The organism is Paenibacillus sp. J5C2022 (assembly GCF_025567625.1).
Classification (GTDB): domain Bacteria; phylum Bacillota; class Bacilli; order Paenibacillales; family Paenibacillaceae; genus Pristimantibacillus.
This window is the reverse complement of record NZ_JAOQJC010000025.1, coordinates 1-57671: the sequence shown is the minus strand read 5'-3', so window position 1 is coordinate 57671 and position 57671 is coordinate 1. Positions and strand designations below refer to the sequence as shown.

The window sequence follows — 57671 nt, the reverse complement described above, 5'->3', positions numbered from 1 at the left end:
AGGGGGGAAGGTAAATGAATCGTAACAAAGAAATGTTTCAGTTGTTTATGGCGGCATTGTTAGTAGTGATGTTGGTGGTTGCAACGGCATGCAGCTCTAACTCAGAAAACACTCCAAAATCAAACAATAATGAAAGCGATAACAAAATCAATAATCCTAGCAAAGAACCAGAGGTGACAACGTCTGTAGAATCTGATGACAAGATTACACTTCGATTTGCCTGGTGGTTGCCGGAAGTGACTGACTTCCAAAAAATTGGCGAGGCATTCACAAAGCTTCATCCTAATGTCACCTTTGAGTATATCGGCCATCCTGGCACTGCAGAGGGAGGCATTCAGATCATTACGGAAGCCATTGCCGCAGGCAATCCGATAGATGCTTTCTGGCATCCGGCGATGACGGATCTCATTGAACATAATCTTATTGAGGATTTAACGCCTTATATAGAGAAAGATGAGGAATTTAAGGCGTATCCATTCAAACCCGGTATAAACGAAACCTTTCAGATGGACGGGAAGCAATGGGGATTGTCACGCGGCAATGATGTCATGTTAATGTTCTACAACAAAGAGCTGTTGAAGCAATATGGTCTGGAAGAGCCAAAGCATGATTGGACTTGGGATGATTTCAGAGAAATGGCCATTAAGGCGACAGACCCTGAGGCCAAGCATTGGGGACTTAACAATTCACTTTGGTTTATGCAGGCTTCCAATGTTATGCCTGTGGCCAATGGATCGGCACCGCGTCTGTGGGGATTTAATGAAGATTTAACTAAAAATCTGGCGGATGGGTCCGTTCCTGAAGTGTTGGATGATTTGCAATTTTTTCAGGATCTGATGATTAAAGACAATGTGCTGTTGAATTATGCGAGAAGCGAGGCGGCAGGAGTACAGCCGGAAACGCTGTGGCAAAACGGACAGGCGCTGTTCACCTATACGATATCTCCTGTAATACCAGGGTTTAAGACATTGCCATTTGAATGGGATGTTGCTCCATTGCCTAGAGGAACAGCCAAGCAAGTTACTTTCGGTTGGAATAGCGGCATGTTTATGGCAAAGGCCACAAAGCATAAGGAAATGGTTTGGGAATTTTTGAAGTTCTGGGCCGCCACCAAGGAAGGCCAAAAGATTCTGATGGATATCGGAGGGACTTTCCCCAATTCAGACGATCCCGAGATTGTTGAGTATTTCAACAATGTTGCCGTGTATGAAGGGTTAAACAAAGAAGCTCTTAATTTATCAGCAGAAATCGTACAGTTCGATCCTGTGCTTGAGATGTACGAAGGAGCTGAATTCGACAAGATCACGCTTGATATGAGGACTGAGGTCTATCAGCAAGAGAAGAGTGCATATGATTATTATCCGCCCCGGATCGAGGAGTTTAATAGAAAGCTGAAAGAAAAGCTGGATTCACTCCAATAATATGCACAAATCTTAAACGATCTAGGCTGCGCAAGCAGCTTAGATTGTTTTCAACTTTTTAAATCATACGGAGGTGCGGGAGTGGCCAGAGTAACGTTTTCAAATGTGAAAAAACGATATGCCGGTGAACGGCAGGATACCATTGAGAATTTTAATTTGGAAGCGGAGAGCGGACAATTTCTTGTGCTTGTTGGTCCTTCCGGATGTGGCAAGTCGACACTGCTGCGTATGCTTGCCGGGCTGGAGGATGCCACAGAAGGAGATATTTTAATAGACGGCAAGAGAGTGAATGATGTTTCTTCCAAGGATCGCAACATTGCAATGGTGTTTCAAAATTATGCTCTTTACCCGCATATGAGTGTATTTGAAAATATAGCTTTCGGTTTGCGTCTTCGCAAGCTGCCCAAAGCTGAAATTCAGGAACGAGTAGTACGTGCGGCGCGCATATTGGATATTGAGCCTTTTCTGTCCAAGCAGCCGCGGCAACTATCAGGCGGACAACGGCAAAGAGTTGCGCTTGGCAGAGCAATTGTTCGAGAGCCCGAAGTGTTTCTGATGGACGAGCCGCTTTCCAATCTGGATGCGAAGCTTCGCGTGCAAATGCGTGAAGAAATAGGCAAGCTGTATCGGAAATTAGGCAGAACATTTATATATGTGACTCATGACCAGATTGAAGCGATGACGATGGGAACGAAAATTGTAGTGATGCGCAGCGGCAAGATCCTGCAGGCGGACACACCGGAAAATATTTATAATCGGCCTGCAAATATGTTTGTGGCCAGCTTTATAGGCTCGCCTCCCATCAATTTCGTGCATGGCAGAATTAAAGGGGACGAAGCAAAAGTCATATTCGATACTCGCAGATACGGTCTTCATATTCCGGCCGAAAAAGCTGGCATCCTCTTGGACAAAGGATACATGAACAAACAGGTTGTGCTGGGAGTTCGTGCCGAGGATATTGTATGCAAAGCAAGTGCGTTCGCCGAAGACGAATTTATTGGCATGCAATACAAGAGCACAGTTGAGATGAAAGAATTGCTCGGTTCAGATACCTACTTGTATTTGCATAATAAAGAACATCGGCTTGTAGCCAGAGTCAGCCCCCGAATACGATTTGAAGAAGGTCAGGAAGTCCACGTTGGGCTCGAAGGGGAAAGCTTGCTATTCTTCGATAGCGGGACGGAGGAGTTGTTATGCTGAATGGCCGCAGGCTGATCGTTGCTGCCCTGAGTCTGCTCTTGTGCGGACTGCCGTTCTACATTTCAGCGCAAACAGAAGAGGAAAAACAGTTCAGCCACAATGATATGGTTAGACTGGAGGGAAGAGAAAACGCTTATCGCGCTAGAATAACGAATGCTTACGCCGCCGGAGCAACTGATGTTCCATCGGATACACCGATTATCCGTCTGAATGGCAATGCGTTTAGCGCTGTATCGCATGGCGATATGGCGGAGCAAAATGAGAGAGGTACATCCATTATCTGGAATGAAGTGGATGGATGGATGGAATGGGAGTTCGAGGTTGAAAAATCGGGTTTCTACAATATAGGGTTTCTGTATGCTGCCGTTGATCAAAAGATGAACGATATATTACGGGGCGTGCAAATTGATGGCAGCTATCCTTTCGAGGAAGCAGAGAGATTGCCTTTAAAACGTCAATTCAAGCATAGTCAATATCCTTTCGAGAAGGATAGCCATGGTAACGATCGACGGCCGCAATCCGTGTCCGTTCTTGAATCCATTGATGCAAGGCTTACGGACTATGAAGCCTCCTCAGAGCCGTTGCGGTTTTACTTGACGGAAGGCAAACGTACGATACGGTTGCTCCATGTTCGTGAAGCAGTGAAAATTGAACAAGTATATATTGCCCCTCCTGAGACCGCCGTTTCTTATAAGGAAGCTAAGCCTGATAGGCCAGCTGAGTCAAAGCATGAAGCGGGTTGGTATCAAATTGTTGAAGCTGAGCAAGTTTATCGTAAGTCGAATACGGCGATTAGCTTGCAGTCCATTGATGCCCCGCTCGTATCGCCGCAAACAGAAGGAAGAAATATCTATAATGTAATCGGCGGTGAAATGTTCCGTAAAGCTGGAGAGTGGATCGAGTGGGAAGTTGAAGTTCCGAAGGACGGATACTACACACTAGGTTTTAAGTATTTGCAGGCCTATTTAAACAATTCCTTTTCTTATCGAACAATTACTGTTGACGGCAAGCTGTTGTTTGATGAAATGAAAGAGGTTGCATTTCCCTATAATACTTCATGGCAATGGGACACAAAAAGCTTAACGGATCATGAAAACAATGAGCTGCTGATCCCGCTTAATCAAGGCAAGCATATTATTAGAATGACGGTAAACGCAAGTCCGATTGTGCCTGTATACAGCGGTATCGTATCCAATCTGCAGAAAATTGGCGATTTGGAACAACAAATTCGTCGAGTTACTGGCAATTTCGGATATGAAGCGGGCAATTTAGATACGAATCGTGATTGGCAATTGGAGAAGTATATTCCGGATTTAACGGATAGAATGACCGATATCTCTGAACAACTGAGAGAGTTGGCCTCCTATATGGCAACCGTTACGAGTGGAAAATCGGATACGGAGAATGCTTTTTTATCAGGTGCGGATGATATTGAACGCCTTCTTGGCAAGCCGCGTAAAATTGCATCCAGTCTTCCTATTTTTCGATCCGTTCAAAACAATCTATCGAATTGGGCATTTCGATTGTTGGATCAGCCATTAATGCTGGATTATATATGGGTGGCCGAACCCGAAGCGGTATTGCCGAAATCAAAACCTGATTTTTGGGGAAGTATAGGAAGTTTCGCAAAGAGTTTCTACCAAACATTCACAATTGATTACGATTTTCGGAGAAAAGATCCAAATGCTCTTCATGTCTGGGTCAATCGTGGTCGCGACTATGTGAACCTTATTCAACAAATGGCGGATGAAAGCTTCACACGGGATACAGGTATCCCGGTCAATGTCAATATCGTCCCCGATCCGCAGTTGTTTATTTTGGGGAATCTGTCGGATTCTTTCCCTGATGTTGCGCTGGGAGTTGATCAAGCGATGCCGGTGGATTTTGCAATCAGAGGAGCATTAGAGGATTTGTCCCAATTTTCTGATTACGAAGAGGTTGCCGCACAGTTTCTGCCTAATGCACTGAGAGTATTCCACTACGATGGCAAGGAATATGCTCTGCCTGAAGTTCAGGGATTTCAAATCATGATGTATCGAACAGATATCTTTCATCAGCTTGGTATAAGCGCGCCAGAAACATGGTCGGATTTAAAAAGTCTGTTGCCAACCTTGCAGCAAAATGGCTATGACATGTTTGTCCCCCCGAAAGATTACCAGATGTTTATTTATCAGAATGGCGGGGAGCTGTATGGGGATAACGGGATGGAGTCGGTATTGAATAGTGAAGAGGCGCTTAGAGGCTTTGAGCAATGGGTAGAGATGTTCACGTTGTATCAATTGCCGAAGGAAGTGCCAAGCTTCTATAGTCATTTCAGGCTGGGAACGCTGCCTATTGGCATTGTTGATTTTAATACGTATCTGCAGGTTTTATACGCGGCTCCTGAACTGGCCAAAAAGTGGGAAATTAAATTAATTCCCGGAGTTGCCGATGAGCATGGAGAAATACAAAGATGGTCGGGCGGAGCGATGCAAGCGGGAGTCATCTATAACAAAACGCAAAGGAAAGAGGATGCATGGAGATTTCTTAAGTGGTGGGTGTCCGCTGATGTTCAAGAGCGATTTGGCAATGAGCTTGAGGCAAGTCTTGGACCGGAAGCATTATGGAATACCGCCAATCAGGATGCATTGCCCAATCTATCCTGGTCGTCTGATCATTTGGAGGTCGTGCTGGATCAACTGGCATGGTTCAGAGAAGCGCCTCAAGTTCCGGGCGGTTATTTTACAGCCAGGCAAATGGACTTTGCATGGAATAAGGTCATCACTCAGAATGTGAACGCCAGAGAGGCATTGGAACAAGCGTATACAGAAATTAATCGAGAAATGACTCGAAAGCAGCATGAGTTCAGTTTGCGCGGCAACAACGGGGAAATGATCCACCCGCTATCCATTCCTTCGCTGCAAAAACCGGCATGGAGGGATGAGGAATGAGGAAACTGCTGCTTCAAAATATATGGAACGCCAGAGGATCGTACCTTTTAATTGCTCCATTCATGATTGTTTTTACTTTATTTATAGTGGTTCCCATTGTTATTGCCATTGGGTATTCGTTCTTTTCATTTAATGCCATATCGCCTCCCAAGTTTATTGGATGGGACAATTTTCTGGCTATCTTCACACAAGATCGAATATTTTTGCAGCATGCAATCCCCAATACGTTTAAATTTGCCATTATTGTAGGACCTATCGGTTATTTATTATCATTTTTACTCGCTTGGCTGATTCATCAAGTGTCTAAAAAAGTGAGGGATTACTTTACACTGGCTATTTATATCCCTTCCTTATCGGCAGGAGTAGCCCTAACGGTTGTATGGCTTGTCTTATTTAGCGGAGACAGAATCGGATACTTGAATCATTTCCTTTTATCGGTCGGACTGTTGGATGAGCCTGTTTTATGGCTTCAGAACCCGAAGCATTTCATGAATATTATGATTATCGTTTCATTATGGTCAAGTATGGGAGTAGGCTTTCTGGCCATGCTTGCGGGGCTGGATACGGTCAACCGTGAATTATATGAAGCGGGCTCTATTGATGGTATATCCAATCGATTGCAGGAAATTATTTATATCACAATTCCGGCAATCAAGCCACAGATGTTGTTCGGCGCCATTATGGCTGTTGTCGGCACTCTGAAGGCGGGACAGATTGGGACTCTTCTGGCTTCGGGGACGATAACGCCGCAGTATTCCGGTCATTTGATGATCAATCATATTGATGACTTTGCTTTTACCCGGTTCGAGTTAGGCTATGCAAGTGCGCTGTCAGTCATACTTCTGATTATAGTATTTGCAACTACAAAGCTATCCTTCGCCATATTTGGTTCGAAGGAGTGAGAATAAGGTGACCAATCCTATGCTTCTAAAGATAAAACGGCTAGCTTTTAAACGATGGGATATATTTCAAATATGCAATATGATCTTTCTGGTTGTGTTATCACTATTTATGCTGCTGCCTATCGTATTTATTATGAATCATGCGTTCAAGCCTATTAACGAGCTGTTTTTATATCCGCCGCGTTTTTTTGTTGAAAACCCGACTTTTTTTCATTTCAAGCAGCTGTTTTTACGCACACAAACGCTAATTGTCCCGTTTTCAAGATACTTTTTCAATAGTCTGGTATCTACGGGGTTTGCCGTTCTGGGCATTATTGTTTTTAGCGTAGCCGCCGCGTATGCGTTTTCCAAGCAACACTTTCCGGGAAAGCAGTTGTTTTTCTCTTTTATTATTACATCTTTAATGTTTGCGCCGGAGACGGTTGGCATACCGCGTTATATGGTCATTGCCAAACTAGGCATTATGAATACTTATTTCGTTCATATATTGCCATTGATTGCCGCCCCTGTAGGCGTGTTTCTTTTAAAGCAATTTATTGATCAGGTTCCCAATGAGCTGCTGGAAGCCGCCAAGATAGACGGAGCCAAGGACTGGGTCATTATACTTCGAATTATTGTTCCGGTTTGCCTGCCGGCTATTGCGACTGTGGGCATACTGGCCTTCCAAAGCACCTGGTCTCAAACCGAAACATCAGCCCTGTACACGCAGACAGAATCGATGAAAACGCTACCCTACTATGCGATGACTTTAACAAATGGGGTTGCCAATAACATAGTGGGACAAGGGATGGCTGCAGTTGCGGGTTTAATGATCTTTATGCCCAATTTAATCATCTTTTTATTGTTTCAAAGAAAAATATTAGCGACAATGGCGCATTCGGGCATCAAATAGGGAGGGGGAGAGATGTGAAGAGCCAAACCTATAAAGCAGTACGCAGATGGGCTCAAATCCTTGGTATAGCGGCACTTGTCTTCTTGCTGTTACCAAGCTCGAAAGCCGCAGCAGAACTCCCATACCGAACCTATACGGCTAATTCTGACGGCAAGTGGATGAGAATGCCGCACGCTTATGTACCTGTTACGACTTACCAGGGGTTTAACTCGCCGGAAGGGCTTTTTATGACAACTGATGATGAATTATATGTGGCGGATACCGGAAATGATCGTATTGTTCATTTAAGTAAGGACGGGTCCGTTCAACGTGTCATTCCTTCCGAACATAATCAAGACTCCAAATCACAATTGCGCCGACCGGAAGGCGTATTCGTAACCGAGGAAGGGGACATATATGTAGCCGACACAGGGAGCCGAAGAATTGTAAAGTTTGATTCACAAGGGCAGTTTGCAACTGAATTTCGTTCGCCTCAATCGGATCTTATCCCGACGACATTTGCATTTATTCCGTCAAAGCTTGTATTGGATCACAGAGGCTATTTGTACATTGCGACCAAAGGCGGTTATCAGGGATTGCTTCAATTGGATCAAGAAGGGCAGTTTGTTGGTTTTTTTGGAGCCAATAAAGTTTCCAGAACGTGGCTTGAAAATTTCAAACAGAAGTTTTATACGGAAGAACAATTAAAGCAAGAACAAGCTCGATTGCCGGGAGCTATCACTAATGCGACTGTGGACGAAAAAGGTTTTATTTACACAGTCAATCAGGGAATGAAGGCTGGACAGTTAAGGCGGCTGAACTTTGCCGGGATAGATTTGTTCCGAAACAATAATTTTGCACCTTGGATAGGACCGAATGAGAAATTTTCATTTATTGACGTCGATGTCAGCAAGGAAGGTTTTATATCAGCCATTGAAGCTACGAATGGAGAAATCTATCAGTATGATAGTTCTGGACATTTATTATTGCTTTTTGGGTCCATTCATTCCAGTGAGGAGCGGCTTGGAAGTTTCAAGCGGCCCACCAGTGTCGTAACGAATTCGAATGGCGATATGTTCGTTGCAGATGGGGAATTGAATCTCATTCAAGTATTCAAGCAGACGGAATATGGCGAGACGTTGCATCGTGCATTGGACCTGTATCAACGAGGACAGTATGAAGCCGGTCGTGAACTCTGGGAAGAAGTGCGAGCAATGAACGGACTGCTGGACAGAGCCCATCAAGGTATTGCGAAAGCCGAATATCAATATGGACGCTTTGCCGCTGCATTGGACTACTTCGAATTTTCGAAGGATCGTGAGGGCTATTCTCAAGCTTTCTGGGAGCTAAGAATGAGCTGGCTCATCGAAAATTTCGGCTGGATCATGACGGTCATTGTCTCTCTTTGGTTTTGTTATTTTATCGCTATCAAAGCAAGAAAGTACTTCAATTATTCGGGCAGGAAAAAAAACATCAGCAATCGGGAGGATTCAAATCATTGGCGCTCGATTATCAAAGTACTAAAACATCCTGTAAAAACAATGAGCGAGCTATCCGAACAGCATGAAACGAAACCATGGACAGCGATCGTATTGCTCGTGGGGAGCTTTGGCTGTTATATGGCCGGGAAAGCCGTTGTGAGTTATCCGTTTGCGAAAGAGGACTTTCAAACGTTGGATTTTAAAATTGAAGCGCTTCAATTCTTTTTACTATGGTTTGTCTGGTTGATTGCCAGCTATTTGATCGGTTCGATTATGAAAGGAGAAGCCCCGTTCAAACGTTTGTTTATTATTCATTCCTATGCCATGGTGCCGCTTGTATTATTTCACTTGCCGGTTCAGATTCTATCGAATGCTTTGACGCTGCAAGAAGATATCATTTATCAAGCGGCCAACTATGCTATTTACGGTTGGATGGGCTTGCTTTTCTTTATCGGTCTTCAGACGGCGCAAAATTACAACTTAAAGGAAGCGTTGGGAGTGACTGCAGTATCCTTGTTTGCAGCAATATGTATTCTGCTATTTGGTTTTGTTGGAGTGGGATTGGTTTATCAGGGAATCGACTTCTTCTGGAGTTTCGGACGGGAGGTTTTGGAGCGTGTTTAGACAATGGATACGATCAATAGCGAGAAGTTGTATGCAGGGTATAAAGCACAAAGCCATCCCGATTGGCTCCACGATTGTTGTTGTTCTATTACTCGTTTTTGTGCTCGGCAAAGTGGAATTGGGCGACAATGAGATCACGGCAGACAGCTTGGACAATATGGAAGAAATGCTTGCGGAACGAAGTTTTCAGAAAGAACCATTGGCAGCTCCAATCGTGAACTACGGCGATCAAGTATGGCATCTAGTTGCCGAACAAGTGGATACAACATTATGGATTGATTATGCTACAGGTCAAATCATGATAGATAGAGAACAGCACAATGAAAAGTGGTTGAGCAACCCTGTGAGCAGCTCTCTCAAAGAGGAAACGGCAAAAGGATTATGGCTGGAGAGCTTGAAATCACCATTCGTGTTTTATTATTTGGTGAAAAATGATGTAAATGTAAAGGTATCCAATACGGTGGAGTTTCCGTTAGAAATGACATGGACAGCACTAACTGACGGTATTGGAGTTCTATACGACATCCCCAGTCTTGGATTTAAGTTTTATATTGAATATGTATTGGAGAATGGACAGTTTGTCGCTCATATCCCGGAGTATGGAATAGCGGAATCAGGAGACAACCAGCTCGTAAGCATTGAATTACTGCCTTTCTTCGGAGCGGGGGATGAGGAAGCGAACGGTTCGATATTAGTGCCTGATGGTCCAGGCGGACTTATCCATCTGAAGAAGAGCAGCAAGACAAGGAAACCGTATAGCTATCCCGTCTATGATCATGATGCCTCCATAAGCGGCGCCGATCGTGTAAACAGAAGTAATAGGGATGGGATTGCATATCCCGTATTTGGCATGGCTACCGAGGAAAAGGGATTTATTGCGGTGATTGAAAAGGGGGAGGCAAGAGCCAATATTGTTGCCGGAACATCGGGCATGCGAAATAGCTACAATTTTGTGTATGCAAGTTTTTCATTAAGGTATCCGTATATGAAGCCAAAGGGTCTGGGCAGAACGGAATCCTCTTATGAAAAAAACATAGCGGCCGAGCCAAGAACAATTCGCTATTTGTGGTCTGACAGTGAAAGGGAGGGATATTCCGCATTGGCAGAAACCTTTCGAAACTATCTGATCGAACATGTTGGCATGCAAAGAATAACTGCGAATGATGCTTCTCCAAAGCTATATTTCAATATTGCGATAGGATCTACAGAAAAAACCTCTTTAGGCAATAAATACGTATCAGCAACCACCTTCACCCAGGCTGAACGGATGGTGCAAGGATTGCTTGATACGGGCATTTCAAATATGGAGGTGGGGTTATCGGGCTGGCAAAACGGGGGGTACTTGTCCAAGGCGCCCAAACGGTTGCCGATTCCCGGAAAAAGCGGAGGGAAAGCCGATTTCGATAAATTCCAGTCCTTCCTGGCGGACAAAGGAATTGAATTGCGACTTGATGATACGCTCTACTTCGCAGCAGATCGTTCAGGGACCGGATTTCAGTCCAGAACCGAGGCAGTCAAAGGCATTGATGGGTTAACGGTGAAGGGAAAAGCAAACGAGTATAGTCGTTACTTCATAAGTCCTCAAGTTGTCGAACAGAAATACGTCAATAAAGCGATGAATGACTATGCGGCTTTAACGGTTAAGAGAGTAGGGATAGAGGACGGCGGTTCAGGACTTCATAGCGATTACAGCAGCAAGCATTGGATGCTGAGAGGAGAAGTTCTCGCATCTCGAAAACGGGTTTTAGAAAATATAAGCAAGCAAACGGAAAGCTTGACGGTCACAGGAGCGGGAATGTTTGCTCTGCCCTATGCGGATCACATTTTTCAAATGCCGATGAGCTCCAATTACGATCTGATTATTGATGAGCAGGTTCCTTTTTATCCTATGGCGCTGCATGGCTTAGTCAGTTATTCTTCAATACCCGGAAATTGGAGGGATGACCCGATCATTGAGTTTTTAAGAGATTTGGAATATGGGGCCGCACCCAATTATTTCGTAACTGAGGCCCCGCCCGATGTGCTGCAGAACACATACTATAATGGACTTTACAGCTCTGAGTTTGAGATATTGCTGCCACAGATTTTAGAAGAGTACCAGGCCTATCAGGCTGTTCAGCAGGAAGTAATGGACCAATATATCGTTCATCATCGCCGTTTGGCAGCGGATGTATATGAGACAGAATATGAGAACGGAAAAAAAGTATGGGTGAATTACAGCGACAAGCCATTTCGCTTACTGGGGGAGTTGGTTGAGCCTTACTCCTATAAGGTAACAGGAGGGGACAATGAAAAAAAATCATAAGACGATACTTCAAAACTCTCTTTTCCTGCTGCCATGGCTAATTGGCATTCTAAGTTTTGTTGCCTACCCGTTTGCCTATTCCCTGTACATCAGTTTTCACGAGGTGAAAGTAAACGGTGAAGGGACAGGATTGGACTACACCTACATTGGTTTTGACAACTTTAAATATGCGTTTGTATCCGACAATATTTTTCCGGTAGAAATGATGCTGTTCTTTAACGAATTATTATTTATCGTTCCTCTGACCGTACTATTTGCATTATTGGTGGCCGTATTATTAAATCAAAAGTTTAAAGGACGTATGTTTTTTAGAGCTATCTTTTTCCTGCCAGTCATATTTGCTACCGGACAAGTATTACTTGAATTAGTTGGACAAGGACAAGGAGCCTTGCCTTTTGATGAACAATATGATGTAACAACTATCGTGTATAGTTTATTTCCTCCTTCAATTGCAGGCACATTAGTTAGTTTAATTTCCAAGTTTGTCATTATTCTGTGGTATTCCGGTATTCAAATTATTATATTTTTGGCAGCATTTCAAACGATCCCTCCTTCTACTTTTGAGGCGGCTAATATAGACGGCGCCACACCATGGGAATCATTTTGGAAGATCACATTTCCAGTCATCGTGCCATTTATTTTTCTGAATTTGATTTACACGCTTGTCGAACAATCCATCAATCCGTTTAACCCCGTATTGCGACATATTATAAATAGTATGTCTGATATCAAAACAGGCTACGGATACGCAGGTGCGCTGGGCTGGATTTACTTTATCATCATTATGATCCCAATTGTGTTATTGCTGGCAGTTGCCGGCCGGAAGAACAGGAGGAAGGCATGATGAAAGAAAGAGCGCGATATTTTTTTATCGGAAAATCGATCGTAGACGGCTTCATGTATAAGTTTTTTGTTTTTACTATTTTATTGTTCATATCAACGTTGTATATGAAGCCGCTTCTGTACATTATTTCAACCTCGCTCAAAAGCGTTGCCGAAATGCTGGACCCTTCCATCGGATGGTTGCCCAGAGTGCTTGAATGGGGCAATTATCAGGTTGCTTTTATTGGTTTGGAATATATGAAGGGACTATTTCAAACATTGCTTGTAGCTGTAGGAGCCGCTATTTTTCAAGTTTTTTCATGCTCAATGACGGGATACGCCTTTGCCAGATTGCATATACCGGGGAAGAATATACTATTTGTTATCGTCTTGCTTACTTTTTTAATTCCGCCGCAAACGATTGTCATTCCGTTATTTGTCACCTATGTAAAGCTGGGATGGCTCAATACTCCCTTGCCGTTTCTAATACCGGCATTATTTGCCCAAGGGCTTAAAGGCGCACTGTTTATACTCATATTCCGGCAATTTTATTCATCCTTCCCGAAGGAGCTTGAAGAGTCCGCAAGGATGGACGGAGCAGGACCGTTTCGCACTTTTTGGAAAATTATGCTCCCTTTATCCAGACCGGCCATGTTAATCGTTTTTCTATTTTCTTTTGTTTGGCATTGGAACAATTACTTTGAGCCGTCTTTATTTTTACAAAATGGAGAGTTCGTTCTATTGTCCGGCCGCTTGGAAAATTTACAGGATAGCTTAAATGCTTCCATGGGCACAGCGAGTTTTCTGGGATTTACATTTTTCGATCTTAACGAACCTATTAAAATGGCAGGTGCGCTTCTTGTCATATTGCCCCCATTAATTCTATTTATGTTCACACAGCGATATTTTGTGGAGGGAATCGAAAGAACCGGTATTGTGGAGTAAAACTTTTATCGATAAGGAGGCTGAAGGTCATTCAAACGCATCAATTCAAAGCAGTGGAATATTCTATGCGAGATATATTTCCTTTTCATGTCAGCACTTGGGTTCACAGTGCAAATGATATCCCGTTGCTCCCGTTGCACAGTCACGATTTTATTGAGATTGTATTTGTTATTAGCGGATCTGCTACACATATTTTTCATTCGGAGCAGTTCGGGATGATGGAATACAAAATCTTTCCCGGAGACATTTTTATTATTAACCCTCACGAAATGCATACCTATAGACTTGATAGCGGTGAGTCTGTTGAGGTTACGAATTTGCAATTTTTCCCTACTATTATTGATTGGCCGATGTTGCGAGTACCGGAATGCGCACAGTTAATGGACTTCTTCTACGTACAACCTTTTCTTGGGGCAGATGCCAGGTTTACTTCTATTTTGAAATTGAGTCCGACCGAAACGGAAGAAGTAAAGACAATGGTGAGGAAGATCGAGCAGGAGTTTCACTCCAAGCTTCCGGGCTACACCTCGTTAATCAAATTGATGTTAACTGAACTCATTTTGCGGTTAAGTCGTTACTACGCCGTAAATCCGAAAATGAATCGTAAATCCGGCAAGTTTATTGACGGAATAAGTTCCGTTGAGGAGCAAATGTATAAACGAATTATCGGTTTTTTGGAGAGGCATTATCATACACTCATTACATTGGAAGACTTGGCCAAAATAGCCGCTTGCAGTACCAGACAAGTGACCCGGATATTCAAACAGATGAGCGATACAACAATGGTAAATTATTTGCATAATTTACGAGTGGAGAAATCGAAGCAGCTTTTGCTTTCAACGAATGACAAAGTTTCATCCATCAGTGCAGAGGTAGGCTTTAATGATGTCAGCTTTTTCAATAGAGTATTCAAAAAAATGACCGGATATAGCCCGTCCGAGTTTAGGAAAAAGCATGAATAAGATGACCAGGCCAATCTATATCACGCTGCTGGTTTTAGGCATAGCGGCGATTGCTGCGGGCTGTACTGAAAAGGCTGGGGAGAAGGAGTTTAATAGTATGGAAGAGAGAGCGATGTATCCTTTTTGGCAAGGCCCTGTTGTTTATGATGAAGCCTTTCTATTGTTGTCAAGCGAAGATCAGCATACACAAGTTGATTTTCTGTATCCGCCGACAGAGATCATTTCGGTGAAAAGTGCCCGACTGGACAAGGAATTCCTTCGCGGGGAAGATTGGGATTTTAAGGATGGCCGGTTTATAGTGATGGAGAACTCATCGATACCGGTTATGGCCAGGGATCAAATGTATGTGCCTGAGTATCGGGAGGCGGATACAGTGCCTCGGAAAGACGGAAAAGGCGCTTTATACTTTCGCGAAGATGGTTTTTTTCACAATTTGCAAATCGTGATTACCTACAAGCATTCGGGCAATTGGGAGGGCCCTGTGCCCGTATTTGCCGGAGATAAGCTCCCATTGACGATTGCAAAGCTGCAAAGAAAAGAGCCGGTTAAAATTGTTTTGTTCGGCGACAGCATATCTGTAGGCGGAAACTCAAGTGAATTGATTAACGAGCCCCCCTATCTTCCTATATGGGGAAAGCTGTTGGTTCATCAACTTGAAAGGGCATACGAACACACAGTGCAATTTGTAAACCCTTCTCTGGGAGGGGTGACAGCAGCGTGGGGAGTTGAGCAGGCCAAGCTGCGGGCGGCTAGTGAGAATGCGGATCTTGTCATTGTTGCCTTCGGCATGAATGATGGCTCGGGCAGAATATTGCCCTTGGACTTCAAGAGAAATATACAGGCCATCGTTGAAGAAATCAGGTCGACGAAGGCCGACACCGAGCTCATCTTAGTTGCTCCTTCATTGGCTAATCCGGAAGCGATTCATTCAGGATTTCAAAGTCTGTATGCTCCGGTTCTTGAAGAGATTTCGGAAGCGATGACAGGGGTAATGACGGTTGATATGACAGCCGTCCATCAGGAATTGCTGAAACATAAGCCGTTTCGGGACACGACGGCCAATAATGTGAACCATCCCAATGATTACTTGGCGAGATGGCATGCGCAGATCATTGCCGGTCATTTGATAGAAAATGATTGAATAGGCGGATGAAGCGAGCAACTGAAAAATGCATCCAGTTGCTCGCTTTTCTCATAGTTGATCAGCAATATTGTCTGGGGAAACAGGACTGTTCTATTCTTGATTAACAAAATGGATATGAAGTTAATTGCAGAGGAACTTCAGGAGCTGCACCTATCACAATTGGGCAAAAAGAAATGGTTATGTCACAGGTGCCTTTTGGATGTAAGGTAGCGTTATTCGGCAGCGACTCGCCTCAAATTATCGATTTAACCGGAAAAATCATGAGCCCCTTGAAAGATACTGTCGTTCAGTTATTGTTCAAAGTATATGAGGAAGCCGACCCGCAGCAATATGAGATATCTAAAAATGTAAGTGTTATTGTGCCTGGGGTACTTGCTCATCAAGCAGATGCTAATGGCAAACCGTAGTCAGTAATTCCGGCTTTAAGGAAATGGGCAGGCGGTTATGGAGAGTTTCAGCTTACATCTGAATCGAGAATCGTGCTTAGAAATGAAAACAGTAAGCAACTCAAACAAATCATTGGACCGGATATACATATTGGAACCGACGAGTACGATGTAGCGAAACAGGACGGACCAGGCAAAAAACGATTGACAGAGTCTTTTAGAGCCTATACGAATGAGTTAATTCGATATGTGAAGAGCAAAGGAAAGACGCCTCATTTTTGGGGGTCCTTAAAAACGTTTGCGGGTGAAATCCCAGTGAGCAATGATGCAGTAATGGACATATGGAATACGGACTTTGGCGATGCGAAGCATGCCATTGACCTCGGGTATGAGATCGTAAATATGGAGCATCGTCCCCTATACATCGTTCCGATTGTAAGCGAGCCAAGCGATTGCATGAACATCAGGCATGTGTATGAGAACTGGGAAACGGAGTGTTTCTTTCCTGACACGGTTTTGCCGTATGGGCATCCTCAGCTTAAAGGTGCAGTCAGCAGTTTATGGAGTGATATTTCAGCGTCAAAGGGCTTCTCTATGGATGACAGCCATTATCGTTTGTTTCCAGTTATCCCGTTGCTGGCGGAGAAGACATGGGCAAGCCATGTATTGGACAGAGCCTATGTACAATTTGCCGAAGATATAAATGTGACAGGTGAGCCGCCGCTCGTCAATTTGGCGTGGAGAGTTGAGAGTATAGCGAAGGATGGCTGCATTCTAAAATACGACATTAGAAATAATGTAAAGGACCAATCCGGCAACGGTTATGATGCTGAAGCCCATTATACTGAGCTGGTTGAATGTGACTCGGACTGCTTCTTGACTTTCAACGGAGCCAGCACTTATTTGCAAACTCCGCTTAAAAATCTGGGCTTTGGGTGGACATTGATTGTTTCTATTCAACCGGACGAAGATTTTTGTGATTCAGGCATTCTGCTTGAGTCAGATCACGGCAGACTTACTATCGATATGAGCTTAGACGGGGGAATTATTCTTAGTGAGGAAAAATATAGCAGCAAATTCAAATATATTCTGCCGAAGGGGAGATGGACGAAGCTTATGTTGACAGGAGACCATGAAGGTACTGCTTTAGTGGTCAATGACGGGGAGTATACGGAGCGGCTGTAAGAAAGCGGGCCTGGAAAATATCTGCATAGCTTCGTACTTCCGCTTGAACGAATTGGGAGCGAAGTAAAGTCATATAAAGGGAAAATGAGAATGTTAGAGGTGTATAATTCCATTATTAATGACAACAGAACAGAGCAATCAACGATGTAACATAAGTTGGTGAGTTGAATCATTATTAAGTGTGACAAAAATCACAACTCTGCGCATGAAAAGAATGCGGAGTGAAATATTTATTGTGTAACAAATGTCATTGTGATATGTTATATAAGTCGGTGTATAATAAGCGATATGATATATGAGTCATATAGGGAAGAGGGGAGAACGATTCAGTTAACATCTCGACAAATGGAGCTTCTTGAGCTGGTGAAGAAGCATTCGCCGGTTACAGGCGAGCAATTAGCTGAATATTTGGGTGTCAGCCGCCCTACATTGCGTTCGGATCTTTCCCTGCTTGTGATGCTCGGCATGCTGGATGCGAAGCCGAAAGTCGGTTATTTCCTAGGAAATGCCTATAAGCCGAACAATGAGTCCATGCAGCGACTGAGCAGCTTGAAGGTAGGCGAGGTGCAAGGAGTGCCCGTCAATATTCCGGATTCCTTGTCCGTGCATGATGCGGTTATCACCTTGTTCACCGAAAATGCGGATACGCTTATCGTTGTCAATGAAAACAAGCGGTTCGCCGGCATCGTTACGCCCAAGGATCTATTGAAGATTACTTTGGGCAATCCAAGTGCGGCATCCATACCTGTCAGTATGGTGATGACCCGATATCCCAACATCGTTACTTTGCTTCCAAGCGATTCCGTCCATGACGCGATTATGAAGATGGCGGCGCATCAAGTAGATTGCCTCCCTGTCATTGCGCTGCGCGAGGAGTCTGGACAAGATCCGGAAGTGGTAGGTTGGGTGTCGAAGTCCGGTATTATTGCATTATTGGCGGACATCGCGTCAGTCGGGGAATAGGAGGAGCCATATAGATGACAGAGCAAATGATATATATATGCTCGGATGCGGTAGGAGAGACGGCTGAAGCGGTTGTGAAGGCGACATTGCGTCAGTTCTCGTCGGAGAATGTGAAAATCAAGCGTTTCGGGCACTTGCGTTCCGAGGATGAGATTTCGCGTATTGTAGCTGATGCGGCAAAAAACGGCGGATTTATCAGCTACACATTGGTACAGCCTGAATTGAGAGCACTGATGAAAGAGGAATCGATGAAGCATGGCGTAACCGCGGTCGATGTGATGGGACCGATGATGCAGGCGTTCGTGGATACGTTCGGCAGCTTTCCGAAGCGCGAGCCGGGGCTGCTTCATTCTATCGATGAGGCGTATCATAAGCGGATGGAAGCGATCGAGTTCGCGGTCAAGTACGATGATGGCAAGGATGTTCGGGGATTGTTGCAGGCACAGGTTATACTGATCGGCGTGTCGCGTACGTCCAAGACGCCTGTAAGCGTTTATTTGTCTCATAAAGGGATAAAAACGGCGAATCTTCCGCTTATGCCCGAGGTGAACCCGCCAGCTGAATTAAAGTGCGGCCCAGGCCGATTAATCGTAGGGCTGACGATGAAGCCGGAGCACTTGCTGCAAATTCGCACGGAGAGACTGAAGGCTCTGGGACTGCCCGCATCCGCCCAATATGCTTCGGCTGATCGGATTCAGGAGGAGCTCGACTACGCTTCTTCTATTATGAAAAGCTTGAATTGTCCCGTCATCGATGTTACGAATCGCGCGATAGAAGAGACCGCAGGCATTATTAGTGAATGGCTTAACCAATAATTGGATATACCAGATAACGGAGGGAATACTCATGAACAAAACATTTGTAATGGTGAAACCTGATGGTGTGGCAAGAGGTTTGGTAGGTCGTATTGTAGCGAGATTCGAGGAAAAGGGCTTTAAGCTGGTACAAGCCAAGTTGATGCAGTTGGGAAGAGAGCAAGCAGAGGTTCACTACGAGCATTTGAAGGACAAGCCGTTTTTTGGCGAATTGGTCGATTTTATCGTCTCAGGTCCCGTCTTCGCGATGGAGCTCCATGGGAACGATGCCGTGAAAAACGCTCGTTCGGTTATTGGAGCAACGAATCCCGTTGAAGCGGCTGCCGGCACCATTCGCGGCGATTATGCTACTGATGTAGCCAGCAATATCGTCCACGGCTCCGATTCGGATGAAAATGCGGAGAAAGAGCTGCGAAATTTTTTTCAACAACAATAGTTGACGAAATGTCCATCATATGGTAGATTTGATGGCAAGTTCATATTTCTGTGACATGACGGAAGCACCGTTAAGGGCAGCAGCCAGCTGCGCCCTTTGCGGTGCTTTTTTTGCGTTGGGAAGAAGGGAGAGATGGGATGCGCTATCAACTGGCGGTAGTTATGCAAGAAGGGGAGTATATGAAGCGGCTGGCTGATTATGTGCGAGACAGTCCCTTCAGCGAATCATGGGGGGTGTCCGCTTTCACAAGCGCGGACGCGTGCAAGCAGTACATCGAGAGGGGATATGCCGTGCATCTGGTAGCTGCGGAGCCGGAGCTGCTGGAGGAACTGGAGCATGTCATTGCGGCTATTCCTGCCGTTGCATTAGTGGAGAAGCTGGGGGAGAGCTGCGCGCTTCGCGAACTATTGAAGTATCAATCGCTCCCGATGCTGCTGAAAGGGCTGACGGAATGGTATGGCCGAAGCATCGGGAATCCGGTTCGATCCGCCGCAGCCGCATCAGGTCAAGCCGACAGTTGTGGAGTTATAACGGTATGTTCAAGCGCTGGCGGAGTAGGCAAGACGGCAGTGGCGCTGCATCTGGCTCATGCGGCGGGCACCAGGGGGCTTCGCACCTTCTACTTGAATCTGGAGCGTTGGAACACATCGATGCGCTGGCTCGGAACGGAAGGAGCGGAAGGGGAAGGGATGTCAGAGCTGCTGTATGAGATAAAGGCCAAATTCAGCACGGCCAGGCAATGGCTGGTCCGTCATCGCCAATATCATCCGCTGCTTAAAACGGATTACGTGTCGGCCTTCAACAATGTGGAGGACAGGCTGACCTTGACGTCAGAAGATGCTTCTGCACTGCTGGAGCTGATTGCGGGGACGGGGGAGTACGATGTGATTGTCGTGGATGGCGATGACAGTTGGGACGATATGCGTGCAGCGTTAATGGAACGATCCCGGCATATGCTTATGGTGCTGACGGAAGATCCCGTTGTAACAGGCAAGCATGATCTGGCGATGACCTATGCCCGGCAACGCTGGGGGGAGAGATTGCAAGCGATGCAAGACAAGATAAAGCTGGTATACAACAAGTCGAGCGGCATGCAATTGCGTGTAAGACATGCGTATGGGCTGCCCTTCGTACACGAATGGCAAGCCGGCGGAACATTGCTGTCATCGCCGCAGTTCAGGGCTGCTGCCGACAAGCTGCTGGAGCAGCTTCTAGAGAGTGATTGCGCCCATGTCCGCTAACGAAGCCATGATCGCGCTGCGCGAGCAGGTGCGTGCCCGATTGGATTTCAGCGTAGCGCTCAGCGACGAAGAGCTGATGAGGACGGCTGAAAGGGTGGTGCTGGAATGGAGCAATCAGCATACTCTGACAGCCTCCGAGAAGGTCGATTACGTACGGAGACTGTTCCATTCCTTCAGAGGGCTGGATATTCTTCAGCCGCTGATGGAGGACCCCGAAGTGAATGAGATTATGATCAATAATCACAAGGAGATTTTCGTAGAGCGGGCGGGAGAGATAAGCAGGCTGGCCGCCTCGTTCGAAAGCCGGGAGAGATTGGAGGATCTCATACAATCCATCGTCGCCGGAGTGAATCGCATCGTGAATGAATCCACGCCAATCGTAGATGCCCGTCTGAAGGACGGCTCCCGCGTGCATGTCGTGCTGCCTCCGGTTGCTTTGAAGGGGCCTTGCATGACAATTCGCAAATTTCCCGAGCAGCCGATGACGATGGAGCAGTTGGTGGCGAAGGGGACGTTGACGGAGGCGGCGGCAATGTTCCTGAAGACGCTTGTGGAATCGAAATACAATATTTTCATAAGCGGGGGTACAGGAACGGGAAAAACGACCTTCTTGAACGCGCTGTCCCAATTCATTCCGCGCGGCGAGCGAATCGTGACCATTGAGGATTCGGCAGAGCTGCAGCTCGCTACGATTCCCAATCTTGTCTCCTTGGAGACGAGAAATGCCAATACGGAAGGGAAAGGAGAAGTAACCATTCGCGATCTTATACGAGCTTCGCTCAGGATGCGTCCCAATCGGATAGTGATCGGAGAAGTGCGCGGCGGGGAAGCGCTGGATATGCTCCAGGCGCTCAATACGGGCCATGAGGGATCGATTTCCACCGGGCACGGCAATAGCGTGAAGGATATGCTGGCCCGTCTGGAGACGATGGTGGTAGGCGCGGCGGAGCTGCCGCTGCCCGTCATTCGGGGACAGATGGCTTCCGCCATCGATATCATGCTTCATCTGGCCAGATTGCGGGATGGTTCCCGCAAAGTGGTGGAGATAAGCGAGATTACAGGTATAGAGTCCGGGGAGATCAGTCATCGTCCGTTGTTCGTGCATCGTGAGGGGGGGAGCGTGAGCGCGGCGGCAACACTTATTCGCACAGATCATCGTCTGCAACGCACAGCCAAGCTGGATATGGCGGGAAAGGGGGTGGAGGGCATTGGAACTGAGAGCTGATCTGCTGAAGAGCGAACGAATGAATCGGGTACTGCGCTGGTCCGGTTGGGATTCATTATGGGAGAGAGAAGCGCCGAGAAGGGGAGATCAACCGCTGCAGTACACTTCGTACCGCTTGACGGACCGGGAGCTTCTTCTCTCAGTATTGCTGTGTGGAGCAATGCTGTTCTTCGCCGCTTACTTGTTCTACCACTCCGTTGCGATCTCCTTGTTCGCTTCATTGGGAGGGATTCTGGCTCCAAGATACAGGCGGGCGGCCATGCTGGAGAGAAGACGCAATATGCTGAAGCTGCAATTTAAAGAAGCGCTATACTCGTTGACATCTTCCCTGGCTGCGGGACGATCGCTGGAGGTGGCATTCAGGACGACACTGGAGGATCTGCGATTGCTGTATCCGGATGCCTCTGCGTTCATACTGCAGGAATTCCAGAGAATCTGTCATCTGTTGGACACCGGAGAACCGTTGGAACGCGGACTCAAGTCGCTGGCCATGCGGGCGGGCATCGAAGAAATTGCCGACTTCACGGAAGCGGTAGTCACCTGCAAGCGGTCGGGCGGCGATATGCTTGTCGTGATGAGGAGAACTTCCTCCATTATAGGCGAGAAGCTGGGCGTAGAGTCGGAGATAAAGGTGCTGATCGCCCAGAAGCGGTTCGAGGCGCGCATCATGATGGCTGTTCCTTTCGTATTCATGCTCTTCCTGAGCCTGGCTGCACCCGATTATATGAAGCCAATGTACAGCTTGCCCGGGTATGTCCTGTTGACGGTCGCGCTCCTGATTCTGTCGCTGTGCTTCTGGACGATGCATCGCATGATGCGCATTACGCTGTGAAGGAGGGCGGGAGATGGCTGCTGCTGTTGCCGCGGTGCTCCTCACCGCGTGCTGGCTTTATGGGATGGGCGGTAAGGCGCTGCGACGAATCGGTAAGGGATTGTTTACGGGAAGAGGGGGAATGCGGAGCAAGGCGCATGCCAAGGAGATGCTGCTGGAGGCACCGTTCCTTAAGCTGCTGGAGCATCTCCGCTTGTATGACAAGCTGGCGCTGCAGTTCAATGCGTTCCATATGAAGCTGGCGGTGCTGAAGGGACAGTCGTGGACGATTGAGCGAAGCAAGCGGGAGGCGGCGGCGACGGTGGGCGGCGGTTATGCCGCCTTGACGGGAGGGTCTTGGCTGGCATGGATCGGCGAGGAGAGCTTGCTGCTCCTGGTCGGGCTGCTGCTTGGCATCGTTCTGCTATGCAGGCCGTATGTGGAGGCGGGGCGCGAGCTGGAGAGAAGGAAGCGCAAGATGGTGGCCGCGCTTCCGGGCGCCATGAGCCGACTGATGCTCCTCGTAGGAGCAGGCGACACGGTAGCGAATGCGTTCCAACGCTGCCTGGAAGGACGGGAAGGGAGCGACCATCCGCTGTATAAGGAATGGGAAGCGGCAGCGGAGGCTCTGCGTAACGGTCAATCGTTCAGCTCGGTTATGGAGCGGTTCAACCGCAGCTGTGCGATTCAGGAGATCGCGGTGTTCACCACCGCACTTCTCCTTAATTATCGCAGGGGAGGCGATCAGTTTGTGCTTGCGCTGCGCGAGCTGTCCTACTCTTTATGGGATAAGCGGAAGGAGATTGCGCGCACGGGCGGGGAGGAAGCCTCGTCCAAGCTGGTTTTTCCGCTGGTTGCGATATTGCTTGTCATGATGGTGCTTGTAGCAGCGCCAGCCGTTATGGTGCTGTGATGATTATGATAATGGAAGGATGAGTGGATATGGCATACGGTGCATGGAGAAAGTGGTCGGGGAAAGCGCGGCGATTCTTCCGGAATGAGAGCGGTCTGGGCACGCTGGAGGTCATCCTGATTATTGCGGTCGTTATTATAATCGCACTTCTATTTAAGGATTGGATTATAGCATTGGTCAATGATTTGATGGACAAAGCGGATGATCAGGCAAACAAGATTTTCTAGGCTGGCGGAAAGTTGGCGCATTTGGCTGGCAGGCGACCGCGGCAGCTATACGTTGGAGTCCGCTATTGTGTTCCCTCTTTTGTTCGCTGTAGTGCTGCTGTTCCTGGTACTGGGGCTGTATCTGCATCAAAAGGTTGTTGTGCTGTACGCTGCAGCCATAACGTCGGAAAGGGCGGCGTTCGCCTGGGACAACAGTCATCGCGATCCTGCAAGCGGCATTCTGCTGCAGCCGAATTATGACGGACTGTATCGGCGATTGGGAGGGGATGGCGCGCTTGCCAGCATGTTCGGCCTTGCAGGGGAAGACGGACGCACGGCTGTGCAATGGCCTGTCAAACCGGGCAGCTCGGACGAGAACGATGGCTTGACCGCGCAGAAGCTTCTGCGTGCAGCGCGATGGATGGATGGAGCCGAGCTGGCGTATAAGGGCGAGATCAGCTACGGTGTCAGCGGATTGACAGGTGCTGTTGTGAGCAGGCTGGTGCAACCTGTCGCTTCGAAGCTGCCTTGGGAACATGGGGCCATGTCTGAAGGACCGGCTGCCGTCTATTCCGGAAGCGTCGTGGACCCTGTGGAATTTACGCGCAGTGTGGAGCTCGTCCGATATTATACAGCCAAGTTCGGCAATCGGACCGGTGCCGGAAGAGCGAAGGCAGACGCCCGCGAAGTGCTGGCTTCATACGGCGGTAGCGGCAAGGGAGGAATGCGATGAAGCGGCCGGACGGAGTGAGGCGGTTGCTTTGGCGAGATGACGGGGCGGTCACGATATTCGCGGTTGTCGTCTTATCTTCCTTGCTGCTGTTCTTCGCGGTGCTGATCGATTATGCCAGAATTGCCGCTTTGCACAAGCTCGCGGAGGACGCGGCCCGATCCGGTGCGCGATCCGTCTTGTCGGCTTACGATACATGGCTGTACGAGCGTTATGGCTTGTTCGGCAGGGGAGGTACAGACGGAGAGGAGATATTCCGGCAAGTGCTGGAGGGTAATCTGGAGAAGAGCTCACCGTCCACCTTCACGATTGTGGAAGCGCGGGTCGAGGAGGCGGAAGTGCATACATCGCTTACGCTAGGCGAGCATGATGTATTCGCAAGAAGCGTGCTTGAGGAGATGAAGTACAAAGCGCCGATCGACTTCACGCTGGAGATCGCAGCGCGGCTTGCTCCGCTGGCCGGCGCGATGAAGGAGGCTTCTCATGCGGTCGACACATTGACGCAGCTCCGGCAGTTATATGAGAAGAGAGAAGCCCGCATTGAGGCGGTCTTCAAGCTCCAGCAGCAGGCGGCGGACGAGCTGCGGGGAAGCGCTGTTCATGCGCTTATCCCGATTGGAACTGGTGGGGGAATCTCTGGTACAGCGGCCGCAGCTGTTGAAGGCTACAGCGCTTATGCGGAGATGAAGCTGCATGACCTTTCCCTGCCGGAGGATGGGGAGCCGCTGTATGGTAGCGAGATTGCCGGCTATGAGCAGGAAGTATGGACCTTGAGCGATGCCATCAGAAGGGCAGGGGACAGCTTGCATCTTCGGCATATAGAGTTCATTGGGAAAGCGTCGGAGGAGCTGGAGAAGGCGGAGACGATTAATGAGGAGATGCGCAGAATAGCCGAGTCGGCGGAGCGTGAGGCGAACGCGGCGTATGATACGGTATCCGGGAGCAAGGTGCCAGGCGCTGCACGCAGCGGGATGCCCGACGGCGGGGCGGATGAGCTGGCAGAGGTGCGGAAGGCCGGCAAGGAACTGGTGCTAGGTGCGGAATGGTTCACCGATTACAAGCAGGAGCTGCTGCTGCAGGGAGCTGACGGGACAGGTTATATTCACGCAGGCAGACAATTGTTGTCCAATATGCAGACAGCCATGTCCAATCCGGGAGCCCGGCATGTTCACTCAGCCGCTCTGGCGAACAGTCTCGCCGCCATTCATACTGCTTACCGGCTTTACAACGAACGGTATTTGGTGCCGGGCAGCGTAGTAAAGAGTCGCCAACAAGCGCTGGCAGGCGGCGAGCTGAAGCAGAAGCTGAAGGAACAGGAGAGTATGGCCGAGACGCGCTGGAAGCAAGCGCGGAATCTGCTGAACGGTATTGCGGCCTTGCCGTCGAATGAAGAGCATACGCGCCAATACCGACAGGTTGAGAAGCACTATCGGGAAAGCCTGCTGTCCAATGCGCAGGGAGACGACGGGCAGTCGGAGCTGCAGCAGCCTGCAGAGGGAGCCTATGACGCTGCCCGACAATCCTCCGCTGCAATGGACAACGTGTTCGCCGACTTGTCTGACATGCTGCAGCACACCAGGGACGACTTTTACTTCGGTGAGTATGTTGTAGCCAGATATTCCCGATTCGAACCGCAGCATTTGCTCGGTTTGATGAGGAGCGGAGACGTCTCCGGCTTGGCGGGCCTGACTTCCTTCCATAACCAGGAGGCTGAATATGTGCTATACGGCTTTCACACCCCGACGGGCAATCTGATTGCCGCCTACGGGGAACTGTTCTCCGTACGTCTGGCCATACGGACGATGGAAGGACTGATTGCGAGCCGGTCATTGGGCCATCCTTTGCTGATTTTGTCCGCTGCTATCGTGTACGGATTGGAAGGCGCGCTGGCAGATATGCTCTCATTCGCTGAGAGAGGTGCCGCGCCTCTGTCGAAATACGCAAAGGTCGATCTGGGCTACAAGGACTATCTGCGCATGTTCATGCTGTTGCATGGCGGGAAGCGGGAAGAAAGGCTAGCGCGCATGATCGCCGTCATCGAACAAAATGGGGATTTAAAGCTATTCTCCGTACCGGCTGGGGTGACGGGCGAGGCAAGGCTGTCCATAAAGCTGCTGTTCCTGCCCGGCATGATGAAGCTGCTGGGACATTGGGGACTGCTGGACGGGAAGGTGGCAGGCAACCGCTATGAAAGCAGTAAAATTGTCGGCTGGTCTTATTAGAAGCAGGAATAACTGTGCAAGAGTGAAGGGCTCTACAGAGCATAAGGGGCTGAAAGAGGAGCAGTCGGGTTCTATTGTGCTGGAGGCGGCTATTGTTACCCCATTCCTGCTAATTGTGCTGATGACTTTCATCATACTCGTCTCGCTGTGCGCCACGCAGATGGCTCTGCACTCCGCAGCATCCAATACTGCGCGACAACTGGCGGCGCATATGCGGCCAGTCGCACTTGCAGGGGCCTATCTGCCTACGTCGCCTGATGGTCCGGCGGACTTGCCCGGCTGGGGAGAAATCGCCGCTTCGGGTGCCGAATGGCTGCCGGAGCCTGCAGGCGAGCTTGTTGCCGCCGTATTGCGCGGAGACTGGCAGCCGCTCGTCAATTGGGCGGCTTCCGAGCTGGGACGCCGTGCCGTGGAACCGTTCGTCCGGAATTCGTTGCATAATGATGCGGTATTGGACCCCGATCGAGTGGAGCTCGCCAAGCTGACTCTTCCCGATCTGCAGACGAGAGATCCCGCCTACCTGTCCGTAGTGCTAGACTATCAATTTCCGCTTAAGCTCCCCTTCTACGGCAAGCCGCTTATACTGCGCGAGCGAGCGTCCGAACGGGTATGGCTAAGCGATGCGAAGGCTGCCGAATACGGCTCGGATAATGGTGCTGACGGAGAGGACGTGACACTGCAGATTGTGGCCGTTCATCCTTCTCCCTTGCGTCCGGGACGCAAGGCTACAGTAACGGCCAAGACGAATCCGGGAGCAAGGATATCGCTAGGCATCCGGTACAAGAGCGGCAACAGCAAGGCGAAGCATATCGGAGAAGCCGTAGCCGACGAGAACGGTTTCGTGCAGTGGACATGGCATGTCTCAGGTAATACGACGCCAGGCATATGGCAACTGACCGTATCCACGATTGAGGGTGAGCTTCAGGTGTCCCGTCATTTTATCGTAGAGAAGAAAGAGCAGGAATAAGAGAGGAAGGGATCGGATGGCGTTACCCGGCTTGGCGGCGGCAATTTTACTTGCCGCTGCGTTTGTGACGGATGTTCGCAGGCAGCGGATTCCGAATGCTCTGACAGGCGGTTTCTTCCTGGCGGCTTGCCTGTACGCACTATTGTCCGGAGGCTGGCAACAGCTTCTGCAGGCGTTGCTGGGAGCGGCCGCAGGCTTTCTGCCTCTCCTGCTGCTGTATGTGCTGAAAGGAATAGGAGCCGGCGACGTAAAGCTGTTCGGGGCCACGGGTGCATGGCTCGGCATAGCGGCCGTGCTGCAGCTTATGATTTATGCGATGCTGTTCGGCGGATTGATCGGGTTGACGTTGCTTGTGCTGCGCAAGGTGCGGCCGGGGAGCAGGCTGGCATGCCGCAGCAGCTTTCCGTTCATGCTGGCTGTCGCACCTGCAGGCGTAGCGCTGTGGATGATGGTGGATTAACTTGAAGGGGTGGGGGATGTAATGGCGATGCATGCTTTCCGCATTGATTTTGCCATGAATCGGGGACATGTCATGATAGTGGACCGGAAGAAGGGAATATACCGCGACGAGTTGGATGATATCGAGATGAATATGCTGCGTGCCGAGTCAGTTCCGCATCTGTTGCCGATCGATTGGTTCGAGCTGGACGGCAAGCTGACATTCCGCTATGCGCTCTCGGGAATGAGGATGCTGGTCCATCGCCTGCAGCAGCAGCCGCTGACGATGAGCCAGTACTATAGTCTGTTGCTTAGCGTTACCGATGCTTTAGCTGAATGCAGAGATTACATGCTTCGTCCCGAGGGGTGCTTGCTCGGCGACCAGTTCATCTTCATGGGAGAGCGGTTCGGGGATATACGTCTCGCATATATTCCGCTGAAAGGAGATCTGGAAGAGGATGCGCAAGGCGCAAGCGAGCTCTTGTCTCTCGCAGTTCGCTGGACGTCATATGTGGATGATATTGACGGCGAGGGCCTGAAGCGCATATTTCAATTGCTTAGTGAAATCCGGTGGCCTTTGGCAGAACTGCAAAAAACGTTGCTGGACATGCTGGGAGAGGATAAAGAACAATCTTCAATACCTGCTATAGGCCGATTGCCGCAGGCAAAAGAGTCCGTTAGCCCGGCATTCCCCGCTAAGCCGGACTGTTCACGGCCGCCGGAAAGCATTGCCGACGATGATATGGCGGCAGCAAGAGGAGAGGCGGCGAAAGCTGCGTCATCAGGCTCGGCTGCCTCGCCGGAGATGCAATGGAAGCCTGCGCAATCTAATCCTTGGAATAAAGCCGACAAGGAGCTAGCGAAGAATGTGGATGACGAGTGGGAGGAGGAGGATGCTCCCACGAAGTCGGGCAAGAGTAAATGGACGATTTATGCGGTCGCTCTGATTGCCATAGCTTGCGTATGGCGTTTCATCTATTTGCCGGTGCAATCCAAGCCGGGTCTTCTGTCCAGTGCAGGCCTTACGCTTATGATTGTGGCTGTCTCCGTGTATATGAGCAAGAGAGGCAGTGAACTATTCACATCTGCCAAGGAAGCCGAGGATGATGAAGAGCTGTTCGAGCCCAGTACGGATATGCTGCGCAAGAAGATCCTCTGGGAGCCTCAGCCGATTCACAGGGAAGGCACTACGCATTCGCTGGGCAGTTATGCCGTGGCGGAAAGCGCAAGCCCGCTCGGGTCTTCTGGGTCCTCCGATTCAGATATTTCCGCCGATCATGAACATGTCGGACCCGTTCACTCTTCCGTGCCTTCTCCGGCGGTAGCCATCGCCCCTACGACACTGCTGGAGAGGGAGGAGAGCGGGGAGTTGGAAGCGTATCGCAATGATAGCGGCAGCGGTTCTCCCGTGTTATGGCTAAAGCGAAGGTGGGAGGGGCGGGAGGAAGCGATCGAATTGCCGGGCAAGGAAGCATTCAAGATTGGAAGAGCTGTAGATGGCGTGCATTACTCCGAATTGGCGGAAGGCGTATCCCGAATTCATCTGGAGATAGAACGCAAGGATGGGGAGCATCAAGTCAAGGATCTGGGCTCCCGCAACGGGAGCCTGCTGAACGGCAAGCTCATGGTCCCATATAAAGCTTACAGCTTGACGCAAGGGGACGTCATTCATTTAGCGGGAGAGAAGGGGCCTTGCTATGAGGTGAACATGCGCTAATCATTGCGTTGGCTTCGCTGTCGCTTGCCGACCAATTGCTCCATTGCACTGTCTATCGCGGGATACTGGAATCGGAAGCCGCATTGCTGCGATTTCTTCGGAACCGCGCGTTGACCGTCCAGCAACAGTGTCGACATTTCGCCGAAGAGGAGACGCATCAGGAAGGCCGGCACAGGAAACCAATGCGGTCGGCCCATGGCTTTGGCTATCGCTCTTCCGAACTCATCGTTGCTGACAGGCTGCGGAGCGGACGCATTGACAGGACCGTCGATACTGTCATCGTCAAGGCAAAATAAGATGAGCCTCACAATATCGTGAAGGTGTATCCATGACAAGCCTTGCTTGCCGCTTCCGACAGGGCCGCCTCCAAATAACCGATAGGGCAATGCCATTAGCGGGAAAGCTCCGCCTTTATCCGCCAGTACGACTCCGACGCGCAGCTTCACAAGCCTTTCAGCCGGTATGCGGTCGGCGGCGTGCTCCCATTGCTTGACGACCTCCGACAGGAAATCCGTTACGGCTGTAGGGCTGCTTTCGTCGAACACCTCATCTTGCGATATGCCGTAAGCCGATATGCCGGAAGCATTGACGACGACATGCGGCTTCTTCTCCAGCGACTTCACAAGCTGTGCTACTTGTTCCGCAGCCCATATTCTGGAGTTCAATATGCGTGCTTTCGCAGAATCGTTCCACCGCTGGTTGATGCTTTCCCCGGCAAGATTGACGATTGCGTCTAGTCCTTCCAGGATGCCGAGATTATTTTGCAGGGAATCCCAAGTGACAACATGCAGAGGCTTGCCGCTTGTGCTGCTGTCGTCGCGTGTGCTGCTGTCGTCCCCGGAATTCTTTCGTGTAATTACAAATACCTCGTCCCCGCGCTCCAACAATACCTGTGTCAGCGCTTTCCCGATAAAGCCCGTCCCTCCGGTTACAGCGACCTTCATCCGATAATCCCCCCTTTATATGAATACAATCCGACTAAGCGTTCCATCGCGTTTGCTTGCAACCAGTTGCTATGTACGATAACTCACACAATTGTGACAAATTGGCGCATGAATTCGATTGCGTTGTACGAAAAAACGTACAAAAGCGGTAGGTTGGCGCGACTGGCTGGGTGCTTTGTATGAAAATTCGTACAAAAGTGACTAATTGGCGCGACAGTCTGGGTGCTTTGTATGAAAATTCGTACAAAAGTGGCTAATTGGCGCGACAGTCTGGGTGCTTTGTATGAAAATTCGTACAAAAGTGGCAGATTACCGCAACTATCCCAATGCTATACCATTACCGCTTGCATGATGCTCTTTTGCTGTCTCCATTCTACCATGAAAAAGAGCACCGGACGATTAAGTCAAGTGCTCTTTGGATTTGACATTACAGCAGCAGTTATTTGATTTCTTCAATGGACTGAAGCCATAACTGCTTCACGTTATTCTCGCTGTCAATTACTTTCTCCGTATATTCGAATTTGACCTTGGCCTCGGCGGGAAGCTTCTCGATGATCGCTGTCAATTCACTTGTCAGCCGATAAGCATTAGGCCCTTCGTCTGTCCTGATCTCGACGGAGTTGGAATCAATTGCGCCGGTATAAGTTCCTTCCCCATGAAGGACTGCCTCCGAAGAACCGTCATCCCCGGTGACTCCGTTGCCGTCGCCATTGTCACCGTTACTGCCCGTCCCGGATGAGGCATCGTTCCCGCTACCATCATCGGATGGCGTATCGGGTTCCATCACACCGTCATTATCCGGCAAATTGTTCGATCCGCCCGTATCATTGTTCACTTGGCCGTTCCCATTATTGTCTGGAGTCGGGCTTGCATTATTGCAGGCGGACATCGATAGAGCTATCGCAAGCAGGAGAGCTGCTGCCGCAGTGGCTTTCTTCTTCATCGTATTCTTGTTGTTCATGATAGAACCACCTCCTGTACATTAAGACGAAGCAGGCGCAGGAGAGGTTGCAAAAATGTGAAAGCATGCTTTGCAGACTTTCAGTTCGCGTATATACGAAAGCCCTGCATCGCGTCGCTTGTATTGGAACTCCTGCCTTTCAGTTCGCGCATATACGAAAGCCCCTGAGCGAGAATTTCTCATTTGTTCAGCAAATGCTCGTAGGCGGAATAGTCGATTCCCTTGCGATCCAGAAAGCTTACGAGACTGCGGTAGTCGCGCTTGGGGGTAGCTCTTATGTAACCTTCGATGCAGTGATCCCTCGTTACTCTGGAAGCGCCCTGCTCGATGGCGACTTGCCCGATCTTGGCCGCGATGGAATGCTTGGCAATGTCGCGGAATGCCGTCGGTACGGGCGATACCAGCTCGTTCAATAGCGACTTGGAATCTTCGTCCCACATGCTGCGGCTTCTCTCGACCCAGTAATTCTGCCAATCCAGCTTGGACTTGCCGTCCCGCATCGGGAGAACCTTCAGAAATTTACGGAACATGAAGAAGCCGCCGACGGCCATTGAGCCTACCATGACGATCGCCCAAAATAAAATAAAGTAAAACCAAATACCTTGGTCCATGTTGCTTGTCACCTCTCACATTGAATTATAGCGTATTCCTAGATTTATTTCGACATTACCTGTAAAATAAGGGGTGATTAACGATAAAGGGGCGGTTGAGTAATGTTGAAAATAGGTTCCCACGTATCATTTTCGGACAAGGGGTTGCTGACTGCGACGAAGGAAGCCATCACATACGGCTCAAGCACGTTTATGATCTATACGGGAGCGCCGCAAAATACGAGACGCAAACCGATTGAATCGCTATATATTGAGGAAGGGAAGGCGCTGATGGAGGAGTCAGGCTTCGGCGAGATCGTCGTGCATGCTCCCTACATTATTAATCTGGGCTCCTACAAGGAAGATACGTTCGAGCTGGCCGTTCGCTTCCTGCAAGAAGAAATCCGCAGAACGGATTGTATCGGCGTGCGCAACATTGTGCTGCATCCCGGCGCTTATACGGACAAGGACGCGGAATACGGCATTAACCGCATTGCGGAAGGGCTGAACGAAGTGCTGTCCGGTACAAGCGGCACCAATGTGAACATTGCGTTGGAGACGATGGCGGGCAAGGGCACGGAGATCGGCCGCAGTTTCGAGGAAATCGCTTCTATCATCGATAAAGTGCAAGACAACAGGCGGCTGACGGTCTGCATGGATACCTGCCATATGCATGACTCCGGCTACGATCTGAACAACGATCTGGACGGCGTGCTGGAGCAGTTCGACCGTATCGTAGGCCTGGATCGCGTGGCGGTCGTTCATATTAATGACACCAAAAATCCGAAAGGGGCGGGCAAAGACCGCCATGCGCCGATCGGCGCCGGTTATCTGGGCTTCAAGACGATCTCGAATATCGTCCATCACGAGGCGCTGAAGGGTCGACCGTTCATTCTGGAGACGCCATGGATCGGCAAGGATGCGAAGAAGCAGCGTCCGATGTACGAAGCGGAGATCGCCATGCTTCGCGGTAATGTCAGAGAGCGTCTGGGTGAAAGTTTCCTGGAGGATGTCGAGCGTCTGCACAGCTTCTTCGGCAAGCAGGAGCTCGATCCGCGCGGGTATCTGCTGGAGACGTGGGATGTGCTGAAGGGCGACGCCAAAGCGAGGAAAGCAGACCCGCGCGAGCCGATGGAGCGTTTGTACGATCTGATGCTGGCAGAAGGCGCACTGTCCGCGGAGCTCTCGGAAGAAGAGGTTAATCATCGACTGACCGCTTGTCTCGCCGGCAAGGAATTGCTCGTACAAGCATAGAATAGATTTCATATCATACGAGAAAAGGAAGATTAATGTATATGTCTATCCATTCCAATGAAACGCAATCAGGCGCGGCGGCAGGCCGCGCCCGCATGCTGATATCCTGTCCGGACCGTACCGGCATCGTGGCGACCGTCTCGCACTTCCTGCATGAACACGGCGCCAACATCGTACAATCCGACCAGTATACGATGGACCCGGAAGGCGGCATGTTCTTCATCCGCTTCGAATTCGATCTGAACGATCTGGAGAAGGAGCTGCCGGTTATCGTAGAAGACTTCTCGCGAGTTGCCGACCGCTTCGACATGAAGTGGAGCACGTTCCGCGCGTCCCGCAAGAAGCGTCTTGCCATCTTCGTATCGAAGGAGGATCATTGCCTGCTGGAGCTGCTGTGGCAATGGAGATCCGGCGATCTGGACGCGGATATCGCCATGGTCATTAGCAACCACCCCGACATGCGCGAACAGGTGGAATCGTTCGGCATCCCGTACCATCACGTTCCCGTCACTCCGGAGACGAAGGCGGAAGCGGAACGCGAGCAGATGGAGCTCATATCCGGCAAGGCCGATCTGATCGTACTGGCGCGCTACATGCAGATTATCTCGCCGAAGTTCATCGAGCAGTTCCCGAACCGCATTATTAATATTCATCATTCCTTCCTGCCGGCGTTCGTCGGCGGCAAGCCATATCAGCAAGCCTACAAGCGCGGGGTGAAAATTATCGGCGCCACGGCCCACTACGTAACGGAGGAACTGGACGGCGGCCCGATCATCGAGCAGGACGTGCAGCGCGTGACGCATCGCGACAATGTGGACAGCCTGAAGCGGATCGGACGCACAATTGAACGCGTCGTATTGGCCCGCGCAGTGAAGTGGCATATCGAAGATAGAGTACTTGTGCATCAAAATAAGACAGTTGTATTCAATTAATAGTGAATGATACAATATGCAAAAGAATTCTATAGCTTTAATACGTTCAAGTATTGAAGGTGTAATGACTCTAGGAGGATTTGAAAATGACAGTCACTCAAAAATCGATAGAACAGCTCTCTATTGACACGATCCGCACCTTGGCAATCGATGCGATTGAGAAGGCGAAGTCGGGCCATCCGGGCATGCCGATGGGCGCAGCGCCGATGGGTTACCAGTTATTCGCCAAAAATATGAATCATAATCCGGCGAATCCGGAGTGGATCAACCGCGACCGCTTCGTGCTGTCCGCCGGTCACGGCTCGATGCTGCTGTACAGCTTGCTGCATCTGTCCGGCTACGATCTTCCGCTGGACGAGCTGAAGAACTTCCGTCAGTGGGGCTCCCTCACGCCAGGCCATCCGGAATTCGGACATACGGCGGGCGTAGATGCGACAACCGGCCCGCTGGGGCAAGGCGTAGCGATGGCTGTCGGAATGGCGATGGCGGAAGCGCAGCTAGCCGCTACTTACAACAAGGACGGCTTCGACATTATTAATCACTTTACTTATTCCATTTGCGGCGACGGCGATCTGATGGAGGGCATCTCCCATGAAGCGGCATCCCTCGCTGGCCATCTGAAGCTCGGCAAGCTGGTCGTGCTGTACGATTCCAACGACATCTCGCTTGACGGCGAGCTCAACCTGTCTTATTCCGAGACGGTGCAAAGCCGCTTCGAAGGATACGGCTGGCAAGTGCTTCGCGTAGCCGACGGCAACGATCTGGGAGCCTTGTCTGCAGCGGTTGCGGAGGCGCAAGCGGTGCTTGACAAACCTACCCTGATCGAAGTGAAAACAGTAATCGGCTACGGCAGCCCGAATAAAGGCGGTAAGGGCGGCCATGCGGGCCCTCACGGTTCTCCGCTGGGCGAAGAGGAGACGAAGCTGACGAAGCAATTCTACGGCTGGTCCGAGGAGCATCAGTTCCATGTGCCTGACGAAGTGCGCGCTCACTTCGCGGAAGTGAAAGCGAAGGGCGAGCAGGCGAATGCGCAGTGGAATGCGATGTTCGCTTCCTACAAGGAAGCTCATCCGGAGCTTGCAGCGGCATTCGAACAGGCTATTGCAGGAGAGCTGCCTGAAGGCTGGGATGCAGACCTTCCGGCATACTCCACAGAAGACAAACCGGTATCCACACGTGTCGCATCCGGCAACGCGCTGAATGCGCTGGCGAAGAACGTTCCTAATCTCGTTGGCGGTTCCGCCGATCTGGAGAGCTCCACGATGACGAATCTGAAGGGCTTGCCGCAATTCAAGCCTGGTAGCTACGACGGCCGCAATATATACTTCGGCGTCCGCGAATTCGGCATGGCTGCGGCGATGAACGGCATCAGCCTGCATCGCGGACTGAAAATCTACGGAGGCACGTTCTTCGTGTTCACGGATTACTTGCGTCCAGCCGTACGCTTGTCTGCGCTTATGAAGCAGCCGGTCGTCTATGTTCTGACGCACGACAGCATCGCCGTCGGTGAAGACGGTCCGACACACGAGCCGATCGAGCAGTTGGCTTCGATCCGCGTCATTCCGGGCCTTACGGTCATTCGTCCTGCCGATGGCAACGAGACGTCCGCCGCATGGGCTTACGCGCTAGAGAATAAGGACAATCCGGTAGCGCTGGTGCTGACGCGTCAGAATCTGCCGATTCTGGAAGGCACTGTAACAGGCGCGCGCGATAACATGCGCAAGGGAGCGTATGTCGTCTCCGATGCGGCTGATGGCAAGCCGCAAGCGCAAATTATCGCGACCGGCTCCGAGGTTCAGCTTGCGGTAGCGGCACAGCAGGAACTGGCGAAGCAAGGCATCTCCGTTCGCGTTATCAGCATGCCTAGCTGGGATCTGTTCGAGAAGCAGCCGAAGGCATACAGAGATTCCGTTCTTCTGCCGGACGTGAAAGCGCGTCTTGCCGTAGAGATGGCTTCTCCGTTCGGCTGGGAGCGATACACGGGCGATCAAGGCGCTATTCTCGGCATCGACACCTTCGGAGCTTCCGCTCCGGGCGGCCGCGTCATTGAGGAGTACGGCTTTACGGTCGAGAACGTTGTGAACAAAGTAAAAGCCTTGCTGTAACGTATAACGCAATACGATGCAGTTCGAAGACACATTTCATCGAATAAAGGGGAAATCTTCACCATGTCGCAATTTGAAAATGTAGCAGTCGTTAAGAAAGCCAATGTTTACTTTGAAGGCAAAGTGACGAGTCGGGTCGTGCTGTTCCCGGACGGAACGAAAAAGACGCTGGGCATTATGCTGCCGGGCGAGTATGAATTCGGGACAGATTCTCATGAAATCATGGAGATTCAGAGCGGAGACCTGCTTGTGCTTCTGCCAGGGGAAGAGGAGTGGCTGCATATTCAAGGCGAAGGTGAATTCCAAGTCCCTGCAAACACGAAGTTCAAGCTGCAGGTAAAGCAAGTCACGGATTATTGCTGCTCTTATATCACGGAGTAGCGCGGATGATAGGAGGCTGTGCCGGGAAATGCGGCGCAGCCTCCTATTGCGCTTGCGCCATCCGAGGCTCATAATTTGTTCCTATTTTTGTGACAAAAGTGACATGGAGAGGATGGTTTCCTCTGCACAAATTAGGATAAAGTATAGTCATGGGCAATTGTGATAGGAGGATGCATCGATGAAGGAGAAAAACTATACGCCGCTCGTGGCGGTGCTGACGGTAGTGCTCGTCGGCATTATTGCAGTGCTGTTCTTTCTGCCTGCATATGATGGGGAGATTGGCTTCGATGTGAAGCTGCTGCCGCTGCTTAATGCCATATTCAACAGCTTTACCTTCCTTGCGCTGGTAGTGGCTCTTGTGGCAATCAAGAAGAAAAATATTCGCATGCACCGGGCGTTTATCGGCATGGCATTCACGACGACAACACTGTTCCTGGTCTCTTATGTGACGTATCACTATTTGACGGAATCGACGCCATACGGAGGCGAAGGCTTGCTCAGAGGTTTATATTTCTTTGTGCTGCTTACGCATATCGTGCTGGCGGTCGTTGTCGTGCCACTGGCGCTTTTGTCGGCGATCAGGGGACTGGCCAATCAAGTGGAGAAGCATCGCCGCATTTCACGCTGGACGATGCCGGTATGGCTGTATGTAAGCTTCACCGGAGTCGTCGTTTATTTGATGATTTCCCCCTACTATTAGTGCGAGTTCAAAAAGCTCGGTTTTCAGCACCGAGAAGATTGGACGAAACTAGGAAATGAGGAGCGGAGCGTAGTGGAAGCTACGTGAGCACCTGAAATGTTTCCGAAGGAAACATACTTCGAAAGCATAAGCTTGTTCCGGTTGAGTTCAATATTCGATGTCGAATACTCCTCTTGGTATACTTCGTGACCAAAAGCGGGCTTTTTGAACAACCTCTATTAAGGCTCGAAGCAGGCGGAATGGCGTTCAGACACTTGTGTTCGGGCGTTAAATCCGCTATCCTTATGTACAATGTTGAAAGAGGTTTTCATATATTATACGGGAGGTCTGAAGTTACGATGAGCAAAACAGTACAGTTCGATTATAGTAAGGCGCTGTCCTTCGTGGGCCAGCATGAGGTTGACAATCTGACGGAGCAAGTGCGCCTGGCGCATGAGCAGTTACATAATGGAACGGGTGCCGGCTCCGACTACTTGGGGTGGATCGATCTTCCCAACAACTACGATAAAGAAGAGTTCGCCCGCATCAAGGAAGCGGCGGCACGTATTCAGTCCGATTCTGAAGTGCTAATCGTCATCGGCATCGGCGGATCGTATCTGGGCGCTCGCGCGGCAATCGAAATGCTGTCCAACTCGTTCTACAATTTGCAGGACAAGGCGCAGCGCGGCACGCCGCAAGTGCTGTTCGCGGGCAATAACATCAGCTCGACTTACGTGAAGCATCTGCTTCAACTGCTGGAGGGCAAGGATTGGTCGATTAACGTCATCTCCAAATCCGGCACGACGACGGAGCCGGCTATTGCGTTCCGCGTATTCCGCGCCGAGCTGGAGAAGAAATACGGCAAGGAAGCCGCCCGTAAGCGTATCTATGCGACAACGGACAGAGAGAAAGGCGCACTGAAGAAGCTGGCTACCGAGGAAGGCTACGAATCCTTCATTATTCCTGACGACGTCGGCGGACGCTACTCCGTGCTGACGGCTGTGGGCTTGCTGCCAATTGCGGCTGCGGGCATCGATATCGACGCGATGATGAATGGCGCCGCTGCTGCCTCTGCCGAATACGCGAACCCGAATTTGGCGGAGAACGAAGCTTATCAATACGCTGCAGTGCGCAACGCATTATACCGCAAAGGCAAAGTAACGGAGATTCTGGTGAACTATGAGCCTTCCCTTCACTTTGTATCGGAGTGGTGGAAGCAGCTGTACGGCGAAAGCGAAGGCAAGGATTATAAAGGCATCTATCCCGCTTCCGTAGACTTCTCTACCGATCTGCATTCCATGGGACAATTTATCCAGGAAGGCAACCGGAATATTTTCGAGACGGTCATTCAGGTAGAAGAGGTAGCCGAGCATATTACGATTCAGCATGATGCCGACGATCTGGACGGATTGAACTTCCTTGAAGGCAAGACGATGGACTTCGTCAACAAGAAGGCGTTCCAGGGCACGCTGCTTGCGCATACAGACGGTCAAGTGCCGAACCTGATCGTGAACATTGCGGACATGACGCCATACACCTTCGGCTATCTGGTCTACTTCTTCGAGAAAGCATGCGGTGTCAGCGGCTATCTGCTTGGCGTGAATCCGTTCGATCAGCCTGGCGTGGAAGCGTACAAGCGCAATATGTTCGCGCTGCTTGGCAAGCCTGGCTACGAGAAGGAGAAGGCAGAGCTGGAAGCGCGCCTGTAGTATAAGCGACATATAGGGGACCTGATACGATGTTGAATCGATATCGCACGGTAAGAGCAGAAGGGGAGCAGGAGATCGTCATCAAGCGGTCCCGCTTCATCGGTTATGCCAAGCCTGTGCTGACGGAAGAGGAAGCGGTCGCATACATCGATGAGATTAAACGGCTGCACCGGCAGGCGACGCACAATTGCTCCGCGTATGTCGTCGGCGAGCGTGATCAGTTCCAGAAGGCTTCTGACGATGGCGAGCCAAGCGGAACGGCAGGCAAGCCTATTCTGGAAGTGATCAAGAACAAGAGGCTGAAAAATGTCGTCGTCGTCGTCACGCGGTATTTCGGCGGCATTATGCTGGGAGCCGGCGGTCTGGTTCGCGCTTATACGGACGGCGCTGTAGCGGGCATTGAAGCGGCGGACGAGATCGATCTGGTGCTTCACCGGGAAGTGCTCGTAGAGGTCGATTACACCTGGTATGGCAAGCTGGAGAACGAATTGCACGGGAAGGGTACGCGAATCGGCGGCACGGACTTTACGGACCGTGTGACGGTTCGCTGTCTGCCGGAGACGACGGAGGCGGACGCCTTCATCGTCTGGATGACGGACCTGACCGGCGGCCAAGCTTCCATTACTGTAGGGGAAGACTCGTATTTCGTAGACGGTGAATAGTGAATTGCAGGAGAGCTCGGCAGATGCCGGGCTCTCTTTTTCGCTTATACGCAGGATGCGGCTGCAAGCCATGTGGCATAGATTGGAGAGAGGAAAGTGGGTAGTTTGGAGGCTGCAAGCCATGTGACATAGGATGGAGTGAGGAAAGTGGTTAGATTTGTGAACAGGTGACGAGGAATGGTTGGAGTGGCAAAAAGGGACATGCGGCAGTGAAAGAAATTCGCATAAATGCCAAGCAGCGTGCATATGTAAGCATAGAGAAACTAACTCTTTTTTGTGAAATAGCCATTGACTTCCTGTTCCGCGAGATGCTACATTATTAATACCTAGTAAGTTAATGGGAATTGTGCGGGTATAGTTTGGAGGTAAGGGCAACTTGAATGCACTATTTCGCGGGAAAGCTTGGAGCTTTGGCTTCCGAACGGCAATTATGCTCTACTTTGTATGTCTGATCGTTCTGCCCATTACCGGCATTTATGTCCAATCCTTTTCGGATGGCATCGGGGCCTTCCTGGAGAGTGTGTTCGACCCGCTGGCATGGAAGGCTGTCTTGCTGACCGCTAAGCTGGCTTTCTTCGCAACGGTGATTAATATGGTGTTCGGCACGATTATCGGATGGGTGCTTATCCGCTATACGTTTCCGGGAAGACGCTTGCTCAACAGCTTGGTCGACCTGCCATTCGCGCTGCCTACAGCAGTCGGCGGGCTGCTCATATTGCTTCTGCTGGGACCGGGCAGCATTGTCGGCGAATGGGCGGAGAAGCTGGGCTCCCCGCTGGTCTTCCATGAACCGGCGATTGTAATTGCGATGATATTCGTCACCTTTCCATTCGTAATTCGGGGTGTACAGCCGTTGCTGGAGGAGATGGATAAGTCCCAGGAAGAAGCGGCTTACACAATGGGCGCTTCGCACGCGCGAACGTTCCTGACCGTCATCTTCCCGTCGATGCTGCCCGGCATCGTCGGCGGCGCCATGCTGGCGTTCTCGCGCGGACTAGCGGAGTTCGGAGCCGTCGTGCTCGTTGCCGGCAACATTCCGGGCAAGACGCTGGTCGCATCTGTCTATATATTCGGAGAGATTGAGAGCAACAATCCGCAAGGAGCGGCGGCAGTGTCGGTTATTCTGCTCACCTTGTCCTTCCTGATCCTGTGGACGGTGAATTACTTGGCAACAAGGAGATTCCAGCGATGAGAGCTTTATGGATTACAGTAACTTATGCCATTATGACCTTGCTGCTTATTATCCCGTTGGTGAAAATCGTAACAGGCGCCTGGGAGCGGGGAGCGGACGGCTTCATCGAAGCGCTCGTCCGGCCGGAATCGCTTCACGCCTTTCTGATGACGGGCATGATCGTCGTTACGGTGACAGCGGTCAATACCTTGTTCGGAGTCATGACGGCGCTCTATATCGTTAGGGCGGAGTGGATCGGACCGCGACTGAAGCGGCTGCTGAACAGCATCGTCGATCTGCCGTTCGCGGTGTCTCCCGTCATCGGAGGCCTGATGATCGTTCTCCTGCTGGGACCGGATACGATTATGGGCGCCCTGTTCCAGGATATGGGTATTCCGATCGTCTATGCGCTGCCCGGCATGATTCTGGCAACCCTCTTCGTCACATTCCCGATCATGGTTCGTGAAGTCATTCCGGTACTGCAGGAGATCGGCTCACAGCAGGAGGAGGCAGCTTCGACGCTCGGCGCCTATTCCTGGTACACATTCTGGAAGGTGACCTGGCCTTCCATTCGCTGGGGCGTCGTCTATGGCGTCGTGCTGACGGTAGCGCGCTCGCTTGGCGAGTTCGGCGCCGTGCTCGTTGTATCCGGCAATATTATGAACAAGACGCAGACCGCTACGACACTTGTTTATCAGGATGTGGAGAATTTCAACGTGGTGGCTGCCAATGCTATTGCTTTGGTACTGGCGGCATTCTCGGTCAGCCTGCTTCTGTTCATGGAATGGGCGAAACAACGAAAGGAAGTGCATTAAGCGATGCAGCATATCGAAGTGAGGGCTCTGAACAAAGTATTCGGCGATTTCCACGCAGTCAAGGATGTCAGCTTTCAGATCGAGAAGGGCAAGCTGATCGGACTTCTGGGGCCTAGCGGAGGCGGGAAGACGTCTATCCTTCGCATGCTGGCGGGACTCGAGACTCCGACTTCCGGCGATATCGTATTCCACGGCACCCGAGTGAACGATCTTCCGCCGCAGGAGCGAGGCATCGGATTCGTGTTCCAGAGTTATGCGCTGTTCAAGCATATGACGGTCTATGACAATATCGCGTTCGGCCTGAAGGTGAAGAAGCAGCCCAAGAACGTCATTAAGGAGCGGGTCATGTACTTGGTGGAACTGACGGGGTTGAAAGGGTTCCAGCATCGCTATCCGCATCAGCTGTCGGGAGGTCAGCGGCAGCGCGTGGCATTCGCACGGGCGCTCGCGCCGGAGCCGCAGCTGCTCTTGCTGGATGAACCGTTCGCCGCAATCGACGCCAAAATCCGTACGGAGCTGCGCACCTGGCTGAAGGAAATGATCGAGCAGCTCGGCATCACTTCCATCTTCGTTACCCATGATCAGGAGGAAGCGATTGAGGTGGCGGACGAGATCATGATTATTAGCGGCGGGAGGCTGGAGCAGAAGGGAAGTCCTTGGGAAATATACAGGCATCCGGCGACACCGTTCGTAGCGAGCTTTATCGGGGAGTCTTCGATTGTCGAGAATGTAGGCGCGCTTCGCGGCTTCGAGCAAGGGACTGCCGACCGAGACTGCAAAGCGCTTATCAGGCCGGAATATATCGAGGTTGGCAAGCGTGGAGAGATCAAGCTGGCTTCAGCGACGATGCCAGCGCGGGTGAAGCGGCTGCACTTCCGGGGCAATGAGTGGATGGTAGAGCTTGATGCGGCCGGAACGACGCTGATGACGTACCGGTCGTTGGAGAAGGAAATGCTGGTGCCGGAGGAGGAAGTGAGCATTCTCGTCCATCGGGCTTATTTGTTCAATGAGCAGAGCAGCTGGATTATGGAAAACCCGTTGAAGGTCGATCCGATGCCAATTCATATTTAACCATAGCAGAGAAAGAGTTGTTGCATGTGAGAGTAACCGTTGCTTGGACGCGAATGCGAGCATGGGTATGGCTGTTGGGAATTATATTCATCATTAGCGTAATCGCAGGGTGTAGTGAAGGCGGAGGCGCGTTATCCGCCAACTCCGGCGCGGAGAAGAAGGAGGCAGAGGTTACCCTGGTGATAGGAGCCTATTCCGTCGTCAAGGACGCCTTCCACGAACTGCTGCCTCTCTTCGCCGCAGATTGGTATGAGCGCACAGGACAGCGGGTGAGCTTCCAGCAATCGTATGAAGCGTCCGGCACGCAGGCAAGATCGATCGCGGGAGGCTTCGAAGCGGATGTGGCGGTGCTGGCGATGGAGAGCGATCTCGATCTCATTGAAGCTGCAGGGTATCTGAACCATGATTGGAGGGCGGGAAGCAACGGCGGCATGATTACGAACTCCATAGTCGTGCTGGGAACGAGGTCCGGCAATCCGCTGGGCATATCGGACTGGCTTGATCTGACGCGAGACGGCGTGAAGGTGCTGTATCCCAATCCCAAGACATCCGGCGGAGCGCAGTGGGATATTAATGCCATCTATGGCGCCGGGCTGAAGAAGTCGGAGGAAGCAACGGGAGAGCAGTCACATGAAGCCGCCAAGAAGCTGCTCGCCTCCATTCATCGCAATGTGGAGTCGCTGGACAAGAGCGGGCGGGCGTCCATGGCGGCATTCGAATACGGGGTGGGCGATGTGATCGTTACTTACGAGAACGAACTGCTGGCCAGGATGGCGAAGGGGACGCCATACGAGATCGTCATTCCGAAGCATACGATCCTGATAGAAAACCCCGCTGCCGTCATAGACCGCAATGTGGACAAGAGAGGGACGCGTGAGGTGGCGGAGGCATTCATTGCCTATCTGCAAGGAGAGGAAGCCCAGCGCTTGCTGGCGCAGCAAGGCTTCCGGCCGGTACACGAAGTGGTGGCGGCTGAAGCGGAGAGCCGGTTCGAGACGCCCGAAGGCTTGTTCGACATAGCGTATATGGGCGGTTGGACGCAGGTACGAGAGAAGCTGTACGCGAAGAGAGGCGTATGGTATCAGATATTGGCGGGAATTCAGTAATGGGAAGAGAGAGCTTGCTGCACAGCGATGCAGTGGCTCTTTTTTTCGTAGATGAAGGGATTGCGGGGATGCGGGGCGAATATGTAGATGGCGGGAAAGCGTCTCTTGCAATTGCTAGTTGCTTTCTTGGCAAAAATGAACTACCATTACATTAGAATCATTCTAATGAGAAAACCTGTATTGAATCCTGTATAAGATGCGGGATCTGAAAGGCCGAAAAGCTTATCTCATAATGAACACGAAAATAGAACGCTACAACCAACGCTCAACAAGGAGGGAACATGACATGCTGAATGTATCGGCCGAAATTGATAAAATCAAGCGCAGCCTGATGGAGAACGGTTATAAGCTGACTACGCAGCGGGAAATTATTGTACGGGTGCTGCTGGAGAATGAACGCGACCATCTGAGTGCGGAAGATGTGTATATGCTGGTGAAGGAGAAGTTTCCGGAGATTGGGCTCGCGACTGTGTACCGGACGCTGGAGCTTCTAGCGGACTTGCAAATTGTAGCCAAGATGAATTTCGGAGATGGCGTAGCCCGCTTCGACTTGCGCGGTCATGATCATGAGCACATGCATCATCATCTTATCTGCCAGCACTGCGGAGCGCTGGACGAGATCAAGGAAGACTGGCTGACGGAGCTGGAAGAGAGAGTGGAGCGGGAGTACGGCTTCAAGGTGCTGGATCACCGCCTAGATTTCATCGGCACCTATAAGGAATGCAGCAATGAAGAGTGCAAGCGCAAGAGCGATAAAGTGGTATCCTGATCAAGATATAGAAGTACGGTTGCAGCAAGCCTTGAGTCATCCCGTTCGGGATGGCTTTTTTTTGGCATCGGTGTACGATAGAAACAATTGTCGATTGACCATGAGAACTGTTATCATTAAAATGATAGAGAACTGCATTTGCAGCGGAAAAGTAAAAAGGGTGATTCGCCTTGAAGCGAGTATTGTTGATAGAAGATGAGAAAAATATGGCAAGATTCATCGAGCTGGAGCTTTCCAGGGAAGGCTTCTCCGTCACGACTGCGGCGGACGGGGAAGCTGGACTGCAGTTGGCGCTGCATGAAGGCTGGGACGTCGTGCTGCTGGATGTGATGCTGCCGAGGGCCGGCGGGATCGAGGTGTGCCGCCGCATCCGCGACGCCAAGCGGGTTCCGATTATTATGATTACGGCGAGAGACCGCTTGTCGGACCGGGTGGAGGGACTTGACAGCGGTGCGGACGATTATATCGCCAAGCCGTTCGCGATCGAAGAGCTGCTGGCCCGCATGCGGGCTGTGCTGCGCAGAGAAGGGGATAACCGCAAGGGGGATACTTCGGCTCTCAGTTATGGCGAGCTTATGCTTCATGCCGATACGCGCATTGTCATGCGCGGAAGTGAGACGATTGATTTGACGAAGCGGGAATTCGCTCTGCTGGAAGCATTCATGAAGAACCCCGGCCGTGTCTTGTCGCGGGAAGTGCTGCTGGATACCGTATGGGGGTTCGATGCCGTTGTGGATAAAAATGTCGTTGATGTGTATGTGCGTTACTTGCGAGGCAAAATTGATGGGGGTGGAGAGGATAGCTATATCCAGTCGGTGCGCGGAGTCGGCTATGTGATGAGGCGATGAGGCGCCTTTCGTCTATCGTCAAGCGCATGCCCTTCCATTGGCGGATGACGCTGCTGTCCTCGCTGCTTCTCAGCGCCTTGTTCGCCGCCAGCAATGTCGTCCAGTTCACCTTCGTGGAGAGTTGGATGCTGAAGCACGAGGAGCGGGCGGCCCGTCAGGATATGCGGGAGCTGCTCAATGTTCTCTTGTCCAAGGAAGTACGCATTCAGCCGGATAATGAGGAACAAATTCGGTTCTATCTGGAAAAGGCGAATGTGAACAATGGCATGGTGCGTATTCTTAAAGCTGATGGAACACCGATCGTGACTGCAGCCAACAATATGCCTATCCAGTGGGTGGAGCGAAGAGGGTCGGCGGAAGCGGCCGGTATCGGGAGGGCGGAAGGCGTGCTGGCCATGTCCAGTCCGCTTACGATCTTTCACTTTACAGGGACCGTGGAAGTCGTTCGCAGTCTCTCCCATGTGGAGCGGCTCATTGCTGCCTTCAACCGCATTATGCTGATCTGCTTCGCGGCCGCGATCGTCATTAGCGCCTTCGGCGGAAGGCTAATGTCCAGACTGCTGGTGAGGCCGCTTCGATCCATGCATCGAACGATGCGCAGGGTGAAGCAGAACGGGCTGCAGGAGCGGATGGCGGTCGGTGAGGCCAGAGACGATATAACGGCGCTGACGGTTATGTTCAACGATATGATGGACGAGGTGGAGGGGGCGTTCCGGAAGCAGAAGCAATTCGTGGAAGACGCTTCGCACGAACTGCGGACGCCCGTAGCCATCATTGAAGGGCATCTGGCGATGCTGCAGAGATGGGGCAAGCATGATCCGGAGGTGCTGGAGGAGTCGCTTCGCATCTCAATGGAGGAATTGCTGCGTCTGAGGGGGCTTGTCGAGGAGCTGCTGACCTTGTCGCGAATAGAGAAGCTGGCACAAGAGCATCTGCATGCGCCGGCCGAAGAAGTATGCTTGCAGCCGGATGCGGTTATTCAATCTGCCGCTGAGAAAATCGGAGGCCTGCACCCCTCAATCGATCTATCCGTCAACGTATCGCAGTTGGAAGGGATGCAACTTGGTATTAGCGACGGCCATCTACTGCAGCTGATGCTCATATTGCTGGACAATGCGGTGAAATATTCCGGCTCCAGTACTGAAGTGCGAATTGATGCCATTCAGGATGATACGACAGGTCATGCGATCATCACCGTCCTTGATGCAGGCATTGGGATGACTGAGGAAGAGCTGGCTCACGCATGGGACCGCTTCTATCGCGCGGATAAGGCAAGGAGCGGAGCCGGCGGCTACGGGCTTGGCTTGCCGATCGCCCGTCAGATTGTTCAGCGTTATAACGGGACGATCGTATTGAACAGCAAGCCGGGAGAGGGAACGATGGCCGCTTTGACGCTGCCTGTTCGCGATGCCTGAGTATCGATCGCGATTATGAAGAAAAAATGAATTTATTTTGATTTTCACAGCGTTTTCTCATTAATCTCAGTTACAATATAGCAAGTGTAAATGATATTCATTATCATCAATATGCGTGGATGAGAGGGAGTTTGAGATGAGACAAAAGGCTGTATTCAAAATGACGATGCTTGCGATTGCCGTGATGATGGTGTTGGCAGGCTGCGGTTCCAATAACGGAGCAGGCAATGGAGCCAATAGCGGCGGCAACGGGGCTTCCAATAATCAAGCCGGAGCGAGCAATGGAACCGATGTATCCGGCGGCGAGAAAGAAGCGTCCAAAGGGGAAGGTGTCGTTAACGTATTTACAGCAAGACATTACGACATCGACTTCCAGCTGTTCGATGAATTCGAGAAGAAAACGGGTATTCAGGTAAACGAAATCAAAGGCACTGCCGAGGAACTTGTGGAACGTATGAAGCGCGAGGGCGAAAGCTCCGAAGCGGACCTGTTCATTACGGTGGATGGCGGCGTGCTGAACTATGCGAAGGAGAGCGGCGTACTGCAGCCGATTGAATCCGAGACGGTGAACGACATCGTTGCTCCGGAGCTGCGAGATGCGGACAACCATTGGGTGGCGATGGCATCCAGAGCGCGCATCATCGCATATGCGAAGGATCGCGTGACGCCTGACCAGCTGTCGACTTATGAGGATCTGGCCGATCCGAAGTGGAAGGGCAAAGTGCTGATCCGTTCCTCCTCCAACCTGTACAATCAATCGCTGGTTGCGTCCATGATCGAGCTGAACGGCGAGGAAGCCGCAGCCAAGTGGACTGAAGGCATCGTAGCCAACATGGCTCGCGATCCGGAAGGCGGAGACCGTGACCAAGCGAAAGCCGTCGTTGCCGGCATCGGCGATGTGGCGGTTATGAACACCTACTATGTCGGTCAACTGCTCCATTCCAAGGATGCAGAGGAAGTGAAGGTCGGCGAGAGCATCGGCATCTTCTTCCCGAATCAGGATACGACGGGCACTCATCTCAACATTAGCGGCATTGGCCTTGCCAAGCATGCGAAGAACAAGGAGAATGCGATCAGGCTGATTGAATATATGGTGAGCAAGGAAGCGCAGGAGATGCTGATCAACGGCAGCTTCGAGTTCCCGGTGAACAAGGATGCGGAGCTTCCGGCCATTCATAAGGAGTGGGGCGAATTCAAGTCGCAGCAGATCGACTACTCCGTACTTGGCAAGAACAACAAGGCCGCTACCGAGCTGATGAACAAGGCTGGCTGGAAGTAATGAACAATTCCTCCACCTGGCGAAGACATCTTGGACAAAAATGCAACGGGTGGTATGTAATAAGCGGAATCGGGGCTCTGGCAGCCCTGCTTCCGTCTCTTTACATTTTGACGGGGCTGCTGGGAAAGCCGAATGAGAACTGGGCGCATATTCGGGAATACATGCTGCTGGACTATGCGAAGGAATCATTGCTGCTGATGGGCGGTACCGTTGTATTCACGGTCCTTATCGGCGTGACGCTGGCCTGGTTGACGACCGCGTATGACTTCCCGTTCAGGCGCCTGTTTTCGTTTCTATTCGTTCTGCCGCTGGCCATTCCTCCCTATATTGCAGCCTATACGTATGCATCCATGCTCAGCTATACGGGGAGCGTGCAGACTTTTTTGCGCAATTCGCTCGGAATGACCGTCAATCAGAGTTATTTTGACATTATGTCTATGAAAGGCGCCATTTTCATCTTTACGATGTTCCTCTATCCATATGTGTATCTGATTACAAAGTCGTTCCTGGAGAGGAACAGCGCCGTATTCATCGAAAATGCAAGATTGCTGGGACAGCGCCCGCTGGCGATCTTCTTCAAGGTAGTGCTGCCGCTGTCGCAAGGTGCCATCGTCGGGGGAGCCAGTCTCGTCGCCTTCGAGGTGCTGAACGATTACGGCGTATCCAAGCATTACGGCATTCAGACATTCACCGTCGCCATCTTCAAAACATGGTTCGGCATGTATGATGTGGACTCCGCGATACGCTTGTCCGCCATGCTTATGAGCGTCATTATCGGTGTCTTCGTAGTGGAGCGGCTGCTTCGCCGGAGGAAGCGCTACAACGGCTCTACGAAGCGGACTTTGCCGCTGCAGAGAAGGCGGCTCCATGGGGGCCCAGCTGTGTTGGCGGTCGTGTTCTCACTGGCGGTAGCGCTGCTGTCCTTCATCATACCGGTAGCGCAGCTGATCGTCTGGGCGACATGGACCTTCGAGGCGGTATGGGATGAGCGCTTCGCCGCGATGATCCGCAATACGCTGACGATGGCGTTCGGCGCCGTATCGATTCTGATGGTTCTTGCCGTCATTGCCGCGAATGCGAACCGTACTTGGCGCTCCAACGCCACTTTGATCATGAGCAAGCTGCTTAGCATGGGCTACTCCATTCCCGGAGCTGTGTTGTCGATCGGCGTGCTGGCCGTCTTCCTGTCCGTAGACGAGAGGCTGGCAGGTCTATACGAAGCGATGGGGCTGGGCGCGAACAAGCTGGTACTCAGCATGTCGCTTGCGATGCTTATATTCGCACTGGTCATCCGGTTTCTGGCTGTCGGCTTCAATGCGGTCGATGCCGGGTTCGACAAGGTCGGCACCAGATATTCGGAAGCGTCCCGCATGCTGGGCTATGGCGTTACCCGCACCTTCTTCAAGGTGGATCTGCCCATGCTTAAGGGGGCTGTGCTGACAGGCTTTATTATGGCCTTCCTGGAGGTGGTGAAGGAGCTTCCGCTCACGCTGCTGCTCAGGCCGTTCAACTTCGACACGCTGGCGACGAAGGCCTATCAGTATGCCAGCGACGAGATGATTCATGAAGCGTCTACCCCTTCGCTTATCATTATTGGATTCGGTATTGTATCGGTATGCTTGTATCAATGGCTGGGAAGGAGAGAGTCCGTATGACTTATGTGCAGCTAAGTGAGCTTTGCTATGCGTATGAGAGAGGAGCCGGCGATGTGCTGCATCGCTTCACGCTACATATGGAAGAGGGGGAAGTGGTCGGGCTGCTGGGCGAGAGCGGCAGCGGCAAGAGCACGGTGCTCCGGCTGATCGCGGGACTGGAGACGCCGCGTGAAGGCTCCATTGTCGTCGGGAATACCGTCATGGTCGACCGAACCACCTTCGTCCAGCCGGAGCGGCGCGGTATAGGCATGGTGTTCCAGGATTATGCCTTGTTCCCCCATATGACGGTAGAAAGCAATATAGCCTTCGGACTGGGATCTCTTCCGCGCGGGGAACGCCGCGATCGGATCGGGGAGATGCTGGAGCTGGTGAAGATGGCGGACTACCGCAAGCGTTATCCCCATGAGCTGAGCGGCGGTCAGCAGCAGCGCATCGCTTTCGCCCGCGCGCTGGCTCCGCGTCCAAGGCTGCTGCTTATGGATGAACCGTTCAGCAGCCTCGACGCCGGACTTAAGGCGAGCATCCGTGAGGAGCTGAGAGAGCTGCTCCGGCTGTCGCGGATGACGTCCATATTGGTCACACACGACCGCGAGGACGCGGATGCGCTGTGCGACCGCATTGTAGAGATGCGCGCCCCTGCTCTTAGCATGGCATGAGGATATTGGATTGCTACATGATGCTATATGATTACTAGGAGGCCTGCTTGCTTCGTCGTTGAAGCGGCGGGCTTTTTTATGCTGCGATGCTTTGACTCGCCCGCCAACAGTGCCTCGTCCCACTGAAAGTCGATGCCTATCGCTGAAAGCTGATGCCTATCGCTGAAAGTTGATGCCTATCACTGAAAGTTGATGCCTATCGCTTATATTGTTCGCATAGCCCACTCAGAAGTAACCGGCAACGATAGTAGATCAGCGGAATGGTATGAAAAATCGTACAAATTGCTGGGTTGGCGGAGAAAATGTGCGGCGTTTGTGTGAAAAATCGTACAAGTTGCTGGGTTGGCGGAGAAAATGTGCGGCGTTTGTGTGAAAAATCGTACAAGTTGCTGGGTTGGCGGAGAAAATGTGCGGTGTTTGTGTGAAAAATCGTACAAGTTGCTGGGTTGGCGGAGAAAATGTGCGGCGTTTGTGTGAAAAACCGTACAAAGTAACTCGCAAAGGCAGCAAATTAGAGGTGTTTGTATAAAAAATCGTACAAATTGCTGGGTTGGCGGAGAAAATGTGCGGTTTTTGTGTGAAAAACCGTACAAAGTAACTTGCAAAGGCAGCAAATTAGAGGTGTTTGTATGAAAAATCGTTACTACTTAGCTACTAAGCAAGTAGGAGCTTATCGCTCAAAATGGTCACATAGAAGCGGAAAAGTAGTGGGAATTGTGCGCTATCGCTCATTTTGCTCACATAGCCCCGCCAAGCTTGCCTCGTACCGAATGGACCTAAGTAGTAACGAAAAATCGTACAAGTTGCTGGGTTGGCGGAGTAAATGTGCGGCGTTTGTGTGAAAAATCGTACAAAGTAACTCGCAAAGGCAGCAAATTAGAGGTGTTTGTATGAAAAATCGTACAAGTCGCTGGGTTGGCGGAGAAAATGTGCGGTGTTTGTGTGAAAAATCGTAAAAAGTAACTTGCAAAGGCAGCAAATTAGAGGTGTTTGTGTGAAAAATCGTACAAGTTGCTGGGTTGGCGGAGAAAATGTGCGGCGTTTGTGTGAAAAATCGTACAAGTTGCTGGGTTGGCGGAGAAAATGTGCGGTGTTTGTGTGAAAAATCGTACAAGTTGCTGGGTTGGCGGAGAAAATGTGCGGCGTTTGTGTGAAAAACCGTACAAAGTAACTCGTCCCCCCCAAGTAGCATCATTCAATATGCTCACAAATCCAGGTGAGTGAAGTAATGGAACCGCCATGGAAGTGAGTTTTAGTTTGCAGACGACCTGTCGTTAGAAGCGAGTTGGGCAACAGTAGGGAAGAACGACGCCGGATGGAATATCATGGTGAATTTTTTCTTCATTTCTAGTATAATTTTCAGAGAAAATATTCATCAGATTTTCAGGGCTTCAAAATTTTAAAATTTCAATATAATAATTCTTAGAATTTTAGAATTTTAGAATTTTAGAATTTTAGAATTTTAGAATTTTAGAATTTTAGAATTTTAGAATTTCAGAATTTAAAAATTTTAGAATTCCAGAATATTAGAATTCCAAAATTTCAAGATATAAGGAGTGATCGAGAATGGCACTGCTGGCTAGAAAACGGCCTTCACGCATTTTTCTGTGGTTATGCATATTGTTTACGGTCATCATTATGCTGTTCTCTTTGTTTCTGGCGGACCGCTTCTCGCAGTTCGCGGCGTCTCAGCTTGGCTCCTTCCATGCGGACAAGATAAAGGAAACTGTCGAGCGGAGCGAGTTCGTGCTAGCCAAGCTGAAGGGCTACAGTATGAGCATGTACGACGATCAGTCTCTCCAAAACTGGTTCTATTCGCAGTCTTACGAACCGCTGCAGGATGCGGAGACGTTGCGTGTGCTGACGAAATATTTGAGCAACGAGCCGCTGATTGACAGCGCTTACCTGTTCAATATGCGAAAGGAGCAAGTGATGGATTCCAAAATCGGTCTTCAGTCATTCCATGAATTCAAGGATACGAAACTGCTGAGCCGAATTCAGGAGGAGCCTCCGGCTCTTATGCGATTCTTTCACCATACGGTCGGCGAGTCGTCGCATCCCGCGCTAATTTTGCCATCGTCTCCTTCACAGGAACCCCAATATGGCTATCTGGTGATCTTGCTTCATAAAGACATGCTGGAGAAAGTGCTGATGGCCGGAGGGGAAGGGGAGGACAATTGGCTTCTGATGATGGATGCAGAAGGGACGCTCATTCTGGGAGAAGGGGATGACGAGTTGCGACAAGAGCTTGCAGCCGCAAGGGGGAGCGACGATCACGGCACCTTCGAATTGGGAGACGGCAGACATGGTATACATGTCAATTATGCCGATCTGGAATCGCAACCATGGACGATCTATTCCTACACCGAGATGAAGCAGTTCTATAGGCAGGCGACGTCGTTCAAGAATGTCATATTGGGCACGTCGCTCATATTGCTAGCTGTGCTGGTCGTCATTGCATTCTGGAACTCGCGGCAGTTCATGAAGCCGTTCCGCAAGCTGGCTGGACAATTGCAGCGCTTGCTAGGCTGCAAGGAGCTGAGCGATTACAGCGTTATTGAGCAGGGGGGTGTCCCTGCTGCGTGACAATTACTCGCTGATCAAATCGGAATACATGCGGCAATGGCTGCTGCAAGGCAAGCTCACGCCCGGCATTTCCCAGGCGATCAGCCGTGAATCCAGCCTGCTGGAGAGCGAGTGGCTCATGCTGGCCGTTGTGAAAGTGGATGGCTTCCGTACGACGTCGGAAAACTACGATTTTCAATCGCGCAAGCTGTACAAATATGCCATTGGGAATATGGCGGGGGAGCTTCTGCAGCAATCGGGCTGCATGACGGAGTTCGTCGACTTCGGCGGCGATCATCTCGCCATCATGATTGCCGTGCCGCAGCGGACGACAGAGCTTCGTTCCGTATGTCTGGCGCTTAGTAGACAGGTGGCGAAGCATACCGGGTTGGAAGTGACGATCGGCCTGAGCAACGCCTACCGCCCGCACGATCATTGGCGCAAGGTGTACGACGACGTCTGCGAGCTGACGCTGTTCAAATTCATTCGCGGCGAAGACAAGGTCTATACCGAGCAGGATTACGAGCAGTACGCGGAGCTGAACAGCACGCTGGAGGACGACTGGCTGGACAGCCTGATCGGCACGATAAGAAGCGGCAAGGAGGAGTGGGTGCAGGAGGAACTGGAGGACATCTTCCGCAGATTTCATCAGATGAAGTACGGAGAGTGTCAATTCCAGCTGCGCCTGCTCCTGTTCACCGTAGTCAAATCGTTCAGCAAGCTGACGTCCATTCAGAGCATCGACGGCATCGATCATCATCTGAAGCAATTTGCCAGACTAGAGGATGTGAGCGGCTGGCTTCGGGAGGAGATTCACCGCATTATCTCCACGCTAAGCGACCAGAGAGGCTGCAACCGCCGGGAGAAGCTGGTTGACGAGATGCTTCAGTATATTCATTACCATGTACACGACCCAGCGTTGTCCGTCGACCAGATCGCAGATCATGTCTCCTTGTCGGCGAAATATGTCCGGACGCTGTTCCAGGAGCACCAGGGCATATCGTTGTCGAATTACATATTGGGCGAGCGGATTAAGAAGGTGCAGCAGCTGCTGCTGCAGACAGACCAGCCGATATCGGACATATCCGAGCAGTGCGGCTTCCAGGCGAAGAGCCACTTCTTCACGGCGTTCAAGCGGGCGACCGGCATGACGCCAAGCCAGTACAGACAGCAGGAGCAGGGCGGAGAGGGCGGAGAGGGCGGAGGACATATGCATTACGCATAGCAAGATTCCGGAGGATTACTCATTCGCTTGTCGAAGGGCGATCCTTCGACTATTCCGCATTCATTCGCACAATGTGCACCTGCAGAAAATTCAGGACGAGCTGCAGAAGCAAATCGACGCGCTCCAGACAGGAAAATAATACGCAACGGGGCAAAATCCGCCTTGCCCCACTGCGACAGGCAAGCGAAAAGTCTCCAACTCCACTGGTACGTGGAGTTGGAGACTTACTGTATTCTACAATGCATATGAAATTACAGGTGAACAGGGGGAGCGGGTTGCCGTCAACGTCAATCAATCAATGAGGCTTCAGCACAAACTTCTCAATAACATGCCGTACGCCTTCCTCATTGTTCGTAGCCGTCACGTAATCCGCCAGCTCCTTCAAGGAATCAATCGCATTGCCCATTGCCACGCCAAGTCCGGCGACCTGGATCAGCTCACGGTCGTTCCATGCGTCGCCCATGCCGATCGTCTCCTCCATCGTGCAGCCGATATGCTGTGCCATGAACGCGAGCGCATGACCTTTCGTTCCTTCCTTATGCATGAATTCCAAGTAATGCGCCTTCGACTTGGTCATATGAACATCTTCGCCGATGAGCGGCCGCAGCTCTTCGATTAGTCCGTCGAGCACTTCCGGCTCATCGATGATAAGCATTTTATGAAGCGGTTTTTCAATTAAATAGTCGAAGTCAGGTTCTATTTTGTACGGAATATTGGAAAGCTTAGAATAGGCCTTGATCCGATCGTTGTCTTCGGTGCCGTACAATTCGTCATCGACGTACAGCTGAAGATGCAGACCTCTGGATTGGCAGAATTGCTGCAGCTTCCTGGCGGCTTCCGTAGGCATATTGCGCTCGTAGAGCACTTCTCCCTCCAGCAAGGTTTTGACGAGCGCGCCCTGATACGTGATAATAGGAACATTGAGGTTGATTTGTTCGGCAATCTTGCGGGCGGATGCGAACATCCGGCCGGTGGCGAGCGTTACCGTCACGCCTTGCGCAATTGCGGACTCCATCGCTTCAATCGTGCCGGGGGTGACGAGCAAGTCGTCGGTCAATAGCGTATCGTCGACATCAATGGCAATCAGTTTATACATAATAGACATAATAGCCGGTATCTCCCTTTCTATTCGAACTGCAGGATAACAGCAATAAGGTTGATTGTAACGAAAAAACGATAGGTGTACAAGGAGAAATCAGGATGAATGACAGCATGCAGCAACGCCCGACAGGCGAAATAACTCAGACTCCCCGCAAAGGAAGCGGTCCCCGCTCGCCCCTGTACTATTCCGTTGGAGCAGTGCTCCTGCTCATCATTGGCTTCGGGCTCGGGGTCATATGGACAGGGGTTCGCTATCCCGTCATGAAGGTGGATAACTTCCAATATTTGAACGCCGCCTATATGCGAATCATGAACGATTACCTGGAAGGAGCGGAGTCCGAAGCGCTCATTAACGGAGCGGCGCAGGGCATGGTCGCTTCTCTCGGCGACCCGTATTCGCAGTATATGGTCGGCGAGCGCGGCGAGGAATACACGCAGTCATACGAAGGGGAAATTTACGGCATCGGCGTGACGCTGCGTCAGGAGGAAGGCCAGTATATCATTAACGAAGTCACCAAGGACGCTCCGGCGGAACGGGGAGGCTTGCTGCCCGGCGATATACTCAAGAAGGTGGACGGCACTTCGCTGGAGGAGGTGAGCTATCACGATCTGATCGGCATGGTCCGGGGGAAGGAAGGCGAGCCGGTGTCGCTCGTCCTGCAGCGCCCTGGGGATAGCGCACCTCTGGAAGTTACGCTGAAGCGCGAAGCGATTGCCGTTCATACGGTCACTTACGAGCTGCTGGATGGCGGCGTTGGCCATGTGACGATTAGCCGCTTCGGCTATGAGACGGACGAGGAGTTCAAGACGGCGATCGAGGAGCTGGAGAAGGAAGGGCCGCTGCAGGGCTTGCTACTGGATCTGCGCTCCAATCCCGGAGGACTGCTGGAATCGACGGTGGAGATCGCGAGCATGCTTATTCCGAAGGGCGAGAAGATATTGGATGTCGTCTCCAAGGAAGAGAAGCAGACAGTGTCTTACCGCTCCTATCAGAAGGAGGAGTGGGGTATACCGATCGTCGTGCTTGTCAACGGCAAGTCGGCGAGCGCCAGCGAAGTGATGGCGTCGGCCTTGAAGGAATCGGCCGGAGCTACGGTAGTCGGCGAGCAAACTTTCGGCAAAGGCGTCGTGCAGATGTTCAAGCAGTTCCCGGACGGCTCTGTACTTAGCCTGACAGAAGCCCAGTGGAAGACGCCGGGGGGCACATGGATTAACAAGCAAGGGGTTACGCCCGATTACGAGGTGTCCTTGCCGGATTATGCCTACCTGCGACCGCTTGCGATCGGCTCGGAGATGAAGCTGGGCAGCTACGGCGAGGATGTGAAGACGCTGCAGGAAATGCTGAAGGCGTTGGGATATGGACCTGTCGGCGAAGAAGGCATCTTCGGCGGGGAGACGGAATCGGCGCTTCGCAAGTACCAGCAGGACAACGGGCTGGAAGCGACGGGACAATTCAACGACCGGACGGGCTACAGTCTTATAGATTCGCTTCGCGATAAGCTGAATGCGGAGGACCCGCAATTGCTCGAAGGCGTGAAGCAGTTGAAGGGGAAGAAGTAACTTGTTATGCGGATAGTCGTGCGGGATAGTGGCGCGGATCGTGTGGCTCGTGCGGATAGTAGTACGGAACGAGCGAATGATGCAGAAAGAGTGGATAGATCTGAAAGTACGGTATAGTAGTACGGAACGAGCGAATGATGCAGAAAGAGTGGATAGATCTGAAAGTACGGTATAGTAATAGTATGACCCCGTGGAAAGTGTGGAATGAGGGGAACGAGCGGCAATAGTGCGGATAGTGATGTGGATCAAGTGGATAGGGATGAATGAACATGTTCATCCTGTTGATTCAGCAGCAAGGGGAGGAGCGATCTGGACGGGATCGCTCCTTCTTTTTGTATTGGTGCATAGGATTTAAC

Annotated in this window: 50 protein-coding genes; 46 read left to right on the top strand and 4 right to left on the bottom strand. The window is 50.9% G+C overall.

Annotated features, from left to right (window positions below; translation table 11 throughout):
- Positions 1-14: 14 nt before the first annotated feature.
- From M6D81_RS19605 to M6D81_RS19480, 26 genes are all read left to right on the top strand, one after another.
- Entirely contained in the window at positions 15-1421 is a 1407-nt protein-coding gene (locus M6D81_RS19605; protein ID WP_262678678.1) for an ABC transporter substrate-binding protein, read from the top strand.
- Positions 1422-1502: 81 nt separating this feature from the next.
- The gene (locus M6D81_RS19600; RefSeq protein WP_262678676.1) at positions 1503-2621 is read left to right on the top strand and encodes an ABC transporter ATP-binding protein; all 1119 of its coding nucleotides are present in this window, start codon (positions 1503-1505) and stop codon (positions 2619-2621) included.
- Positions 2615-5551, top strand: a complete 2937-nt coding sequence (locus M6D81_RS19595; protein ID WP_262678674.1) for an extracellular solute-binding protein — start codon at positions 2615-2617, stop codon at positions 5549-5551. Before M6D81_RS19600 ends, M6D81_RS19595 begins: the two co-directional genes overlap by 7 nt.
- Positions 5548-6453, top strand: a complete 906-nt coding sequence (locus tag M6D81_RS19590) for a carbohydrate ABC transporter permease (RefSeq protein ID WP_262678673.1) — start codon at positions 5548-5550, stop codon at positions 6451-6453. The genes M6D81_RS19595 and M6D81_RS19590 overlap by 4 nt, the downstream gene beginning before the upstream one ends.
- Positions 6454-6460: 7 nt before the next feature.
- Positions 6461-7345 (top strand): carbohydrate ABC transporter permease, encoded by an 885-nt coding sequence (locus tag M6D81_RS19585; RefSeq protein ID WP_262678672.1) that lies wholly within the window; start codon positions 6461-6463, stop codon positions 7343-7345.
- A gap of 14 nt (positions 7346-7359) precedes the next feature.
- Positions 7360-9429, top strand: coding sequence for a YIP1 family protein (locus tag M6D81_RS19580; RefSeq protein WP_262678671.1), 2070 nt, complete (start codon positions 7360-7362; stop codon positions 9427-9429).
- On the top strand, positions 9422-11734 hold the full coding sequence (locus M6D81_RS19575) for a DUF5696 domain-containing protein (RefSeq protein ID WP_262678669.1): 2313 nt from the start codon (positions 9422-9424) through the stop codon (positions 11732-11734). Before M6D81_RS19580 ends, M6D81_RS19575 begins: the two co-directional genes overlap by 8 nt.
- Entirely contained in the window at positions 11718-12578 is an 861-nt protein-coding gene (locus M6D81_RS19570) for a carbohydrate ABC transporter permease (protein WP_262678667.1), read from the top strand. Before M6D81_RS19575 ends, M6D81_RS19570 begins: the two co-directional genes overlap by 17 nt.
- Positions 12575-13501 carry a carbohydrate ABC transporter permease gene (locus M6D81_RS19565; RefSeq protein WP_262678666.1) on the top strand — a complete coding sequence of 309 codons (927 nt, stop codon included), beginning with the start codon at positions 12575-12577 and terminating at the stop codon, positions 13499-13501. The genes M6D81_RS19570 and M6D81_RS19565 overlap by 4 nt, the downstream gene beginning before the upstream one ends.
- A 65-nt stretch (positions 13502-13566) precedes the next feature.
- A complete protein-coding gene (locus M6D81_RS19560) occupies positions 13567-14463 on the top strand; it encodes an AraC family transcriptional regulator (RefSeq protein ID WP_262678665.1) in 897 nt (298 codons plus the stop codon).
- Positions 14456-15604, top strand: coding sequence for an SGNH/GDSL hydrolase family protein (locus M6D81_RS19555; RefSeq protein ID WP_262678664.1), 1149 nt, complete (start codon positions 14456-14458; stop codon positions 15602-15604). The genes M6D81_RS19560 and M6D81_RS19555 overlap by 8 nt, the downstream gene beginning before the upstream one ends.
- A gap of 182 nt (positions 15605-15786) precedes the next feature.
- Positions 15787-16014, top strand: coding sequence for a hypothetical protein (locus M6D81_RS19550; protein WP_262678663.1), 228 nt, complete (start codon positions 15787-15789; stop codon positions 16012-16014).
- A 72-nt stretch (positions 16015-16086) separates the two neighbouring features.
- Positions 16087-17178 carry a family 20 glycosylhydrolase gene (locus M6D81_RS19545; protein WP_262678662.1) on the top strand — a complete coding sequence of 364 codons (1092 nt, stop codon included), beginning with the start codon at positions 16087-16089 and terminating at the stop codon, positions 17176-17178.
- A gap of 288 nt (positions 17179-17466) precedes the next feature.
- Positions 17467-18141 (top strand): helix-turn-helix transcriptional regulator, encoded by a 675-nt coding sequence (locus tag M6D81_RS19540; protein WP_317259150.1) that lies wholly within the window; start codon positions 17467-17469, stop codon positions 18139-18141.
- A 14-nt stretch (positions 18142-18155) separates the two neighbouring features.
- On the top strand, positions 18156-18956 hold the full coding sequence (locus M6D81_RS19535; RefSeq protein WP_262678661.1) for a pyruvate, water dikinase regulatory protein: 801 nt from the start codon (positions 18156-18158) through the stop codon (positions 18954-18956).
- Between the two features lie 31 nt (positions 18957-18987).
- Entirely contained in the window at positions 18988-19392 is a 405-nt protein-coding gene (gene ndk / locus M6D81_RS19530; protein WP_262678660.1) for a nucleoside-diphosphate kinase, read from the top strand.
- 137 nt (positions 19393-19529) lie between these two features.
- The gene (locus tag M6D81_RS19525) at positions 19530-20633 is read left to right on the top strand and encodes a P-loop NTPase family protein (RefSeq protein ID WP_262678659.1); all 1104 of its coding nucleotides are present in this window, start codon (positions 19530-19532) and stop codon (positions 20631-20633) included.
- Entirely contained in the window at positions 20623-21858 is a 1236-nt protein-coding gene (locus tag M6D81_RS19520) for a TadA family conjugal transfer-associated ATPase (protein WP_262678658.1), read from the top strand. The genes M6D81_RS19525 and M6D81_RS19520 overlap by 11 nt, the downstream gene beginning before the upstream one ends.
- Positions 21842-22690 (top strand): type II secretion system F family protein, encoded by an 849-nt coding sequence (locus M6D81_RS19515; RefSeq protein ID WP_262678657.1) that lies wholly within the window; start codon positions 21842-21844, stop codon positions 22688-22690. The genes M6D81_RS19520 and M6D81_RS19515 overlap by 17 nt, the downstream gene beginning before the upstream one ends.
- A 13-nt stretch (positions 22691-22703) precedes the next feature.
- A complete protein-coding gene (locus M6D81_RS19510; RefSeq protein ID WP_262678656.1) occupies positions 22704-23582 on the top strand; it encodes a type II secretion system F family protein in 879 nt (292 codons plus the stop codon).
- 29 nt (positions 23583-23611) lie between these two features.
- A complete protein-coding gene (locus M6D81_RS19505; protein WP_262678655.1) occupies positions 23612-23809 on the top strand; it encodes a Flp1 family type IVb pilin in 198 nt (65 codons plus the stop codon).
- On the top strand, positions 23784-24521 hold the full coding sequence (locus M6D81_RS19500; RefSeq protein WP_262678654.1) for a TadE/TadG family type IV pilus assembly protein: 738 nt from the start codon (positions 23784-23786) through the stop codon (positions 24519-24521). The genes M6D81_RS19505 and M6D81_RS19500 overlap by 26 nt, the downstream gene beginning before the upstream one ends.
- The gene (locus M6D81_RS19495) at positions 24518-26740 is read left to right on the top strand and encodes a TadE/TadG family type IV pilus assembly protein (protein ID WP_262678653.1); all 2223 of its coding nucleotides are present in this window, start codon (positions 24518-24520) and stop codon (positions 26738-26740) included. Before M6D81_RS19500 ends, M6D81_RS19495 begins: the two co-directional genes overlap by 4 nt.
- Positions 26706-27707, top strand: a complete 1002-nt coding sequence (locus M6D81_RS19490) for a TadE family protein (protein WP_262678652.1) — start codon at positions 26706-26708, stop codon at positions 27705-27707. Before M6D81_RS19495 ends, M6D81_RS19490 begins: the two co-directional genes overlap by 35 nt.
- A 16-nt stretch (positions 27708-27723) precedes the next feature.
- Complete coding sequence (locus tag M6D81_RS19485) at positions 27724-28167, top strand: A24 family peptidase (RefSeq protein ID WP_262678651.1); 444 nt, start codon at positions 27724-27726, stop codon at positions 28165-28167.
- Between the two features lie 21 nt (positions 28168-28188).
- Positions 28189-29862, top strand: a complete 1674-nt coding sequence (locus M6D81_RS19480) for a DUF6382 and FHA domain-containing protein (RefSeq protein WP_262678650.1) — start codon at positions 28189-28191, stop codon at positions 29860-29862.
- Here M6D81_RS19480 and M6D81_RS19475 read toward each other — a convergent pair.
- From M6D81_RS19475 to M6D81_RS19465, 3 genes are all read right to left on the bottom strand, one after another.
- A complete protein-coding gene (locus tag M6D81_RS19475) occupies positions 29859-30806 on the bottom strand; it encodes a TIGR01777 family oxidoreductase (RefSeq protein WP_262678649.1) in 948 nt (315 codons plus the stop codon). The two genes, M6D81_RS19480 and M6D81_RS19475, sit on opposite strands and share 4 nt — an antisense overlap.
- Before the next feature lie 439 nt (positions 30807-31245).
- The gene (locus M6D81_RS19470) at positions 31246-31767 is read right to left on the bottom strand and encodes a hypothetical protein (RefSeq protein WP_262678648.1); all 522 of its coding nucleotides are present in this window, start codon (positions 31765-31767) and stop codon (positions 31246-31248) included.
- Between the two features lie 179 nt (positions 31768-31946).
- Positions 31947-32378, bottom strand: a complete 432-nt coding sequence (locus M6D81_RS19465) for a DUF2621 domain-containing protein (RefSeq protein ID WP_262678647.1) — start codon at positions 32376-32378, stop codon at positions 31947-31949.
- Positions 32379-32480: 102 nt separating this feature from the next.
- On the opposite strand from M6D81_RS19465, the gene M6D81_RS19460 reads away from it, so the two are divergent.
- From M6D81_RS19460 to M6D81_RS19370, 19 genes are all read left to right on the top strand, one after another.
- A complete protein-coding gene (locus M6D81_RS19460; RefSeq protein ID WP_262678646.1) occupies positions 32481-33611 on the top strand; it encodes a deoxyribonuclease IV in 1131 nt (376 codons plus the stop codon).
- A 41-nt stretch (positions 33612-33652) separates the two neighbouring features.
- Entirely contained in the window at positions 33653-34543 is an 891-nt protein-coding gene (purU, locus tag M6D81_RS19455) for a formyltetrahydrofolate deformylase (RefSeq protein WP_262678645.1), read from the top strand.
- Positions 34544-34629: 86 nt separating this feature from the next.
- Complete coding sequence (gene tkt / locus M6D81_RS19450) at positions 34630-36648, top strand: transketolase (RefSeq protein ID WP_262678644.1); 2019 nt, start codon at positions 34630-34632, stop codon at positions 36646-36648.
- A 63-nt stretch (positions 36649-36711) separates the two neighbouring features.
- Entirely contained in the window at positions 36712-37029 is a 318-nt protein-coding gene (ppnP, locus tag M6D81_RS19445) for a pyrimidine/purine nucleoside phosphorylase (protein WP_262678642.1), read from the top strand.
- Positions 37030-37207: 178 nt separating this feature from the next.
- A complete protein-coding gene (locus tag M6D81_RS19440) occupies positions 37208-37729 on the top strand; it encodes a DUF420 domain-containing protein (protein ID WP_262678640.1) in 522 nt (173 codons plus the stop codon).
- A 338-nt stretch (positions 37730-38067) separates the two neighbouring features.
- Complete coding sequence (locus M6D81_RS19435; RefSeq protein WP_262678638.1) at positions 38068-39417, top strand: glucose-6-phosphate isomerase; 1350 nt, start codon at positions 38068-38070, stop codon at positions 39415-39417.
- A 29-nt stretch (positions 39418-39446) separates the two neighbouring features.
- The gene (locus tag M6D81_RS19430) at positions 39447-40079 is read left to right on the top strand and encodes a YigZ family protein (RefSeq protein WP_262678636.1); all 633 of its coding nucleotides are present in this window, start codon (positions 39447-39449) and stop codon (positions 40077-40079) included.
- A 376-nt stretch (positions 40080-40455) separates the two neighbouring features.
- Positions 40456-41271 (top strand): sulfate ABC transporter permease subunit CysT, encoded by an 816-nt coding sequence (gene cysT, locus M6D81_RS19425; RefSeq protein WP_262678634.1) that lies wholly within the window; start codon positions 40456-40458, stop codon positions 41269-41271.
- Positions 41268-42065 (top strand): sulfate ABC transporter permease subunit, encoded by a 798-nt coding sequence (locus tag M6D81_RS19420; RefSeq protein WP_262678633.1) that lies wholly within the window; start codon positions 41268-41270, stop codon positions 42063-42065. The genes cysT and M6D81_RS19420 overlap by 4 nt, the downstream gene beginning before the upstream one ends.
- A gap of 3 nt (positions 42066-42068) precedes the next feature.
- The gene (locus M6D81_RS19415; RefSeq protein ID WP_262678631.1) at positions 42069-43136 is read left to right on the top strand and encodes a sulfate/molybdate ABC transporter ATP-binding protein; all 1068 of its coding nucleotides are present in this window, start codon (positions 42069-42071) and stop codon (positions 43134-43136) included.
- A gap of 53 nt (positions 43137-43189) precedes the next feature.
- Positions 43190-44242, top strand: coding sequence for a sulfate ABC transporter substrate-binding protein (locus M6D81_RS19410; protein ID WP_262678734.1), 1053 nt, complete (start codon positions 43190-43192; stop codon positions 44240-44242).
- Positions 44243-44528: 286 nt separating this feature from the next.
- A complete protein-coding gene (fur, locus tag M6D81_RS19405) occupies positions 44529-45011 on the top strand; it encodes a ferric iron uptake transcriptional regulator (RefSeq protein ID WP_262678630.1) in 483 nt (160 codons plus the stop codon).
- Between the two features lie 170 nt (positions 45012-45181).
- Positions 45182-45859, top strand: coding sequence for a response regulator transcription factor (locus M6D81_RS19400; protein WP_317259149.1), 678 nt, complete (start codon positions 45182-45184; stop codon positions 45857-45859).
- Positions 45856-47274: a HAMP domain-containing sensor histidine kinase gene (locus tag M6D81_RS19395; protein ID WP_262678629.1), complete on the top strand. Its 1419-nt coding sequence runs from the start codon at positions 45856-45858 to the stop codon at positions 47272-47274. Before M6D81_RS19400 ends, M6D81_RS19395 begins: the two co-directional genes overlap by 4 nt.
- Positions 47275-47410: 136 nt before the next feature.
- A complete protein-coding gene (locus M6D81_RS19390) occupies positions 47411-48553 on the top strand; it encodes a Fe(3+) ABC transporter substrate-binding protein (RefSeq protein WP_262678627.1) in 1143 nt (380 codons plus the stop codon).
- Positions 48553-50208 carry an ABC transporter permease gene (locus M6D81_RS19385; RefSeq protein ID WP_262678626.1) on the top strand — a complete coding sequence of 552 codons (1656 nt, stop codon included), beginning with the start codon at positions 48553-48555 and terminating at the stop codon, positions 50206-50208. The genes M6D81_RS19390 and M6D81_RS19385 overlap by 1 nt, the downstream gene beginning before the upstream one ends.
- Positions 50205-50864, top strand: coding sequence for an ABC transporter ATP-binding protein (locus tag M6D81_RS19380; protein ID WP_262678624.1), 660 nt, complete (start codon positions 50205-50207; stop codon positions 50862-50864). The genes M6D81_RS19385 and M6D81_RS19380 overlap by 4 nt, the downstream gene beginning before the upstream one ends.
- A gap of 1566 nt (positions 50865-52430) precedes the next feature.
- Positions 52431-53450 carry a cache domain-containing protein gene (locus M6D81_RS19375; protein ID WP_262678623.1) on the top strand — a complete coding sequence of 340 codons (1020 nt, stop codon included), beginning with the start codon at positions 52431-52433 and terminating at the stop codon, positions 53448-53450.
- Complete coding sequence (locus M6D81_RS19370; RefSeq protein WP_262678622.1) at positions 53434-54654, top strand: helix-turn-helix transcriptional regulator; 1221 nt, start codon at positions 53434-53436, stop codon at positions 54652-54654. Before M6D81_RS19375 ends, M6D81_RS19370 begins: the two co-directional genes overlap by 17 nt.
- A gap of 295 nt (positions 54655-54949) precedes the next feature.
- Here the strand turns inward: M6D81_RS19370 and M6D81_RS19365 are convergent, their stop codons facing one another.
- On the bottom strand, positions 54950-55750 hold the full coding sequence (locus tag M6D81_RS19365) for a Cof-type HAD-IIB family hydrolase (RefSeq protein ID WP_262678730.1): 801 nt from the start codon (positions 55748-55750) through the stop codon (positions 54950-54952).
- A 104-nt stretch (positions 55751-55854) separates the two neighbouring features.
- Here M6D81_RS19365 and M6D81_RS19360 point away from each other — a divergent pair, with 104 nt between their 5' ends.
- Positions 55855-57315, top strand: a complete 1461-nt coding sequence (locus M6D81_RS19360) for a S41 family peptidase (protein ID WP_262678621.1) — start codon at positions 55855-55857, stop codon at positions 57313-57315.
- Positions 57316-57671 lie beyond the last annotated feature (356 nt).

Excerpts from the sequence above, each read along its gene's own strand:
- M6D81_RS19605 (WP_262678678.1), top strand. The coding sequence starts at position 15 with ATGAATCGTAACAAAGAAATGTTTCAGTTGTTTATGGCGGCATTGTTA.
- M6D81_RS19595 (WP_262678674.1), top strand. The coding sequence starts at position 2,615 with ATGCTGAATGGCCGCAGGCTGATCGTTGCTGCCCTGAGTCTGCTCTTG.
- M6D81_RS19590 (WP_262678673.1), top strand. The coding sequence starts at position 5,548 with ATGAGGAAACTGCTGCTTCAAAATATATGGAACGCCAGAGGATCGTAC.
- M6D81_RS19570 (WP_262678667.1), top strand. The coding sequence starts at position 11,718 with ATGAAAAAAAATCATAAGACGATACTTCAAAACTCTCTTTTCCTGCTG.
- M6D81_RS19565 (WP_262678666.1), top strand. The coding sequence starts at position 12,575 with ATGATGAAAGAAAGAGCGCGATATTTTTTTATCGGAAAATCGATCGTA.
- M6D81_RS19560 (WP_262678665.1), top strand. The coding sequence starts at position 13,567 with ATGCGAGATATATTTCCTTTTCATGTCAGCACTTGGGTTCACAGTGCA.
- M6D81_RS19555 (WP_262678664.1), top strand. The coding sequence starts at position 14,456 with ATGAATAAGATGACCAGGCCAATCTATATCACGCTGCTGGTTTTAGGC.
- M6D81_RS19550 (WP_262678663.1), top strand. The coding sequence starts at position 15,787 with ATGTCACAGGTGCCTTTTGGATGTAAGGTAGCGTTATTCGGCAGCGAC.
- M6D81_RS19540 (WP_317259150.1), top strand. The coding sequence starts at position 17,467 with ATGATATATGAGTCATATAGGGAAGAGGGGAGAACGATTCAGTTAACA.
- M6D81_RS19535 (WP_262678661.1), top strand. The coding sequence starts at position 18,156 with ATGACAGAGCAAATGATATATATATGCTCGGATGCGGTAGGAGAGACG.
- ndk (WP_262678660.1), top strand. The coding sequence starts at position 18,988 with ATGAACAAAACATTTGTAATGGTGAAACCTGATGGTGTGGCAAGAGGT.
- M6D81_RS19525 (WP_262678659.1), top strand. The coding sequence starts at position 19,530 with ATGCGCTATCAACTGGCGGTAGTTATGCAAGAAGGGGAGTATATGAAG.
- M6D81_RS19520 (WP_262678658.1), top strand. The coding sequence starts at position 20,623 with ATGTCCGCTAACGAAGCCATGATCGCGCTGCGCGAGCAGGTGCGTGCC.
- M6D81_RS19510 (WP_262678656.1), top strand. The coding sequence starts at position 22,704 with ATGGCTGCTGCTGTTGCCGCGGTGCTCCTCACCGCGTGCTGGCTTTAT.
- M6D81_RS19505 (WP_262678655.1), top strand. The coding sequence starts at position 23,612 with ATGGCATACGGTGCATGGAGAAAGTGGTCGGGGAAAGCGCGGCGATTC.
- M6D81_RS19500 (WP_262678654.1), top strand. The coding sequence starts at position 23,784 with ATGATCAGGCAAACAAGATTTTCTAGGCTGGCGGAAAGTTGGCGCATT.
- M6D81_RS19495 (WP_262678653.1), top strand. The coding sequence starts at position 24,518 with ATGAAGCGGCCGGACGGAGTGAGGCGGTTGCTTTGGCGAGATGACGGG.
- M6D81_RS19490 (WP_262678652.1), top strand. The coding sequence starts at position 26,706 with ATGAAAGCAGTAAAATTGTCGGCTGGTCTTATTAGAAGCAGGAATAAC.
- M6D81_RS19485 (WP_262678651.1), top strand. The coding sequence starts at position 27,724 with ATGGCGTTACCCGGCTTGGCGGCGGCAATTTTACTTGCCGCTGCGTTT.
- M6D81_RS19480 (WP_262678650.1), top strand. The coding sequence starts at position 28,189 with ATGGCGATGCATGCTTTCCGCATTGATTTTGCCATGAATCGGGGACAT.
- M6D81_RS19475 (WP_262678649.1), bottom strand. The coding sequence starts at position 30,806 with ATGAAGGTCGCTGTAACCGGAGGGACGGGCTTTATCGGGAAAGCGCTG.
- M6D81_RS19470 (WP_262678648.1), bottom strand. The coding sequence starts at position 31,767 with ATGAACAACAAGAATACGATGAAGAAGAAAGCCACTGCGGCAGCAGCT.
- M6D81_RS19465 (WP_262678647.1), bottom strand. The coding sequence starts at position 32,378 with ATGGACCAAGGTATTTGGTTTTACTTTATTTTATTTTGGGCGATCGTC.
- M6D81_RS19460 (WP_262678646.1), top strand. The coding sequence starts at position 32,481 with ATGTTGAAAATAGGTTCCCACGTATCATTTTCGGACAAGGGGTTGCTG.
- purU (WP_262678645.1), top strand. The coding sequence starts at position 33,653 with ATGTCTATCCATTCCAATGAAACGCAATCAGGCGCGGCGGCAGGCCGC.
- tkt (WP_262678644.1), top strand. The coding sequence starts at position 34,630 with ATGACAGTCACTCAAAAATCGATAGAACAGCTCTCTATTGACACGATC.
- ppnP (WP_262678642.1), top strand. The coding sequence starts at position 36,712 with ATGTCGCAATTTGAAAATGTAGCAGTCGTTAAGAAAGCCAATGTTTAC.
- M6D81_RS19440 (WP_262678640.1), top strand. The coding sequence starts at position 37,208 with ATGAAGGAGAAAAACTATACGCCGCTCGTGGCGGTGCTGACGGTAGTG.
- M6D81_RS19435 (WP_262678638.1), top strand. The coding sequence starts at position 38,068 with ATGAGCAAAACAGTACAGTTCGATTATAGTAAGGCGCTGTCCTTCGTG.
- M6D81_RS19430 (WP_262678636.1), top strand. The coding sequence starts at position 39,447 with ATGTTGAATCGATATCGCACGGTAAGAGCAGAAGGGGAGCAGGAGATC.
- M6D81_RS19420 (WP_262678633.1), top strand. The coding sequence starts at position 41,268 with ATGAGAGCTTTATGGATTACAGTAACTTATGCCATTATGACCTTGCTG.
- M6D81_RS19415 (WP_262678631.1), top strand. The coding sequence starts at position 42,069 with ATGCAGCATATCGAAGTGAGGGCTCTGAACAAAGTATTCGGCGATTTC.
- M6D81_RS19410 (WP_262678734.1), top strand. The coding sequence starts at position 43,190 with ATGCGAGCATGGGTATGGCTGTTGGGAATTATATTCATCATTAGCGTA.
- fur (WP_262678630.1), top strand. The coding sequence starts at position 44,529 with ATGCTGAATGTATCGGCCGAAATTGATAAAATCAAGCGCAGCCTGATG.
- M6D81_RS19395 (WP_262678629.1), top strand. The coding sequence starts at position 45,856 with ATGAGGCGCCTTTCGTCTATCGTCAAGCGCATGCCCTTCCATTGGCGG.
- M6D81_RS19390 (WP_262678627.1), top strand. The coding sequence starts at position 47,411 with ATGAGACAAAAGGCTGTATTCAAAATGACGATGCTTGCGATTGCCGTG.
- M6D81_RS19385 (WP_262678626.1), top strand. The coding sequence starts at position 48,553 with ATGAACAATTCCTCCACCTGGCGAAGACATCTTGGACAAAAATGCAAC.
- M6D81_RS19380 (WP_262678624.1), top strand. The coding sequence starts at position 50,205 with ATGACTTATGTGCAGCTAAGTGAGCTTTGCTATGCGTATGAGAGAGGA.
- M6D81_RS19375 (WP_262678623.1), top strand. The coding sequence starts at position 52,431 with ATGGCACTGCTGGCTAGAAAACGGCCTTCACGCATTTTTCTGTGGTTA.
- M6D81_RS19365 (WP_262678730.1), bottom strand. The coding sequence starts at position 55,750 with ATGTATAAACTGATTGCCATTGATGTCGACGATACGCTATTGACCGAC.
- M6D81_RS19360 (WP_262678621.1), top strand. The coding sequence starts at position 55,855 with ATGAATGACAGCATGCAGCAACGCCCGACAGGCGAAATAACTCAGACT.